We start from the raw sequence: 52815 nt of genomic DNA on the forward strand, positions 1-52815 counted from the left end.
GGCCTCGGCGTGGTCATCGTGATCGGAGCGCTGGCCATCTGGATGCGCTTCGACACCGTCGGCCAGCGGCGTAAGGAAGCGAAGAAGGCACAGGTGGAGGCCGAGTTCGAGGAACTGTCCGAAGAACCGGCGGCCGGTGGCTTCCCGGTGCCGCCGCTCGACCTGCCGCACTACCACGGCGTTCCCCGGCCGTGAGCGCCTCGGCCAGGACCTGTCTCTGACCCGCGATCACCCGGGCCCGTCGGCACGACTATTCATTCGATGTATAGTCCTGATCATGTCAACCGGTCATGTGCTACTTGGCTTCCTCGTCGAACGCCCGAAGCACGGTTACGAGCTCAAGAAGGAGCACGATCACCGTCTCGCCGGCGCCAAGCCACTGGCGTACGGACAGGTCTATGCCACGCTGCAACGCCTGGAACGCGACGGCCTGGCGGAGGTGGCCGAGACGCAGCAGGAGGGCGGCCCCGAGCGCACGCTGTACGCGATCACCGACGGCGGCCGGGCGGAGCTGGAGCGGTGGCTGAACACCGTCGAGCCGTCGGCTCCTTACGTCGCCAGCCCGTTGTTCGCCCGGGTCGCCGTCGCCGGAAAAGGCGCCGACGGCTATCTCCTGCGGCAACGCGAGGCACACCTGGCCCGCATGCGGGAGCTGACCGCCGAGAAGGCGTCCGGCGCGCCCGCCCAGGTGCTGGCGGCCGACTACGCGCTCCAGCACCTTGACGCCGACCTGCGCTGGATCGAGACCGCGCTCGCGCGGGTGAAGGAGGACAACCATGCTTGAGGCCAGGGGCCTGGGCAAGTCGTTCGGTAACACCAGGGCGCTGAGCGGCGTCTCCCTGCAGATCGCGGAGGGCGAGATCGTCGCCGTCACGGGGCCGAGCGGCGCGGGCAAGTCGACGTTGCTGCACTGCCTGGCCGGGATCATCCGGCCGGAGTCCGGCGAGGTCGCCCTGGACGGCAGGCGGATCGACACGCTGCCCGAGGCGGAGCTGACCAAGCTGCGACGCGAGAGCTTCGGGGTGGTCTTCCAGTTCGGCGAGCTGGTGCCGGAGCTGACCGCGGCGGAGAACGTCGCGCTGCCGATGTTGTTCAACCGGCACGGCAGGCAGGAGGCGATGACCGCCGCGGCGGAATGGCTGGGCCGGCTGGAGGTGTCCGACTGCGCCGACCAGCGCACCGGTGAGTTGTCCGGGGGGCAGCGGCAGCGGGTGGCCGTCGCGCGGGCGCTGGTGACCGGGCCCCGCGTGGTCTTCGCCGACGAGCCCACCGGAGCGCTGGACACGCTCGGCGGCGAGCAGGTGATGAACGCGCTGCTCGGCGCGGCCCGCGGCAGCCGTACCGCCGTCGTCCTGGTCACCCACGACAACCGGGTGGCCGCGTACGCCGACCGGGAGATCGCCCTGCGCGACGGAGCGGTGCTGGCAGGGGTGAACCGATGATCGCCGTGCTGCGCATGCTGAACAGGGGACGCTCGCGGGCCGAGCGGGTGCGCGCCTGGCTGGTCGCCGCGGGCGCGGCGGTGGCGACGTTCCTGGTCTGCACGGCCGTCAGCCTGGCGGACTACCGGGATGAGGGCGGCTCGCTGACCGGGCTCGGCCTGGCCCTGCTGGCCGTGCCGGTCGCCGGCCTGGTCCACCAGGCCAACCGGCTGGCCTCGGCCACGAGGGAGCGGCGGCTGGCCGCCTTGCGGCTGGCGGGGGCGACGCCGGGTGACGTGCGGCGGCTGGGCGCCCTGGAAGGCGGCCGGCTGGCACTGGGCGGCTCGCTGGGCGGGGCCGTGCTCTACGTGGTCACCCATCTCGGCGGGCCGCTGCCGCAGGTGCCGGTGGTCGTGGCGCTCGTGACGCTCGGCGCGATCCTGTCGGGGGCCCGCGCCGGCCGGCATGTCGTCGCCTCGCCGCTGGGCGTGGTCCGCCGTGCGCGCGTGCGGGGGCCGCGCGTGCGGGACCTGCTCCTCTTCGCGGCCGGCGTCGGCCTTCTCGTTCTCGGAGCCGTGGTGAAGGGCGGTTTCCCCTTCGTCGGCAAGTACGGCTCCGTGGTCGCCATGGCGGCCGGGCTGGTGCTGCTGCTGTTCGGCGTGACCCTGGCCGCGACCTGGCTGATCAGGGCGTACGCCCGCCGGGCCGGCCGGAGGGCGCGGTCGCCGGAGACGCTGCTGGCCGCGCGGCTGGTCGAGGCGGACCCGAGGGCGTGGGCCAGGGCCCTGTCCGTGGTGAGCCTGACGGTGTTCTTCGGCGCGGGGGCCGGGGCACAGCAGGCTGAAGTCGGCTACTCCCAGGCCCACGCGCTGGTGGACGTCGCGCTCCTGGTCGCGCTGGTGACCTCGGCGGTCGCTCTGGTGGTGCACCAGGCGGAGGAACTGATCGACCTTCGCCGCTCGTTCGCCGCGCTGGCCGCCTCCGGGGTGCCGGAGCGGGCGCTGGGCGCAGTGCTCGTACGGCAGGCGGTCATCGCCGCGCTGCCGGTCTGCGTGGCGGCGGCCGTCTCGGGAGTCGCGGTCGTGGTCCTGCCTCTGTTGGACGTCTACCGCTTCCAGTCGCTCGGCTGGGCGGTGGCCAGGGCCGTGGCCATGGTGAGCATCGGGGTTCTCGCCGCGGTGCTCGTCGCCCTGGCGGCACGCCCCCTGCTACGCGGCGCACTCCGTTTGGAGAGGCGAACATGACCGCTTGGAGAAGCGAACATGACCGCGATCCCGCCGTCCGGTCAGGCGCCGCCTGGGCTCCCTGGCGCTGCTGTTGCCTGCTGGTGGCCGCGCCGTAATCCCGTTGCGGCATGATCACTGGCTATGAACAAGACGATCACCGCCTTATCGGTGCTTGCCGCCGCTCTCCTGCTGTCCGCCGCACCCGCCCAGGCGACTGCCGCGGATCCGGTACGCGCGCTGAAGGCCAAGCTGGTCCCCGGGCACGGGGTGCACTTCACCGAGGTGGCCAACTGGTCCGACGGCCTGGACACGCTGGAGACGGACACCGCCAAAGGCGTGCTGCAGTTCAGCAAGAAGGGGGTGGCCGGCTATGACGTGAGGAGCACCACGTGGGATGAGGAGAAGTTCCGCGTCGTCTCCGTTGGCGACACCGCGTACTACTCCGGCGCCATCTACAAGCTGCCCAAGGGCAAGACCTGGTACGCGACCGGTGGCGGCGCACTGCCCACCATCTACGGGCAGATCCTCAACCCGGCCGAGCTCACGACGCTGTCGGCGCTGCTCAAGAAGGGCACGAAGGCCGGCAACAAGATCACCGGCGAGATCGCCTTCTCTGACCTGGCCAAGGTCTCGCCGTGGTTCTCCCGCTCGGTTCTCGCCGAGTGGGCCGACGACACGAAGGTCTCCTACACGCTGACGCTGAGCTCGGCCGGCCTGGTCACCAAGCTGTCGAGCTCGTACCGGGCCACGGACGTCACGGAGAACTTCTCCGACTTCGAGGGCGGCATCATCTCCGTCGACACCCGTTACTCCGGGTGGGGGAGCAAGGTGTCGGTCAAGGCTCCGAGCCCCAAGACCGTGACCGACAAGCTGCCCTCATGAGTGCCCCGCGGCGAACTCCTTGAGGCTCGCGGTCGGGATCGTCTTGTCGGATCCCGGCCGCATTACACTCACCTCCATGATCGAGTTGGACGACGGTGCGCGGCTCCGTACCTGGACCGCGGGCTCGGTGACTCCGCGGAGATTTCCCGTGGTCATGGTGCACGGCGGTCCAGGAGTCCCCGACTATCTCGCCCCGGTGGCCGGCCTCATCGACGACCTGTGCCTGGTCCACCGCTACGACCAGCGCGGCACCGGCGGATCGGCATGGGAGGGAGAGCACACGATCGCCCGCCACGTTCGCGACCTGTCGTTGTTGCTCGATGCGTGGGAACACGACCGGGTCGTTCTGGTGGGGCATTCGTTCGGAACCAATATGGCCGGCTACTTCTTGCTGGCCCATCCCGAGCGCGTGGCCGGACTGGTTCAGATCGCCGGGCCCTTCCTGGATCCATGGCGGGAAGCCGACCGGGCGGCACAGCGAGCACGACGCACTGACGAGCAGCAGAGCAGGCTCGATGTACTCGATGCGATCGAATCGCGCACAGACGCCGAGGAGATCGAGTACCTCACGCTGTCGTGGTTCACCGACCACGCCGACCGGGCTCGTGCATGGGATTGGGCGCGGGCATCGGCCCGCATGCTGCGGCCCGTCAACTACGCGATGAACACCCAGCTCAACGCGGCGAAGAAAGCCGACCCGCTCGAATCACACGTGGACGAACTACGCGAGCGCCTGCCGCCCGGCGCGGTGATCATCGGCGGGGCCGGCGACAGCCGCCCTGCCGACGCCCTGCGACGTCTCGGAACACGCCTCAACTGCGAGGTCGACATCGTTCCTGACGCGGGGCACCATCCGTGGCTGGAAGCACCGGACCAGTTCGGTGCGGCGCTCCGCGCTGCCGTGGAGAGACAGACCCGAAGGGCATCGCGGCGACCCTGAGCCCCCTCCTTATCCTTATGGATCGTGAAATCACCAGTCAGACGGGACACCGCTCGGGTGATCTTGATCAGCCAAGACGAACGCGTCCTCCTCTTCCAGCACCATCTGCCGCATCCGTGGGCGCGGGACGGCTGGATGACCCCAGGCGGCGCCATAGAAGAGGGCGAATCCCCAGCAGAAGCCGCTGCCCGGGAACTCTTGGAAGAGACGGGTCAGACGATCTCCCCTGCCGGGGCCCGAACCCCTGTCGCGATCAACTCTGGTCAGTGGTCTGCCGGCAACACCCTCTTCACCACGGTGAACTGGTACTTCTTCTCCCGCACACACACCGCTCACCTCGACCTCAGCGGCCAAGCTGACCACGAGCGCAAAGACTTGCTCAACCACAGATGGTGGACCCTCGGCGACCTCGAGCTCACACGGGAACTCATCCTCCCGCTCGGCCTGCTCAGCCTCGTTCGGCAACTGCTGGCCGGCGAACCACCCCAGGAACCGATCCGACTGCCGTGGGTTTAGCGTCCCCCCGATCACACGGAAAGGACTCTCGGTCAGGCAGGCGAACCGGCTCGTCGGCCCGCTGGACATGCGCGAGCCGGTGACCGGATGGTTCGCTTGACTTCAAGTCGGCTTCAAGTTGCAGGATCTCGGGCATGGACAAGACTCAGACGATCAGCGACGCACAGGCCGAAGCCTGGCTCGCCGAGCAGCGTGAACGAGGCCGGCGCGGGCGGCTGTTCCTCGCCCTACCCCTGTTCGTGACCGCGGCCACGCGCCGGTGACCCGTCGGCGGGCAGGGAAACGATGGGGGAAACGACGATCCGGCTCGTCAGCCAGAACACTTCGCCGAGCTTCGCTCCTGAGCTCAGATCGGCCTGGAGGGCGCGAGCCGCCAAGTGGATATCGGCAGGCAGCATAGGCGTGTCGAGGACCCGGGCCTGCTCGTCGGAGACTCGGTGTGCGGGTTCGGTATCGTCACCGGGCGCACGTGCGGCAAAGTATGGCCCGGTGGACTTCACGCCGTCCTGTCCCTGCCACGTTGGTCATCGCTTCTCCTGCGTTCCGGAACGCCGGTGCGGGAATGCCGCGGCTGTCAGGAACTGGCCGTTGTCCTGTCCGACCGTCAGTTCGCCTCCGTCGGCGGCGACACGTTGTTCGAGGGCGGCCAGTCCCCGGAGCTCGGGCAGCGGTGTCCGCTGGGCACCGTCGTTGACGATGGTGATGCTCGACTCCGACAGAGTGATCCGCACCCGTGTCGCCTGGGCGTGACGCAGGATGTTGGTCGTGGTCTCGCGCAGTACCTGGCCGAGCAGTTCGCCCGCGCCCGGGTCGACGTCCGCTTCGCGCTTGATGCGCACGCCGATGCCCGCGGCCTCGAAGAGGTTCCTGGCGTTCTCCAGCTCTGCGGAGAGGTTGAGCCGCCGCTGTGCGTAGGCGAGCTCCTTGGTCTGAGTGATGGTGTCGCTGACCAGGGCATGGATCTCCCGCAGCTCCTGTTTGGCCCGTTCGGTGTCGCTGTCCACCAGTTTCTGGGCGAGCGCCGTTTTCAGCTTCACCACATGCAGGGTGTGGCCCTGGATGTCGTGCAGGTCACTGGCGAACCGGACGCGTTCGCGGATGACGGCCAGCTCCGCTTCCCGCTCCCGTGCCTCCTCCAATTCCGTGACGATGTCGTAGAACCGCTTGTTGGGGAACCTGAGTCCGACCAACGCCAGGGTGATGCCCGTGGGGATGAGGACGTACTGGAGCAGAACGCCGGGAATGTCCTCGTGGGCCACCAGCAACCTCGTCGCGCCCACCGCGGCGACGTAGGCGGCCAGCGCGACGACTGCCATGCCCCGGCGGCGCGACAACTGCGGGATGACGAAGGCGCCCACGGAGGAAATGCCGAAGAACGCCGCGCTGCCGTCCACCACCAGGACGGAGAAGGGCCACACGGCCGCGGTGACGACCAGGCAGGGGAGCGCGACCCGCAGAACGTCGCCTGCCGTCCACCGCACGAAGGCCACCAGGACCGCCACCACGCCCGCGCCCAGGACGAGGGCATCCCACCAGGACCGGGCGTCCTTCACCACCACCAGCGCCCCGGAGACGACGAGCACCGGGAGGAACAAGGTGAGGTTGAGCTTGCGTAGCCGTCCCTGCGCCGGCTCGGCGTCTTCGGAGGCCGTGTGTGCCGGGCTCACCGGGGCTTCAGCCGGTCGCCGGGGCGCCGGTTCGCGCCGTGGGATCGCGGTTGTCCGCATCAGCCGTGTCAGCGGTCAGCGGTATCGCGCGGTGGCCTGGCATGGGTGGCTCCCCCTGGATCGAACAGCAGAATCCGCTCAGTATTCTGCCTGCTCCGTGGTGCCACCAGTGACACCACGTCATGGCTTCACCACCGGGGATGTCATGGCGAGGTCATGACGTGGTCGCACTGCCGGATGAGCGCGGCGGCGGCTGAGATTGAGGCCGGTAAAGACCTTGAGCCTGGCGACCGTCGAAGGCCGCCAGGCGCTCGCCGCGCCGGCCTCTCCGTTCTCCCGCCGGGAGCCCGGCCGGCGACCCCTTCTGGAGGAGCATATGAAGCACTCTCATACGGTCGCCGCGGCTCTGGTCGTCGCCATGACCGCCGCGCTCGCCGGTCCCGCCGCGGCGGAACCGAACACCGGGGCGGTCGCCACGGCTGATGACCCGGTGACGCACAAGGAGAACGACCGGGTCCCGGAGGGTGCGGCCTGGACGCAGCACTATTTCCCGTCCTCGGACGGCTCCGACGTCCAGTTGCACGCCGACGTCCTGCTGCCGGAGGGGCTGGCCACGGGGGCGAAGGTGCCGGTCATTCTGTCGGCTGGCGCGTACTTCGGGCACTCCGGGCAGATGGGACTCGAGGGCTGGAAGCACACCGGCCCCTCCAACCGCTTCCACGACCTCATCAAGGGCACCGACCTGTTCAAGCGCGGTTACGCCTTGGTCATGGTGGACGTGCGCGGCTTCGGCGGCTCCACCGGCTGCCTGGACTTCGCGGGTCCCGGTGAGCAGGCCGATGTCAAGGCGGCGATCGGCTGGGCCGCGAGCCGGCCGTGGTCAACCGGCGCGGTGGGCATGTACGGCAAGTCCTACGACGCCATCACCGGCCTGATCGGCAACAACCTGGACCAGGACGCGCTCAAGGCCGTCGTCGCCCAGGAACCCATCTGGGACCTGTACCGCAACATCCGGTCGAACGGTGTGCCCCGCTCGACCGGCGTCACCGTGGCCGACACCTACAACAAGATCGCCGGGTTGCCCCCGATGCCGGACGACGACCCCCGTTACCGGGCCAACGCCACATACGAGAAGACCCACCCGCTATGCGCCGCGGAGAACACGATCGGCTACCAGACCGGCGACCGGGAGTCGGCGTACTGGAAGGCGCGTGACCTGGCGGAGCACGCCAAGGGCAGCGACACCCCGCTGTTCGTCACCCAGGGCTTGCTCGAATGGAACACCGAGCCCGAGGCGATCCAGGAATACCTCGCCAACCACCAGGGCCCCGAGCGCGGCTGGCTCGGCCCGTGGGACCACGTACGCGGCAACGACCGCATCGCGGACGGCCGCCTGGCCATGGGCCGCGAAGGCTGGTTCAAGGAGACGATGTCCTTCTACGACCACTACCTCAAGGGCATCAAACCCTCGGTCGACCACCCGGCCTACGCCATCCAGGACAGCACCGGCAAATGGCGCGCCCAGGACACCTGGCCGGTCGCGGACCGCTCCGCCACCCTCCGGCTCCCCGGCGGCTCCTATCTGGACGACGGGGCCGAAGGCGGGCCCACGGCCGGGAACACGTTCGTCAGGTGGTCCAAGCCGCTCGCCCGGACCACCCGCGTCACCGGCACCCCCCGCATCTCCCTCACCACCAGGCAACACGGCAACATCATGATCAAGCTGTACGACGTCGCCCCGGACGGCACCGCCGTCATGTTCGACGAGCAGGTCTCCGTGCTCGACACCGGCAAGACGGCCTTCGACCTCAAGTCGACCGACTGGACCCTGCCCGCAGGCCACTCCCTGGCCGTCGAGATCGGCACCATTCAGCCCGCCGGCGACTGGCTCGACACCCCCACCCGCCAGACGATCAACGTCACCGGCCCCCGGCTCGAACTGGCCCTGAACAACCCCGCCGACGACACCCCCACCCAGGGCGACCCAGCCCCCTACCTCGACACCTACCGGAAGACGTGGACGAAGAAGCTGCCCATCGGCACCCCGGCATTCACGGTGCCGACCGGCAAGCGCTGACCGGCGCGTGCCAGCGGCATGTGCGGGCGATGTGCGGGCTATGTCAGAGGGTCGCGCCAGTCTGCATGTCGAGGGCGGAGCCTGTACGGGCCGGGCCCGAGAAGGAAGGACGGAGATATGAGCGATCTTGTGGTGCACGACGTCGTCATCGTCGGCGCCGGCCCGGTCGGGCTTTTTCTCGCGATCGAGCTTGAGACCGCGGGCGTGAAGCCGCTCGTGCTGGAGCGGCTCGTGGAGCCCGACCGCGGGATCAAGGCCGCCGCGATCGGCGCGGCGGGAGCCGAGGCGCTGGAGCGACGCGGGCTGGCGCGCGCGCTCGACGAGGAACAAGTGACGATGCCGATGACGAAGGCGGCGCGGGCCGGATCCGGACCGGTGAAGAAGCCGGGAGGCCATTTCTCCGCGTTGTTCGTGATCGACCAGGACCTCCAGCGAGACCCGGAGCGCCACAGCCGCATGGTGCCGCAGGAGGCGCTCGAGAGGATCCTGACCGCGCGCGCGAGCGAGCTCGGCATCGAGATCCGTCGCGGCGTCGCGGTGGAAGGCTTCGAGCAGGACGACGACGGCGTGACCGTGCAGACGAGCGCGGGCCCGCTGAGCGCGAAGTACCTGGTCGGCTGCGACGGCGGCCGGAGCCGCGTCCGCAAGCTGGCCGGGTTCGACTTCCCCGGCACGGATCCGACCATCACCGGCTATCAGGCCCTCGTCGAGTTCGACGCGTCCGAGAAGCTCACGAAAGGCTGGCAGCGGACGCCGCGCGGACTCGTCACGTCGATCCCGGGGCGCGTCTTCACGGCGGAGTTCGACGGGCCGCCGCCGGATCGGGACGCGCCGATCACGCGGGCCGAGGTCGAAGCGTCGATCCAGCGCGTGAGCGGCACCGACGTCAAGATCCTTTCGATGTCGAAGGCGACGCGCTGGACCGACAACGCGCGGCAGGCGACGACGTACCGCATGGGCCGTGTCCTGCTCGCCGGCGACGCCGCGCACGTCCACTCGCCCTTCGGCGGGCAAGGCCTGAACCTCGGCCTCGTCGACGCCGCGAACCTCGGCTGGAAGCTCGCCGCGGCGGTGAAGGGGAGCGATCATCTCCTCGGCTCCTACACCGCCGAGCGCCATGCCGTCGGTGCGCGCGTCCTGGAGAACACCCGCGCGCAGGTCGCGCTGGTACGTCCCGACCCGCTCACGAGCGCGCTCCGCACCATCGTGAGCGACCTGATCAAGCTGCCAGAAGGCAACCGCCACATCGGCGAGATGCTCTCGGGCGCCGGCATTCGTTACGACCTCGGCGACGACGACCCGCTCGTCGGCACGCTCGCGAAGGACCAGCTCCTCACGCTCGCCGACGGCGGCGAAGAGCGGCTCTACGCGCTGATGGAGAAAGGCGGCGGCGTGTTCGTCTCGCCTTCGGAACGGTCGCTCCCGCGAAACGTCCATCATGCGCACACCAAGGAAGGCCCGTCGATGCTCCTCCGCCCCGACGGCTGCGTCGCGTGGACGGACGCGTCGTCCACGTCACTCGACGAGGCGCTCGCGCGCTGGTTCTGATCGATCCGCACTATCACGAGAGCTATTTCGGAGGTTGGGTCCATGGACGAGCTCCTCGACAGCACGAGGACAAGCCGTACAAGTCAGGGAAACTGGATCGCTACCTGGGGCACGGCGCAGCAGGTGGCGCAATCTGCCGAGCCGGGTGGAGGGCCGCAGATGCCGGGTCCGCCGGACGACGCTCCTCCCGCCGCTCCTCCCGGCGCCGACGCGCCCGCCGAAGCACCGGCCGCGCCGTCGAAGATCAGCGCGCAGACCGTGCGCATGGTGGCGCGTGCCACCGTGGGCGGCACGGCCGTGCGCGTCGCGCTGTCGAACTCCTTCGGTCACACGCCGGTGCGCGTCGATGCCGCGCATATCGCGCGGCACGACAGCGGCGCGGCGATCCGCGCGGGCAGCGCGCGCAAACTGACCTTCGGCGGGCGCGATGCGGTGGTGTTGCCGACGGGCGCGCAGATCCACAGCGATCCCATCGAGTACGACGTGCCCGCGCAGACCGACCTGGTCGTTTCCCTGTACATCCCCGACGAGAACGTCATTCCCACGACGCACGAGGTCGGACTGCGCACGGCCTGGCTCGCACCGGGCGACCAGGCCGCCACGCGGAACCTGCGGGACGCCACCGGGTTTCAGTCCTACCTGTGGCTCACCGGCGTCGACGTGCTGGCGCAGCCCACGGCCGCCACCATCGTGGCCTTCGGCGACTCCATCACCGACGGCGCCGCCACCACGCCCGACGCGGACATGCCGTGGCCTTCGTTGCTGGCGCGCCGGCTGGCCGCGCGGCAGGACCTGCCGCCGCGCGCGGTGATCAACATGGGTATCGCCGGTAACCGCGTCCTGCGCGAGACCGACGGCTTCGGCGCCGGCGCGCTGGCGCGTTTCGACCGCGACGTGCTGGCCCGGCCCGGCGTGCGCTGGGTGGTGTTGTCCGAGGGAGGCAACGACATCGCCTTCGGCTTCATGCCGGGCATGCCGGAGAGCGAGCGGGCGACGGCGGAGGACATCATCGCCGGCTACCGCATGCTGATCGGCCGCGCGCATCTGCACGGCCTGCGAATCATCGGGTGCACGCTGACGCAGTTCGGCGGCTCGTTCGTCTTCACGGAGGAGAGCGAGCGCATGCGCCAGGACGTGAATCGCTGGATCCGCGGCAGCGGCGAGTTCGACGCGGTGGTCGATCTGGATGTGGCCACCCGTGACCCGGCCGCGCCGACGCGGCTGCGCACCGAGTTCGACTCCGGCGACAACGTCCATCCGAACGACGCGGGCAACAAGGCGATCGCCGAGGCCTTCGACCTGGACCTGTTCCGGGAATAGGGCTTACGCCTGTACGGGGCTGTCCGGCTCCTGGCGCAGGCGGGCCGGATCGACCTGGAGCGAGGCCGTCTTCCCGTCCAGCTGCCAGCCCTCCTGGTACGCCGCGGCGAAGACGTCCTCGCCCAGCGCCGTGCGGCCACGGGCGGTCATCGCCTGGATCTGCCGGTCGGTGAGGTCGTGGGTGCCGCGCAGCCGGGCCGCCGCGCCGAGCAACATGGCCATGTCCCGGTGCCGCCCCCGCAGCCCGGCCAGCTCGGCCTCGGCCACCGCGACCGTCGCCATGATCGGCAGGTCCCGGCTCTCCAGGGCCGCGGCGTACGCCCGGGCCAGCGCCACCCCGGCGCCCTCGGCGTCGCCCCGCCGCACGCACAGCGAGGCCCGCACGGAGCTGACGATCGCCTGGCCGTAGTCGCCGCCGGTCACCTCCGCCTCGGCCGCCTCGATGCGGGCCTGCGCGCGGTCCGGGTCGCCGAGCCGCAGCCACGCGCCGGCCTCGAGAGCGGTGACGATGACGACCAGCTCCGGCGACGCCGATCGCTCCGCCCGCTCGCGGACCGCGCCGAGCATCGCCCTCGCCCGGGCGTCCTCGCCCCGCCGCAGGTAGAGGTCGATCCAGCGCACGTCGAGGAAGATCTCGTCGGCCAGGTTCAGCGAGCCGAACTCCCGCGCCTGCGCCCGGGCCTCGCGCAGGTCCGCCAGCGCGCCGTCGAGATCCCCGTCGTACTGCCGCAGCAGCGCGCGCATCGGCAGCGCGGCGGCCACGCCCCAGCGGTCGCCGGCCCGGCCGAAGGCGTCAAGCGCGGCGGCCACGTCGGCGCGTACCTGGTCGAGGTCGCCCTCGTTCTCGGCGAACATGGCCCGGAACATGTGGGCCAGCCCGGACAGCCAGAGGTCGGGGCCGTCGGCGAGACGCTGAACCAAGGCGAGCGACGCCTCGTGCTCCCGCAGGAAGTGGAGCGTGATCGCGGCCAGGACGCCGGCGAAACCGGGCAGCGACGGGTGGGCGAGCAGGCGATCGGCCAGGGCCCGCAGCGCGGACTCGTTCTCGTGCAGGCCTTCGACGGTCAGCGGGGAGCGGGCGTTGATGCGGTTGAGCAGGAGCACCGCCTCGGCGGAGTCACGGTCCAGCGTGTGCCTCGCGGCCGGTAGCGCCAGCGCCTCTCCCTGCCAGTACGCCGCGTCGGCATGCCGGCCGAGCATCTGCCAGTACCAGGAGAGGTTCATGGCGAGCGTGACGGCCGCGGTGGCGTCGCCGGTGTCGCACAGGTGACGCAGGGCGGCGAGCGCGTTGTCGTACTCGGTGCGGATCACGCGCAGCGCGGTGAGCTGGTCGGGGCCGCGCAGCAGCGGCTCCTCGCGGGCGATCAGGTCGGCGAGGTAGCGGGCGGCGAGATCCCGTACGGCGTCGAGCGCGCCCCGGTCGGCGAGCCGCTCGATCCCGTACTCGCGCAGGGTCTCGAGCATCCGGTAGCGGCCCGCGTCGGGCGCCAGTTGCAGCAGCGACTTGTCGATCAGGGCGGCGAGCAGCTCGGGGACCTCACCCGGGAGCACCGCGGTGCCGGCGCAGACCGCGGCGGCGGACTCCGGCGTCACGCCACCGGGCAGGACCGAGACCCGCTCGGCCACCGTACGCTCGTTCTCGCCGAGCAGATCCCAGCTCCAGGCGATGACCGCGCGCAGCGTGCGGTGCCGCGGCGACGCGGCCCGGCTGCCCGTGGTGAGCAGCCGGAACCGGTCGGACAGCCCGGCGGCGAGCTCGGCCAGCGACAGGGTCCGCAGCCGGGCCGTGGCCAGCTCCAGCGCCAGCGGCATGCCGTCCAGGCCGCGCACCAGCCGGACCACGTCCGCGCGCGTCCGCTCGTCGATGTCGAAACCGGGGCGCACCGCCGCGGCCCGTTCGGTGAACAGGCGCACCGCCGCGCCGCGGCGGATGTCCTCGAGGCCGTCGCCGGGGCCGGGCAGCGCCAGCGGGCCGAGCGGGACCAGCGCCTCGCCGTCGATCGCGAGCGGCTCGCGGCTGGTCGCCAGCACCCGCAGCCCGGCGCAGCGCGGCAGCAGCGCCGCGATCAGGTGCGCGACGGCGTCGATCAGGTGCTCGCAGTTGTCCACCACGAGCAGGCTCTCCCGGCCGTCGAGCTGGTCGGCGAGCACGTCCAGCTCGCTGCCCTCGGCTCGCATCCGGCCGGAGGCCTCGAAGAGCGCGGAGCCGCGCAGCCCGATCGCGGCCAGCATCGCCGCGCCGGCCTTGGCGGGCTCGGTGACCGCGGCCAGGTCGACCAGCCAGGCGCCGTCGCGGTACTCGTGGCGGTGGCGGGCCGCGGCCTCGATCGCGAGCCGGGTCTTGCCGGCCCCGCCCGGCCCCACCACGGTGACGCGGCGCCCGCGGGCGAGCAGCGTGTCGATCCGGGCGAGGTCGTCGTCGCGCCCGATGAAGCTGGTCAGGGCGGCGGGCAGATTGCTCGCGGACGCCTCGCGCCGCGCCCCAGGAGCGGAAGCGGCAGCGGGAGCCGGCGATCGCAGCAGGCTCAGGTGGCGCTCGCGCAGGGCGGCGCCGGGGTCGGCGCCGAGCCGGTCGGCCAGGGTTTCGCGCACCCGCTCGTACAGGTCGAGGGCGTCGGCCTGGCGGCCCTGGGCGGTCAGCGCGTCCATCTGCAGCGCGGCCACCCGCTCGTCGGCCGGATGCTCGGCGAGCAGGGCGGTCAGCCGGGTGGCGGCGTCGTCGGCACGGCCCAGCGCCAGCTCCGCCTCGGCCAGATCCGCGCCCGCCTCGACCGCGGTGCGGGACAGCCGGGTCGCGACCGCCGGGGCGACCGCGGCGATCACCGACGGTTCGCCGCAGAGCGCGACCGCCTCGCCCAGCAGCCCGGCCGCCGCCCGGGGATCGCCGGCCCGGAGCCGATCACGGCCGTAGGCGGCCAGCCGCTCGAACCGCAGCGCGTCAACGTCGTCCTCCGTGACGTTGAGGCGGTAGCCGCTCTCGGACTGCGTGACCGCACCGGCCTCGCCGAGCAGCCGGCGCAGCCGGGAGACCAGCGAGTGCAGGGAGTTCGCCGGGTCGGCCGGGAGCTCCCGCGGCCACAGCGCGTCGACCAGGACGCCCGGTTCGACCGGCCGGCCGCCGGCCAGCGCCAGCCGCGCGACCAGACCGCGGAGCCGGGCGCCGGGAACAGCCACCTCGGTGTCGCCGCGGCGCACCTCGAGGGCGCCGAGCAGCGTCACCCGCAGGCGCGTCTCCTCGTTCCCGTGCACCCCCCGATCCTCTCGCGTACGGCCCGCAAGCCCCAACCCGCCCCTCCGGCCTGCGCTCAGGCCGTCAGCACCCGTATCGGGGACCCGGCCCTCCAGGCCGCGATGTCCTCGACGACCTGCTGGTACATCGAGCGATACCCGGCCTCGGTGACGTACCCGAGGTGCGGCAGCAGCACGGTGTTGGGCGCGCTGCGCAGCCGGTCGCCGGCGGGCAGCGGCTCGGTGCCGTAGACGTCCAGCCCTGCCCCGGCGATCGTGCCGGTGGTCAGCGCGGTGACCAGCGCGTTCTCGTCCACGATCGGCCCGCGCGAGGTGTTGACCAGGATCGAGGTGGGTTTCATGGCGGCCAGTTCGGCCGCGCCTACCAGCCCGGTTGTCCGGTCGCTGAGCTTGAGGTGGATGGTGAGGACGTCGCTGGTGGCGAGCAGTTCGTCCTTGGGCACCCAGGTCGCGCCGGCCTCGGTCGCCCGGTCGGGCGTCAGGTTCTGGCTCCACGCGATCACCCGCATGCCGAAGGCCTGGCCGATCCGCGCCACCTGCGTGCCCAACCGGCCCAGCCCGAGCACGCCCAGCGTGCTGCCGGCCAGGTCGGTGCCGACGGTGGTCTGCCAGCGGCCGTCGCGCAGCGCCCGGTCCTCGGTCACCACGTGCCGCCGGCAGGCCAGGATCAGCGCCCAGGTCAGCTCGGCGGTGTTCGAGCTCTTGGTCGTGCCGGACATGGTGCCGGTGACCGTGACGCCGTGGGCCGCGGCCGCCGCCAGGTCGATGGCCGCGTTGACCATGCCCGTGGTCACCAGCAGACGCAGATCCGGCAGCCGGTCGAAGGTCTCGGCCAGGAAGGGCGTCCGCTCGCGCATCGCGACGACGACCTCCGCGCCGCGCAGCGCGGCCGCCAGCTTGTCCGGGTCGGCGATGTGCTCGTGCAGCACCTCGACCTCATCGCCTGGCAGGGAGTCGAAGGGCCCCAGGTCGCGGGCCACCCGCTGGTAGTCGTCCAGAACGACGATCTTCATACGATCACTGTACGCTGGGGACGCGGCGTACAAGACGCACGCCCGGGCGCGCAAGGCGGTCATGCCGCCGCACCCTGTCGGACAGGATCGGCACGTCGACGACCACTCCTGGTCGATCAGGCACGGACCTGACGTGAGGTTCTCCGGCGGTGTACGGCCATCGCCGCCCCGAGGGAGAGGGCGGCGTAGCCGCAGGTCACGATCAAACCTGCCCATGGCGGGAGCGGGTAGTAGCCCCCGATCAGTGACTGGTCCACGTCCACATGGGCGAACGTGGGGATGCTCTGCGTGATCGCGAACCCGGCGGCAGGGGTGATCATCAGCAGCCACGGCACCAGCCCCGCGGACGCCAGCAGGTAGGGCACGACGACCAGCGCGATGGCCAGCCCGATGGCCACGATCACCCGCTTGACCAGCGCGGCGAGGCCCAGAGCCAGTACGGCGGCGACCGCGGTCAGCGCCGCGTAGCCGACGATCACCCGGAGCTCGGTACCCAGGGTGATCGGCTGGATCGGGTTCTGATGGGCACGCAACATCGCCAGGCCGACAGGGACCACGACCCCCGAGGTCACCAGCCCCGCCACGAACGCGAACGCGCCGGCCACCACGGCCTTGGCCGCCAGCAGCCGCGCCTGATGCGGCTCGGCCGGCAGGCCGGTCCTGAAGAACGTGGCCGCCGCCCCGAGCACCAGGATCAGCCCCACGGCCCCGCCGGTCAGCAGGAGGTCAGCGCGCAGACCGCCGTCCACCGTGGCGGGCCCGATGTCACCGCCCCCGGTCACGAGGAGCTTGTCGCCGGACTCGACGACCCCGCCCGGGTGATGCGGGGTCCTGCCGTCGGGCCCCAAGGAGACGCCGACGTCGTCATGCCGCCACGAACCGTTCGCGCCCCGCAGCCTGATCTGGTCGAAGGTGGCGGTGGCCTGGGCGAAGGCTTTCGCCATGTCCCACAACACACCTGGCGAGGTGGCGAACAGCCCGATCTCGACCGTCTCCGGCAACCCGGTGAGCTCGGTCGTGCCGACCTCGGTCCACAGCTCGCCGTCACCCGACTCGTAGCCGGTGAGCGTGTCGCCGGACCTGGTCAGCCGCAGCCACCGTGGCCCCCGCACAGGACCGCCGGCCACGTCGTGGGTGAAGTCGTGCTGCATCCGCACGCCGTGGCCGCCGGTGATCATGACGGCGGCGTACGGCGTGCCTCGCGTGAGACTCTGCCTGACCAGGAGCCCGGCCTTCGCCCACGGCACCACCCCCTTCTTGACGTTACGCACCCCGGGGACGGCGTCCGGCAGCCGCATCTGCCCGGTCATGTCCGACACACGGGCGGTGATGCTGCCGTTCCCCTTGAGCGGCTGGTGCACGAAGTAGTACCTGTCGGTGACCGCCGTACCATCGGGTCCCACCAAAGGCGCGGGGCAGGGGCCGTCGCCCTTCCAGGTCACGCAAGTACTGCGGGCACCCCCGGCGATCAGCAGTCCGATCGACACGGTGACCAGCACGGAGGCCGCCATGGTGAGCACCCGGCCGCGCACGGAGCGGAACGTGGCCCACTCCGCGCGCAGCACCTGGGAGAAGCCGTTCTGCCCGGCCCGCCGGTAAGGCGTGAATGAACTCATGCCGACGGTTGTACGCGGTGCCCGGTTCCGGCACGGTCGCACCGGCTGCGACCCGGCTGGAACCTGGGATCTGGCATCGTCAGGGCATGGCACCTCGACCCGGCGGCAGGTTCGGCCGCATGACGACCGGCGGTGAGACGCGGTGAGGGTCCTCGTCGCCGAGGACTTCGAGGTCCTCGCCCGCTCCATCGGAACCGGGCTGCGCCGCGAGGGCATGGCCGTCGACGTCGTCCTGGACGGAACCGCCGCCGTCGAGCGCCTGGCCGTCACCCGCTACGACGTGGTGATCCTCGACCGCGACCTGCCCGGCGTCCACGGGGACGAGATCTGCCGGCGGCTCGCCCACGGCCGCTGTGAGACCCGCGTGCTGATGCTCACCGCCTCCGGCACGATCGAGGACCGCGTCGACGGGCTCAGCCTCGGCGCCGACGACTACCTGCCCAAGCCTTTCGCGTTCGCCGAACTGGTCGCCCGCGTCCGTGCCCTGGCCCGCCGCGCCACCCCACCGCTGCCGCCGACCCTGGCGTGCGGGGACATCACCCTCGATCCGGCCCGCCGCGTCGCGTTCCGGGCCGGCCGGCGCCTTGAGCTGAGCCCCAGGGAGTTCGCCCTGCTCGAATGCCTGCTCGCCGTGCCCGGCCTGGTCCTCTCCGCCGAGGAACTGCTCGAACGCGTCTGGGACGAGGCCGCCGACCCCTTCAGCAGCGCCGTCAAGCACACCATGCACCGGTTGCGGGCCAAGCTCGGCGACCCGCCCGTGATCGAGACCATCCGCGAAGGCGGCTACCGCATCGGATCGGCATGACCTCCCAGCAGCTCGCCAGAAGATCCCTGCAGACGCGGCTCGCGCTCGCCTACGCGGCGGGCATCTACGCGGCCGGGACCTTCGTGCTCATATTCGTCGACGTCCCGCTGGCCAGCATCCAGCAGGCCAGGCCCAAAGGCCCCTCCTCCTCCGGCACGATCGCCGAAACCGGGCCCGGGATCAGCCTGCCCCAGCTCCTCACCGGATCCGCCGTCGCCCTGGTCATCCTGATTCCCGTCGCCCTGGCTCTCGGCTGGTACGTCGCCGGCCGGTTCCTGCAGCCGCTGCGCGCCATCACCACCACCGCCAGAGTCATCTCCGCCGGAAACCTCCACCGGCGCCTCGACCTCGGCGAGCCTGCGGACGAGCTGACCGAACTCGGCCACACCCTCGACGACCTGTTCGCCCGCCTGCAAGCCTCCTTCGACGCCCAACGCCACTTCGTCGCCAACGCCTCGCACGAGCTGCGCACCCCGCTCGCCGGCCTGCGCACCCTCCTCGAAGTCGCCCTCGCCGATCCCGAAGCCGACGCCGAGACCCTGCGCTCGGTCTGCCAGGAGGCCCTGGCTCTGGGCGAACACCAGGAGCGACTCGTCCAGGCGCTGCTCGCCCTGGCCACCAGCGAGCGCGGCGTCACCCGCTGGGACACCCTCGACCTCACCCAGCTCGTCGCGGGAGTGCTCGCCTCCCGCCGCGACCAAGCCACGGAGACAGGCATCGACCTCGCCGAACACCTCACCCCCGCAGTGACGGCCGGCGACCCGAGACTGATCGAAAGCCTCGTCGCCAACCTCATCGACAACGCCATCCGCCACAACCACCCGGACGGGCACGTGGAGATCACCACTCGGACCTCCGGCACGGAGGCGACCCTCACGGTCACCAACAGCGGGCCAGTCATCCCCGGCGACCAGATCCAGCGCCTCTTCCTGCCCTTCCAGAAACTGGCGCCCGATCGTCACGGCAACGGCCTCGGTCTCGGCCTCGCCATCGTCGATGCCGTCACCCAAGCCCACCACGCCACCCTCACCACCAGCGCCCGCCACGAAGGCGGACTGTCCATCACCGTGCGGTTTCGTCGGAACCATCCCTGACGGCTGCCGGAAACGAAACGGGCGGGCCCCAAAGGTCGGCCGCACAGCCGCCGGACGTCAGGCAGGTCGCCTTCCACAACGACGCGGCCACCGGATTCACGGTCCCGTTGTAGAGGCGGGCTGCTGCTCGTAGCGTGGCTGCGAGGTGCCCGGTTCCGATTCGCAGGTGATCGTTTTGACGTTGCCGGCCCAGTCGCCGGAAAGACAGAATCCGGTGGAGTTGTTCTTGATGACGTAATAGCTGCGGGCCAAAGCCGGGAAGGTCAGCGCGAATGAGCCTCTTCGTGAGCCTCTTCGAGGGAAGATCCCGCCAGGAGCGCCGCGATCCCGCCGGCGAACTTGGAGCATTCGAGGATGTTCTCGTGGGGGCAGGCCAGGCCATGGGCGATGGCGGTGCGTGCGACCTGAGCCTGGGCGATCCGTTGATCCAGCTCGGTGAGCTTACGCCGGTAGAGCTCCCGCCAGCCGTCGCCGGCCGGCGAACGAGACGCGATGAACGCCTTGACCTCCCGCAAGGTGAACCCGACACCTCGCAGCAACAAGAGCAGACCGACCAGCTCGACCGCCGACGGCGGGTAGCGCCGTTGGCCGGAGACCCGGGCCGGCGCCGGCAGCAGGCCGAGTTCCTCCCAGTAGCGCAGGGCGGAGGTGGCGACACCCGTGCGGCTCGCCAGCTCGCCGATCGTCAACTGCTCGCTCATTGACTTCAAGCATACTTGAAGCCGTTGACTGGCGATCATGCAGACAGCAGGTACATCCCTCAAGCAACGCGTGATCAGATATCTGGTGCGCCAGGCGCACCACCCCCGGGGCATCGTCGGGTGGGCGAACGGCTGGATGTTCGCTCTTCGCCCCTCCAACCGGAAGCGCAACATCTGGGCGGTGTCCTTGCTGGACGTTCAGCCCACCGACCGGGTGCTCGAGATCGGTTTCGGCCCCGGCATCGCCATCGCCGAGTTCGCCGGCCGCGCCACCCGGGGCCACGTCTTCGGCGTCGACCACTCGCAGGCCATGGTCCGGCAGGCCGCCCGTCGTAACGCCGCCGCCGTCCGGGACGGGCGTGTGCACCTCACGCACGCCTCCGTGGAGCGGTTGCCGAGCTTCGGCGATCCGCTCGACGCCATCCTCGCCGTCAACTCCGCGGGATTCTGGCCCGACCCGGTGGAGCGGCTTCGCGAACTGCGCCGCCTGCTCCGCCCCGCAGGCCGCATCGCGCTCGTCAGCCAGCCCCGCAGCCCCGGCGCCACCCGGGACACCACGGCCCGAGCCGCCCAAGAGCTCCAGGACCTGCTCACCCAGGCCGGCTTCACCCACCTCCGGGTCGAGACCCTCGAACTCGACCCGCCCGTCGCCTGTGTGCTCGCCGACAATCCGACCGGCGTGCCGTCATGACCGGCGCCAGGTGGTTCCGCCGTCCAGCGTCAGCGGATCGAGCCACTGTGACATGTCGCTCATGACGGTGGCGATCTCGTCGCGGGCCTAGTGGTCGGCGTACAAGGTGATGGTGAGCGGCGCGCCGCCGGCGGTGAGCGTGCGTGCCCGCAGGCCGAACTGCGGGTTGTCGAGGACGACGCACACGCCGCGGCCGGCCGCGGCGAGCGCCTGGGCCATCGCCTCGGAACGGGTCTCGCCCGCGAGATCGACGTGCAGGCCGTGGTCGTGCAGCGCGGCGTCCACGGTACGGCGGACCGCGCTGTCCGCTGAGGATCAGCGGGTAGGCGGCCGGCTCGCGGAGTTCGAGGTCACCGGGTTCGCCCGGTTCGCCGGGGTCGCCGGGTCCCCCGGTTCGCCGGGTTCACTGGGTTCGCCGGAGAGCGGGTGCGCGGCCGGTGCCTGGAAGCGGCGATGCGGCGCCGGCGCAGCCGTAGCGCTGCCAGCCCGGCCGGGGGAGGGGTGGTGCCGATGGCGATGCAGCCCGGCTGGCGCGCGGCATGCTGGCCGACTTCGCCGTCCTGTCCGACGACCTGCTCACGGTCGCGCCCGACCGCATCGCCACTCTTTCCGTCGGCGCCACCGTGATCGGCGGTGACGTCGTGTACGACGACGGCGCACTCGCCTGATCAACGCAGCTCAATCGGCTGGCCGGTCGTGGACCGGAATCGGCTCAGCGAGCGCGGCGCGCCCGGGAGAGGCGGGGAAGGGGTCGGCGAAGTACTGGGTCTCGTGCGTGACGAGACCATCGGTGATCTCCATGACGCTGAGCGAGTAGGTGGGCACGCCGTCATAGGTGATGACGCACTCGCTCACCCAAAGGCCGCCGCCGCCCAGGATCCGGCGGATGGTGAAGTGGCGTTCGGCCGGGTGCCCGCCTCGTTGCGCCTGGATCCTTGACCGGCCTCTGAAGCGCTCGCCCGACTGCGGGTAGTCGAGGATCGCGTCCGCGGCGTAGATCGCGTGCTCAGCGTCGACGTCCCCGCGTTCGGAGGCCTCCCAATGGTGCTGGAGCCGAGCCCGGATCTCGGCTTCAGGATCGATTGCGCTGTCCACCCGTTGGCCCTCATGATCAGAAGGAATGTCGCCGCCTCGCACTGCAGATCCCACCTATCCCATCTTCCCAGGTCAGAGGGGTATAGACCAGTCACCCCCCAAGAACACCATCGAGTCGGGCGAGAAAATCGCCGGCACGGCCGCCCTCCAGGACAGCACCTGGAGGTATGCGGCACCCCGAGGTAAGGAGTGACGTGCAGTTCTCGTTCTTATCGCTGCTGGCCACAGCTCTCGTCCCGCTGATGGTGGGACCGGCTACGCCCACGACGTCCGCAGACCCCGCACCTTCCGAGAGCGTTAATCTCGCCCTTCTGCCGGGTGCGGTCGCCTCCGCCAAGTCTCAACGGATGACCAAGCCCGATGCGACGTACGCGCCCGCCAACGCCGTCGACGTCTTCGTCCACAACGGCTGGACCTCGAACTATGCGTCGGTCGGGGGCGGCTATGACCCGACTCGGGACTGGTTCCAGGTCAAGCTGGCCGAGCCCGCTCCGGTCTACGAGGTGTCCAGCCTCTGGACGTCTCCGGCCAAGCCGGCGGAGTACGACCTGCAGGTGGCCACGGACGCCGGCTGCCAGACGTGGTCGACGGTCGCCCACGTGGTGAATCCGAGCGACAGGGATTCCCAGGTGATCGATCGTAAGGACCCGATCTCCTGCGTCCGGATGCAGGCCCTGGCCACGAATTCCACGACCGGATACACGATCAACGAGTTCCAGGTGTGGTCCGGCCCCAAGCCGGCGCCGGTCGTGGGGCAGATCATTCCCGTGCCGGTGCGGCAGACGCCCGGCACCGGCCGGCCGTGGGAGCTCACGGCTGAATCCCGGATCGTGATCTCCGGCACCGGCCTCGCCGCCACGGCTGAGATTCTCGCGGGCTACCTGCGGCCGGCCACCGGGTTCAGGCTGCCCGTGGTGACAGGTCCCGCCGGCGCCGCCGATATCGCCCTCACCCTCGCGCCGGTGCCCGGGCTTCCCCAGGGCAACGAGGTCGCCGCGGCCGAAGGGTACTCTCTCACGGTGTCAAGCGCGGGCGCGGAGCTCGTGGCCCCGAAGGCGCACGGCCTGTTCAACGGCTTTCAGACCCTTCGGCAGTTGTTGCCGGCCGCGAGCTACTCGCCCACCAGCGGCATGGGGCCATGGACGGCACAGCCCACAACGGTCGTGGACTACCCCCGATACGCGCATCGAGGTCTCCAGCTCGACCCTGCCCGTAACTTCCTGACGGTGGCCGAGATCAGGTCCATGATCGACCAGCTGGCGGCGTTGAAGGGCGACCAACTGCACCTGCACCTGAGCGATTCCCAGTCCTGGCGCCTTGAGATCAAGGGCTACCCGGCGCTGGACGGCACCGGGTGCAACGGAGCGGCGTGCCTCGCGGGTTCCTACACGCAAGAGGACTTCAAGGGCCTGGTCAAGTACGCGGCCGACCGGTTCATCGAGATCGTCCCCGAACTGGAGGGCCCGGCCCACGCCACGGCGGTGGTCAGAGCGCTGGGCGGCCTCGCGGTCATGGGTTGCCAGGGCCAGACCCAGACCGACCGGTTCTGCACCGACCCGAACGACCCGGCCAGTGCGCGGGCCCTCGCGTTCTGGAGAGACGCGATCGCGCAGCTTGCCGCGATCTCTCCCGCCTCCGTCATCCACATCGGCGGGGACGAGGCCATCGGGATGCGCCACGAGGACTACAAGTGGTGGATCCGGCAGATGGAGATCATCGTCAACGACAACGGCAAGCGGATGATGGGCTGGAACCCAGCGCTGGAGGGATACGCAGCGAATTCCACCTCGATCAACCACTACTGGTCCGACTACACCGGCGGTGGGCCCCCGCTCATCAAGCCCGAGTGGTTCAACCAGGGCCGGGACGTCATCGTGACCCCGGAATACAACGCCTATCTCGACTTCGGGTACGACGGGTCCCCCGGCAGGACACCGCGGACGGAGCTTCTCCAGTCCTACTCGTGGGACCCGGAATGGGTGTACGAGAAGTACCGGTCGGTCTGGGCACAACCCGCCTACGGCGGGCCGAAGGCGGAGGACATCCTCGGTATCGAGGCGCCCATCTGGGGCGAGCAGATGCGTGGGCTGGCCACGAACGAGTACATGGTCTTCCCCCGGCTGGCCGGAATCCTGGAAAAGGCCTGGTCACCCAAGACACTCACCCAGGACTACGACGCGTATCGCCAGCGGCTCAGCGTGGCGGGACCCCGGTGGGCGTTCGCGAACGTGAACTTCGGCACCATCTCCCAGGTCACCTGGACTGCGGCGGCGATGGGGACGGTCGCCCGTTTAGGCGCGGACAAGACCCTGAGCAACGCGCCGCTGGCGCGGATGACCGCCGGCTCTATTCCGCCCGGCGAATTCGCGGCCGTGATCGATTGGGGCGACGGATCCCCGACGGAGCCGGCCGGCATCGCGGGACGCGATTACCTGGCGAGCCAACGGCAGGGCAGAGGCCTGATGTCGGTCAGCGGGAGCCACTCCTATCCAGCGGACCAGGTGTACCACGGAACGGTCACCTACCGTCATCAGGACCGGACCTGGGCGGTGTCGTTCATCGCGACCGGCGTCCCGTCCTGCACGAAGACGATCGCAGGGACGCACAGTGGCCCCTTGACCGTCACCTCGGGTGTCACGTGCCTCGATGACGCGACGATCACCGGATCCGTGACCGTGCGCACAGGTGCCGGGCTCTACGCGTCCGGGTCAGAAGTGCGCGGCCCGCTGACGGCGTCCGGGGCCGTCGGCGTGCTGCTCTGCGATACCACGGTGTCCGGGCCGGCCAGCCTGGCCAGTGGCACGCGGGTATGGCTCGGCAACCGCGACGGGGACTGCGCGCCGGCGACGATCAAGGGCCCGGTGAGCGTCACCGGCACGACGGGTCCTGTGACGATCGACGGCACGACTGTGGGTGGCCCGCTCGTCCTGCGGAACAACACAGCGACGACGATCGTCGCCGGTAACCACGTCGGCGGGCCACTGTCGTGCTCGGGGAATTTCCCTGCGCCGACCAACGCCGGGCGGCCGAACACCGTGTCCGGTCCGAAGTCGGGGCAGTGCGCCAGGCTGTAGCCGGTTCGGCCAGGCGGTGGTCAGTACGAAGCGCCTGTCGCAGCGCCCGTACCGTGGATGAAGGTTGTCGCGAGGGCCTCCGAAGCGCGTGCGACGAGGGCGACATCGGCGCCGACGAGCACGAAGCGCGCCCCCTCCTAGAGCTGGTTGCCCAGCTTGTACTCTTCGGTGTCGTCCTTGCGGGTGTAGGAGAAGCCGTCGGCGCCGATCGTGACCGCCATCTCGCTCGCGTCGGTGCGGGCCACGACGGGCTGCGGGTTGCCGTCGAGGTCCAGTACGAGCGAGGCATCGGTGTACCAGCTGGGCACGACGGGATTGCCCGAGACGCCGTGGCGGCCGGGGCCGCGCTCGATGGCGTCGGAGCGGCGCAGCGCGCCGAGCTTGTCGCAGATGGCCAGGATGTTGTGCTTCTCGTGCGTGGCGAACGCGACGTGGTGCATCCGGGGACCGTCGCCGCCCGTGGTCGCGGTGTCGTGGACGGTGGGCTTGCGGCGCATCCATGCGGCGTAGACGACGCCGTCCGCGTCCTGGATGTCCTCCGTGACGCGGAACCCGAGGTCCTGGTAGTGGCGCACGGCCTTGGGCACGTCGGGCGTGACCTGGTTGAAGTGGTCGAGGCGTACGAGGGCGCCGGGCGTGTGGAGGTCGTAACGCCAGGCGAGGCGCTCGACGTGCTCGACGGCGTAGAAGAACTCGTACGGGAAGCCGAGCGGGTCCTCCACGCGCACGGAGTCGCCGATGCCCTTGACGAAGCCGTCCTCCCGGCGCTCGACGCGGCATCCCAGCTCCCGGTAGAAGGCGACGGCCCTGTCGAGGTCTTCGGGGGTGCGGACCCGGTAGGAGAACGCCGCGACGGCGGCGACGGGCCCCTTGCGCAGCACGAGGTTGTGGTGGATGAACTCCTCGAGCGAGCGCAGGTAGATCGTCTCGTCGTCCTCCTCCGTGACGGTCAGGCCCAGCACGTCGACGTAGAACTCGCGGGAGGCGGCGAGGTCGGTGACAGTTGTCGTGGCCGACGACCCCGGCGCGCCGATCGTGCAGGAGGAGGTGTTCGGGCCCGTGCTCGCGATTCAGCCGGCCGGCGGCGAAGCGCACGCGATCGAGCTCGCCGAAGGGACCCGGTTCGGCCTCATCGCCCGCGTGTGGACCGACGACGACGCCCGCTTCGACAGCGTCGCCCGGCAGCTTCGTGTCGGCGGCGTGATACAGAACGACGCTCCGACGGTGTGGGACGCGCCGTTCGGAGGGGTCAAACACTCCGGGTACGGGCGCGAGCGCGGTGTCCACGGTGTCGAGGAGTACCTCGTTCTGAAGTCTCTGCAGCGTGGAGCGTCAAAAGGCTGAGGCCCGGCCGTCATCCCTGGGGCACTCTGCCTACGGCACGCTTGAACTCGGGGCACTCGACCAGCGGATCATGCTCGCACACGGCCGCGTGGCGAAGGCTGTCGCGCAGCCGGGTGAGCTGGGAGACGCGCTCGTCCACCTCACGCTCCTTGGCGGCCATGCGCTCACGCAGCCGCGTGTCGGACGGCTTGGCCCGCAGGAACTCGGCGATCTCCGACAACGTGAACCCGGCGTCGCGGGCGCACGTGATGAGCGCCAGACGGTCGAGCGTCTCCGGCCGGTACGCCCGCCGCAGCCCGTTCCGCCCTTCGGCCTCTATGAGCCCCTTGCGTTCGTAGAAGCGCAGCGCCGACGCGGCCAGCCCGGTCCGCCTGGACACCTCGCCGATGTCCACCAACATGTCGTCCACGACGTCGACTCCTTGACTTGAACCACGCTTCAAGTTGCAGTCTAGTCGGCATGCGAATTCATCACCTCAACCTCGGTTCCATGCGCGAGATCGACGCGCTCGACGGCTCCGCGCCCGCCCGCGCGGTCTGCCACGCCCTCCTGATCGAGACCCCCGCCTCCGGGCTCGTGCTGGTGGAGGCAGGGCTCGGCCTGGACGACGTGGCCAAGCCGGCCGAGTCGCTCGATCGCGAGTGGGCGGAGCTGGTCGGACCGGTGCTCGCGCCCGCCGAGACGGCCGTGCGGCAGGTCGCCGCGCTCGGGCACGATCCCGCCGACGTACGCCACATCCTGCTCACCCATCTGGACGTCGACCACAGCGGCGGGCTGCCCGACTTCCCGCACGCCCAGGTGCACGTCATGGAGGCGGAGCTGGAGGACGCCCTGGCGCAGGCGCCGAACCGGCGCTACCGTCCTGGCCACTGGGCGCACGGGCCCCGCTGGCAGACCTATCCGGGCACGGGCACGCGCTGGCTCGGCGTGGACGGGGTACGCCCGGCTGCGGGCCTGCCGGAGGACATCCTGCTCGTCCCGCTCGGCGGACACACGCGCGGGCACGCCGGGGTGGCGGTCAACGACGGCGAGCGCTGGTTGCTGCACGCCGGGGACGCGTACTTCTACCACGGCGAGTTGTCGCGCACGCCCCGGTCGCATCCGCTCTTCGACGTGGTCCAGCTCGACGCGCAGGTGGATCCGGAACGCCGCGTGTCCAGCCAGGAGACGCTGCGCTCGCTCGCGCACGACCACGGAGTGCGGGTCATCTCCGCCCACGACCCTTGGGAGCTGGCCGAATACACCGGGTAAGGGCGCAGTCGGCGCACCCGCCGGCCGGGGCCGGCGGGTGCCCGGTACTACTGGAGGTTCCAGTGCTGGTCCACCCAGTCAGCGTTGCACGTCGTCGTGATCGCCGGGGATTGACCGGTGCCGCGAGCGGCCAGGCAATTGAGCGAGGCGCGGTTCTGCCACCGGTGGCCCGTCGCCCCGTCGTACAGGTAAATCCAGTGCTGGTCCCGCCACTCGTGGCCGGTGTCCCGGTCGCAGGTGGTCGCGATCGCCTGGACCTCGCCGGAGCCACGTGCGGCCAGGCACAGGTTCAGCTCCTGGTTCCTGAGGCGGTAGATGTCCGTGCCGCTGACCACTTTCTCCAGTGTCCAGTGCTGGTCGGGCCAGTCCCTGCCGACCTGGTAGTCACACGTGGTCTGGATGGCCGGCCGTTCGCCTGTGCCTGCTCGTGCGGCCAGGCACAGTCCTGAGTTCTGGTTGCGGATGCGGGTGGTGGCGAGAGCGGTGTTCGTACCGCTGGAGGTCAGTTCGAGGCGCCCGCCGGCCGGCGCCGGCGTCACCAGCGAGGTGAGCAGCGTGAGCAGGGCGGCCGCGGTCGCGGCCCGGACACATGCTTTCACCGATTTGTGCACGTTCATCTCCCTTGTTGTCGGGGGTGAGAGCGCGGGGGAGGGGAGACGTGCGCCCCCCGTCGGCGCCGTCTGTCTGCGGGTCTCCGCAGGCCGCCCCTGGCCCGCACCCTCTGGTCTAAGGCGCGCAGGGTTTGTCCGGCACGGTTGGCGCGGCAGGACAAACAACGCCGGACAATGTGGCAAAGGGGCTCTGCCGCCGCGTCGAAGGGAACACACAGGATGGGACGACCGGAACGACCCTTGGATCCCCAGGACGGCCCGGTGCAGTCGCTGGCGTGGGAGTTGCGGCGATTACGGGAGCAGGCGGGCAGTCCCAGCTATCGCCGGTTGTCGCAGCGGGCTCATTTCTCGGCCAGCACCCTGGCGGAGGCGGCCAAGGGGGAGCGGCTGCCCTCCCTGGCGGTGACGCTGGCGTACGTCACGGCCTGCGGCGGCGATCCCGCCGAGTGGGAGGCACGGTGGAGGGCAGCGGCGCGTGAGCCGGCCGCCCCCGAGGTCCTTGACGACCCCGCGGACGGCGAGATGTCCCCGTATCCGGGGTTGGTGGCGTTCCAGCCGGAACAGGCGGAGCTGTTCTTCGGCCGCGCCCGCCTCGTCGGCGAAGTGCTGGACAGGGCGGCACTCCGGTCGGTGGTCGCGGTCTTCGGCGCGTCGGGCAGCGGCAAGTCCTCCCTTCTGCGGGCGGGAGTGGTGGGACGGATCGCGCGGGAGCCGCGGCTGTCGGCGCGATGGCGAGTGGTCCTGATGACGCCTACCGCGGCTCCCATGGAGGCCCTGGCGCAGCAGGTGGCCAAGCTGGCCGGCACGGACGCGCCGGCGGGGTTGGGCGAGGACCCGTCCGCTCTGGACGTGGCGATCCGCAACGTGCTGGCCACCGGGCCGGACGATGTACGGGTCCTGCTGGTCGTCGACCAGTTCGAGGAGGTGTTCACGCTGTGCGCGCGGGAGGACGAGCGGGTCCGCTTCGTCGAGGCGCTGGTCGACGCCGCGCGCGGCCCGGGGCGACGGGCGACGATGGTGCTGGGGGTGCGCGCCGACTTCCTGCCGCATCTCACGCAGTACCCCGGGCTGGTCGAGGTGCTGGCGCACGACGGCCAGATCCTGGTCGGGCTGATGCCGGAGGAGGAGCTGCGGGAGGTCATCGTCATGCCCGCCGCGGGCGCGGGGCTGAGCGTGGACGCCGACCTCCTCGCCACGCTGCTGGCCGAGGCGGCGGCCGAGCCGGGCGCGTTGCCGCTGATCTCGCACGCGCTCCGCGAGACATGGCGGCACCGTACGGGCTCCGCGCTGACCCTGGACGCCTACCGCGGCACCGGCGGCGTACGCGGCGCGATCGCCCAGAGCGCCGAGGAGACCTACGACGCCTTCACCGCCGGGCAGCGGCGGACGTGCCGGGCCGTGCTGCTGCGGCTGTGCGCGCTCGGCGAGGGCACGGAGGACACCCGCCGGCCCATCGCCCGCTCCGAGCTGGACGGCGTGGCCGACGCCTCGCTGACCACCACCGTGCTGCGCGGCCTGGTCGCCGCCCGGCTCGTGGTCGTGGACGGCGACACGGTGGAGCTGGCCCACGAGGCGCTGATCCGGGCCTGGCCACGCCTGCACCGCTGGCTCACCGACGACCGGGCCGACCTGGTGGTGCACCGGCGGCTGACCGAGGCCGCCCTCGTCTGGGACTCGCTGGACCGCGACCAGGGCGCCCTGTATCGCGGAGCCCAGCTGGAGGCCGCCGCGGCGTGGGCCGAGCGCCATCCCCAGGAGCCGAACCTGCTGGAGCGGGCGTTCCTGCGGGCCGGCCACGAGCTGCGGCAGGCGGAGGAGCGGACCGCGCGGCGCCGGATCCGCCTGCTGCGCCGGCTGCTCGTCGCGATGGCGGTGCTGCTGGTCCTGGCGCTGCTTGGCGGCGTGACGGCCGTACGGAGCGGCATCGAGGCCCGCGAGCAACAGGTGATCACGCTGGCCCGGCACCTGTCGGGGGAGTCGCGGCTGCTGTCCTCCACCGACCCCGATCTGGCCGCGCTGCTGGCGATCGCCGCCTTCCGCCTGCACCCCGACGCCGAAAGCAGGGGCAGCCTGCTCAGCGCCGCCGCGGTACCGCGCAGGACCCAGCTCGACACCGGCGAAAGGGGCGCCTACGGCCTGGACTTCAGCCGGGACGGCACGCTGCTCGCAGCCGCGCAGGACGGCGGGGACATCAGCCTGTGGTCGCCGCGGACCCGTACCCGGGTGGCCACGCTCGCCGGACCCGGCTTCTACGCCTTCCGCGCGGCCTTCAGCGACGACGCGCGACGGCTCACCACCGCCAGCCTCACCTCTGACGGCGGGCTGATCACCGTCTGGGACGTGCCGGCCCGCCGCAGGCTGGCCGAGCGGACGTTCGCCGTAGCCCCGCTCGCGATAGACCTGAGCCCGGACGGCACGACGGTCGCGGTCGGCACCGGGAACGGGGAGATCGCGCTGTGGGACTGGGCGCGCGACTCGTGGGTGGCGCACCCGCGCCAAGGGCGGACCGAGCCGATCCGCGAGCCGATCCGCGCGCTCGCCTACAGCCCCGACGCGCGGCTGCTGGTGTCGGTGGGCCTCACCAGCGGGAAACCGGTCGTGTGGGACGCGGCGACGGTCACGCCGCAGGCCGAGCTCGATGCCGAGGAGGTGCACGAGCTGACGTTCGCCACGGCGGGCAGGACGCTGGCCACGACCTCCGACCGCAAAGGCGTCCTGCTGTGGGACCTGGACGAACCCGCCAAGCCCCGGATGACCTGGCGCCTGCCCGGGAGGCCGACCTACGCCTGGAGCATCTCCGCCCCCGTACGGGGCAGGATCGCCGTGGCCGACGAGAACGGGGCCGTCACCGTCTGGGACATCCCCCGCCGCGAGCCGGTGTTCAGCTACCAGGACAGGGGCCTCACCGAGACCGCGGCGATCGCGCTGTCCGAGGACGGCAGCACCTTGGCCATCGCCGGTTTCGGCAGGCACATCACGCTGCACAGTCCGATCCTGCCGCCGTTCGCCGGGCACACCACCCCCGTGAACGACCTGGCGGCCGGCGGGCGGGCGATCGCCTCGGCCGGGGACGACCGCACCGTGCGGCTGTGGGATTCCGGTGGGCGGCAGGTGAGCGTACTGACCGGTCACGGCGACCAGGTGATGGCCCTGGCGCTCAGCGGGAACGGCAGCCTGCTGGCCGCGCTGACCCGCGACCACACCGTCACCCTGTGGGACGTCGCCACCCTGCGGCGGCGCGGGCAGGCGATCCGCTTCACCGGCATGGGCGCCGCCACCGACGTGGCGCTGGACGCGACCGGCGACCGGGTCGCGGCGACGGCCGTGCGGCAGTTCCTGTGGGATCGAGGCGCCGAGGTCCCCGCCGCCGGCGGGTCCGCGGGCGACACGGTCTCGGCGGTCGCCTTCGTCCCCGGCGGGCGGCTGCTGGTGTTCGGGTGCCCGAACGGCAGGCTCATCGTCCGCGACCTGGCCACGGGCAGGGACCACCAGGTGATCGAGACGGGGCAGGGCGCGGTGCAGGACGTGGCGATCAGCCCGGACGGCAGGCTCGCCGCCACGGCCGGGGCCGATCGCACGGTCAAACTCTGGTCCCTCGCCGACGGCGCGCCCGTCGCCACGCTGGGCGGGCAGAGCAGGCCGGTCTCCGCGGTCGGCTTCAGCCCGGACGGGCGGCGCCTGGCCGCGGCGAGCGAGGACCAGACCGTCCAGGTGTGGGACGTCGCGAGCCGGCGGCGCACGGAGATCCTCTCAGGTCACCAGTCCGCGATCAGGTCGCTGGCGTTCCTCGCCGACAACTCGCTGATCGCGGGCGCGGACGACGGCCGGATCATCCGCTGGGCCTTCGACGCGGACGCGGCGGTGGCGGTGCTGTGCCGGGCGGTGGGGCGGGATCTGACGGAACGGGAGTGGCGGGCGTACGACGCGTTCATCACGCCCGAACCCGTGTGCTGATGGCGGGAACGCTCTCTAGCGCACGGAGCAGATCGCCGATCCGATCACCGAGGTCACCGCGTCGGGGTGGGAGATCAGTGTCAGGTGTGATCCGCCCTGGAACGTGGTGACTTTCGAGTGGGCCCGGCCGGCCATGGACCTCTGCGAGTCCGGGGTGATGATGCGATCGCCGGTGCTGATGAAGTACCAGGACGGGATGGTCTTCCACGCGGCGGCTTTCGACGGGGTCATGAATGCGCTGGTCGAGGCTGCTCGCTGGGCGGCCCACAGGCGTACGGCGGTCTCCCGTGGCAGGTCGGAGCCGAAGGAGCGGACGAAGGGGTCCTGCTTGAGATACAGGTCGTTGGCTCCTTGGGGTGCTCCCGCGTAGGGCACCGTGTCGTAGAGCGAGTCCGGGTTCGCGCTGAGGGCGGAGCCGGATCCGCTGAGCCGGGCGGTGGTCTCCCCGATCTCCGGGGCGGCGGCGTCGACGTACACGAGCGCTTTGACGCCGGGGACGTTCGCGGCGGCGTTCGTGATCACCGAGCCTCCGTAGGAGTGGCCGGCGAGCACGATCGGGCCGTGAACGGTTTTCAGGAAGTCGGCGACGGTTTCGGCGTCGCTGGTCAGGTCGCGGAGCGGATTGGCGATGGCGCGCACGACATAGCCCGCCCGTCGCAGGGCGTCCGCCTCGCCGTTCCAGCTGGAGGCGTCGGCCCAGGCTCCGTGGACCATGACGACCGTCGGCTTGGCCTGGCCCGGTGACCGGCAGGGCAGGGGGGCGGTGAGGGCGGATGCCGCCGTGGCCGCCTGGGCGCCGACCGCCGGCATGGTGACCACGGTGAACGCCGCCATGAAGGTCATCATCGTCCCACGGCGTGAAGCTGACATCTCGTCCCCTAGCGCTGGCGGCCTGTGACTCGGGTCTGCTGCCTCGAACGGCGTGGAGGTAACTCAAAGGGGACTAAAGACTGCTTATGGCCGCGGCCGCAGTCGTCATCTACACCGCCGTACGGATGGCGATCCGCCACAGCAGGTGACGGTTCGGCCGGTCCGTCAACCGCGGGCGAGCTCGGCGGCGGTGCGGAGCAGGTCGGGCACGTCGGCGGCCGGGTCGTCGCGGACCACTGCGACGTCGAGCCCGCTGTCGGCCAGCCGCGCCAGATAACGGGCCGCGTCGGCGCGGGATCCGGCGGCGGTGAACAGATCCAGCACCTGGTCGTCGACCAGGTCGACGCGCGGCGCACCGTCGCGCCAGCCCTGCCGGAACGCCGTGCGGAGCTCGGGGTCGAGCCCCGCCGTCCGGGTGATCTCGTGGTCGCCGTGCACGCCCAGGTACGTCGCCACGCCGAGCCGGGCACGATCGCGCGCGGCCGCCGGATCTCCGTCGTCCACCGACAGGCCGACGTACGCCGAGAGCTCGACACCGGCGCCGGCCCGCTCCCGGACCGACGCGACGTACGGCGGTGCGGACAGGATCGACAGCAGCAGCCCGTCGGCGCGGTCCGCCGCCATCGCCATCGCCTTCGGTCCCTTGACGCCCAGCACGATCGGGGGACGGGTGCGCGGTGGCGTGAAGGCGAGCGTCGTGTCCACGGTGAAGTGCTCGCCGGTGAACCGCACGTGCTCGCCGGTCATCATCGCGCGGATCACGTCGACGGCCTCGGCGAGCCGCCCGATCGGCCGGTCGAACGGGATCCCGAGCTGGTCGGTCATCCATCGCGAGTTGCTCGCGCCGAGCCCGAGCAGGGACCGTCCGCCGCTGATCTCCTCGAGCGCGGCGAACTCCATGGCGATGACCGCGGGGTGCCGGGTGAACGGGTTCACCACACCGATGCCGACCTTGATCCGTCCGGTCGCGGCCGCGATGGCGCCGGCGAGGGTGAACGCGCCGCGCTCGCAGTAGTCCTCGGTGACCCAGACGCTCTCGTACCCCGCGTCCTCGGCCGCGCGCGCGATCTGGACGGCGGAGGACGCCGTACGGTGACCGGAGATCGAGAACGCGAGCCTCATCGCAGCGCCAGGTCCAGCGCGGCCGGCGTGGGCTCGATCACCGGCACGTCGGGCAGCGCGGCCGCCGTGGCGCCGACGTCCTTCAGCCCCGTCGACGTGCCGAGCAGCACGGCCGTCGCGTCCGCGGCGACCTCACCCCGCGCGACCAGCTCCTCCAGGGCCACCAGTGTGGTGATCGAGGACGCTTCGAGGTAGAGCCCCGCCTCGGTGCCGAACCGGCGCTGAGCGTCGAGGATCCGCTCGTCGTCAGGAACGGCGACGGCATGCCCCGAGGTGGCGCGCAGCGCGGCCAGCCCCTGGTACGTGCCGAACGGCGAGGCGATCGAGAACGCCACGGAAGGTGCGGCCGGGACCGGTCCCGCGACCTCGGCGCCGCGGGCGAGCGCGTCCCGGTGCGGCCCGAACGGCTCGGCCGCGACCAGCCGGGGCAGCCGGTCCGCGACGCCGAGCGCGACCAGGTCGGCGAAGCCGCGCCAGATCCCGGTCAGGCCGTCGGCGTAGGCCACCGGTACCACGACGAACTCGGGGACCCTGCCGAGGTCGGCGACGATCTCGTAGGCGATGCTCTTGTAACCGTCCAGCCCGTAGCTGATCGAGCCGACGGGCGGGCTGGCGTGACCGGACATCGGCAACCAGCCGCGCTCCTCCGTCAGCCGGCGCATCAGCACCCAGCGGTCGGGCGCGCGGTCCAGGGCCACCACGTCGGCGCCGAACACCTGCATCAGCGTCTTCATGGTGCTCGGCACGGAGGCGACGGTGAGAACGACACACTTCAGGCCGGCCCGGGCCGCGTACGCCGCGACCGCCGCGCCGTGGTTGCCGGTACTGGCCACCACGACCGCCTCCACGCCCAGTTCGACGGCCTTGGTCGTCGCGACGGCCGCGAGCCGGTCCTTGTACGACCAGGTCGGATTGCGCGTCTCATCCTTGACGTAGACCGCGTCGAGGCCCAGGCGTTCGGCTGTCGCCGGCAGCGCGACGAGCGGGGTCCCGCCCTCGCCCAGGCTCACCGCGGCCGTGTCGTCGCGGAGCGGGAGCAGCGCCCGGTGCCGGAACAGGCCCGGCTGGCTGTCGTCGGCCGGGATCTCGCCGAGCGCCGGGATCTCGTAGTCGGCGACCAGGTTCGCGGGCACGCCGTCGTGCTCGCACGCCGGGCAGCCGCGGCCGAGCAGTTCGATACTGGGATCGGGGTAGTGCCGCTTGCAGCGCAGGCAGCTGAGCCGGTTGAGGTAGTGCTTCGTCACGCGTCCACCACCAGGAGCTCACGGGGTGACTCGATGAAGCGCTCGACGCCGTCGTCGGTCACCACGAGCGTGTCCTCGACCATCATCCCGCCCCAGCCGATCTCGTAGTACGGCGTCTCGAAGCAGAAGGTCATCCCAGGCTCGACAGGTGTGCCGACACCGGGTGCGATGATCGGCGGCTCGTACACCGCGGCGCCGATGCCGTGCCCGCAGTGCTGGCGGCGGTAGTGGCCGATGCCACCGCGGCGGACCGAGTCCATGGCCACGTCGAACAGCTCCTCGGCGGGGACGCCCGGCTTGGCCAGCGCGAGCTGCTGGTCGAGGCCGTCGAGGATGGCGGCGTACCGGCTCGCCTGCGTCGCGTCGGGCGCGCCCAGCACCGCGGTACGGCCGATGTCGGACCAGTAACCGGCGTACAGGCAGCCCACGTCGAACCTCGCCAGCTCGCCGGGACGCCAGGCACGCTCACCCGCGTGGGCGTCGGCGAGGGCGGAGCGCGGGCCGGTGGTTACGACCAGGAAGCGGGGCTCGGCGCCGCCGGCGATCATGACCTGGGCCACGGTCCCGGCCAGTTCGCGCTCGGTGATCCCCGGAGCGGCGGCGTCGATCGCGGCCTCCACGCCGGCGAGCGCGAGCCGTGCCGCGTACCGCAGCAGCTCGATCTCGCCGGGCAGCTTCACACCCCGCACGGCGGCGATCCAGCCGGCGGCGTCGACCGCGCCGGGCAGCTCCACGGCGGCGAGGCTCTCGACCCCGAAGCGGATCGAGTCACCCGTGGCCTCGATGACGGTGGCCAGCGCGGACGGCAGATCCGGGTGCCGGTCGGCCATCGCGGCGAGCGGGGAGCCCGTGGCCGTCTCGAAGTAGAAGCGGCCGAACGGAACCAGGCGGTCCTCAGGGAGGCCCAGGTCAGCGGCCGGTGCGGTGTCGGCGGCGGGGCAGACCAGCCAGAGGTCGTCCGCGGTCACCACCGCCGCCATCGCGTGGGCACGGAACAGCGGCGTCGCCACGGCCCGGTATCCGGTGGCGTAGAAGACGCTCTCCGGGGTGGTGAGCACCACGGCGTCGAAGGGGGCGCCGGTCAGTGCGGACCGCAGCCGCCGCAGCCGCTGCGCCGCCAGCTCTGCCTGGTCGACGGCTGGGACGCCGGGCGTCCCCGTCACACGCTCAGTCACATGATCACCTCACTGAACTCGCTCATCGCGTCGATGGTCTCCTCCACGGTGTTGGCGGCGAACAGCAGGCCGGCGAGGGTGTCGACGCCCGCCGCGCGGTACGCCTCCACCCGCTCGCGGATGCTCTCCGGGGTACCGATCAGGTTGCGGGTCGCCAGGTCCTCGACGCCCTGATCCTTCAGCGTGGTCTTCGACAGCGAGACCATGTGGTTGTGCAGTTGCGAGGCGCGGAACTTCTGCCACGCCTGCTCCATGGTCGGCGCCACGCAGACCGCGAGCTGCAGGGCGACCTCGAAACCGGCCGGCAGGCCGTCGCGTGCCGCCTCGGCCTGGGCGCGGATGTCGTCGACGCCCCGGGCGACCTCCGCCGGGGTGAGGCAGGCCGGCAGCCAGCCGTCGCCGTACAGCGCGGCCCGGGTCCGCGAGGCCGGCGCGTTCCCACCCGACAGGATCGGCAGCGTCGACACCGGCTTGGGGTAGGACTCCACGTCCTCGAACGACACCCAGCGGCCCTGGTAGCTCGCCCGGCGCTGGGTGAACAGCGCCTTGAGCGCCTGGATCGCCTCGGCCGCGTGCTCGCCCCGGTTCAGCTTGGCGCCGGGGTTCATCGCGGTGAACTCCTCGCGGTACGCGCCGATCCCGACGCCGAGGACGGCGCGCCCGCCGGACAACCGGTCCAGCGTCGCGGCCTGCTTGGCGGCCACCACCGGGTTGCGGAACGGCAGCACCATGATCGCGGTGGCCAGCCGGATCCGCTCGGTGACGGCCGCGACATAGCTGAGGTACCCGAACGGGTCGTAGTAGCGGGGCGGCTGCGCGAACTCCTCCCGCACGTACGCCTGGGTCGTCACGTGGTCGTTGCCCCAGACCGAGTCGAAGCCCAGCCGCTCGGCCTCGAGCGCGAGCCGGACCGCCTGGTCGATGTCGGCATACGGCACCGGGTACATCAGGCCTTCCGTGCCGGTCGGCACGCCGAGTCCGAACCTCATGACGCGTCTCCAATCTGCAGGGCGGGCGAGTTCGCGCGGCGCTTGACCAGGATCACGCCCCAGCCGAGTACCGCGTAGATCACGAAACCGAACACCAGGCCCTCGATCGGGTCGGCGAGCAGCACGTCGGTGATCTTCGACAGGACGGCGGCGGCCAGCCACGCGACCAGCGCCTCGACTCGTACCGCGGGTGCCGTCCGCAGCAGCTCACGGCCGGAGCTGTGCCGCGCCAGCACCCAGAAGTGGGCGATCAGCACACCGGCGAACGGCGGTGCGACCAGCCCGATGATGGTCAGGAACGTCAGGAACGAGTTCGCCAGCCCGCTGAACGCCACGACGACCGCGATCACGATCGACACGAGTGTCCAGACCGGCTTGCTGAGTCGCAGCCGGATACTGCTCGACGCGTTGGTGAACGCCAGCGAGGCCGAGTACAGGTTGTTGTCCGCGGTGTTCCACAGCGCCAGCACCAGCATCACCGCGGCCGGCGCCAGCAGTCCGAGGCCCTGCATGACGAGCACGAAGTTGCTGTTGCCGACCTTCATCGCCGAGATCGTGGCGATCGTCTCGAACACCCCGGCGCCGACGATGAACCCGCAGAAACCCGAGATCAGCACGTCTCGCGGACGTTTCGCGTACCTGGCCACGTCACCGACGAGCGCGGCGCCGGTGACCCAGGTCGCGATCACCGCTCCGACCGCGCTGGCGAACCCGATCGGAGCCACCGGCACGTGCTGGAGAACGTCGGCGAAGCCGCCGTCGCCTCCGCCGATCTTGACCAGCGCCACCAGCGCGATGCCGATCTCGATGGGCACCGCGACCGCCGAGAACCGGACCAGGCCCTTGATCCCGAAGATCGACGTGGACGTGATCGCGACCGCGAAGGCGAGCACGAACGCCCAGGGGGGCACCGCGGGGATGAGCTTGCTGACCGCGCCGCCCCAGGTGTCCATCAGTACGCCGATGAAGCCCATCGCGATGACACCGAGCATCAGTGACACCAGTGCCGCGCCGTGCCGGCCGAAGACCGCCCGGGCCGCCAGATAACTGGACAGCCCGGTTCGGTAACCGACGAGCCCGACCAGTACGGCGACGACCGCCAGCACGAGGTTGCCGACCACGATCGCCGCCATCCCCTCGCCGAACGTCGTGCCGCCGCCGACGACACCGCCCACCAGGAAGCTGCTGACGCTGATGTTCCAGCCGATCTGGATGATGATCATCTGCAACAGGGACTTGCGACGGTCTCTCGGCACCGGCTCGAGCGCGTGGTCGTCGAGATCGGTGGCCAGTGTGCTCTGGTCCGCCGTCTGTGTGCTCATCGCATCTCCCATGCCCGTATTGTGCTGTTCCATAGTCGGGCAGCCGCTTGTCGCCTCACCACGTGGGAGGCTGTGAATCTGAAAGGCGGTCCTTTGTGGATTTCACACAACGAGCCCGGATCCTCCTCACTCAGCTCGACGATATTGCGGCGTCGCGGGTGGCCGCGGTCTGGGAGCAGCTGCCCGGTTACGACGACGCGCGGATGGACGTCGCCGACCTGGCCGACGTGGTCGCGCGGAACGTGCGGACGCTGATCACGGTCGTGGCCGAACGCCGCACCCCGCAGGGGGAGGAGCTGGCGCCCGCCACCGCGCTCGGCGAACGGCGCGCGATCCAGGGCGTGCCGGTGGAGGGCGTGGTCGCGTCCTGGCACGCCGCCGAGCGCGACCTGCTCGAACGGTTCGCCGCGGCCGGCCCCCCGCTGGACACCATCGGTCTGATGGACCTCTCGCGCCGGCTGGCCGCGGTCACCGACGCCATGATCGAGGCGACTCTGGACGCGTACCGGGCGACACGCACCGAGTCGGCCGGCCACCTCGACCAGATCGCCACCGATCTGGTGTCGCGGCTGGCCGGTGGGGAACCGCTCGACCCCGCTGACGTCGAGGAACGGGCGCGGCTGGTCGGCGTGCAGGCGCAGCAGCCGCACCGCGGGGTCGCGATCGACCTGCCCGGGGGAGCGTCACCGCTCGCGCTCGCCGGCGCCCAGCGCATCATCGTGGACGCGATCCGGCCGAGGTTGCGGAGCCGGCTGCTCGTCGGAGGCATGGGCTCCGCGCTGCTCCTCGTGCTGGCCGACATCGACGGGATCGTGGACCTGCTCGGGCGGGCGGCGGCACGGCCGGGCCTGCCGGCGGGACTCGTCATCGGCCTGGGGCAGCCGCGGCCGCGGCTGGGCGAGGTCGGCGCCTCGTGCCGGGAGGCGCTGTCCGCGCTGGAGGCCGGCCTGCGGATGGGGGCCGACCGGGCGGTCGTCCCGTTCGAGCGCGTCATCCCCGAGGTGCTGCTGATCGGCAACCCGCTGGACGCCACGCGGCTCACCGAGACGATCCTCGGCCCGCTGCGGAGCAACCCGGCGCTGGTGACGACCTTGCGGGTGCATCTGGCCAACGGGCTGTCCACGCGCGCCACCGCCCACGAGCTGTCGGTCCACGAGAACACCGTCGGCTACCGGCTGCGCCGCATCCTGCAGCTCCTGGGCGCCGAGCAGCCGGCCGACCTGGTGCGCCCTGACGTCCTGCTCGCCTTGCGTGCCGACGAACTCATGATCACCGAGCCGGCTGACGCGCCGCCTCCCGGATGAGGCCGGCGGTGCGAACCGATCGGCCCGGGGCCGACCGCGTTGACGCGGATTCGTACCCCGTCATGCAGGATCCGCATAACGGATAAATGGTGACGTGTCCGATGCAGGCGTGTCACCGCCACCCGCCGAGCCCGCTGTCGATCTCGACCTGCGGCTGGTGCGTTCCTTCACGGTCGTGGCTGAGCACCTGAACTTCGCCCGCGCGGCCGCCGCGCTGCACCTGGCCCAGCCGTCCCTGAGCCGGGCCGGCGACCGCAACCCGCTCGTCGCCCACTTCGTGGAGTCCGCGAAGAACCTTCTCCTCCGCGACGCCTGACCCGCCCCTGGCGCGTCGCGGGATCGGGTCAGGAGAGCAGCTTCTCCGGGGTGATCGCCTCTGGTCGATCAGGCGGGGCAGGGTGAGTACAGCGGCCGGGTGCCGGTGGCGTAGGCCGACGCGTCGGTGAAGCGGCAGCCGTAGGCGGGGTCGGCCAGCGTGGCGGGGCTGGTCACGTTGTCGCCCGCGGGCCGCTTTCCCGTGCGCTGCCACCGTACGAGGTCATCCCAGGCCGCGCCGGCCTCGGCGGAGCTGAACTCGCAGTGCCCCGCCGCCCGGATCGCCCGCTGCACCAGCAGCTGGGAACGGCCCTGGTGGGCGACGTCGGCCCGGTAGTACTGCTCCATCGAGAACGGCACGAAGTTGTCACCCAGGTTGTGCAGCGACAACACGGGTACGCCGATCTTGCCCGAGACGCTGGGCACCTCGGTCAGCCGCCGCGTCTGGCGCGCCTCCGGGTCGGCCGGATCGACCCGCTGCACGCTCGCGTTGACATTCACCGGCGTGGCGGGGCGGTAGACGGTGCCGCGGTTGGTCGCCACCCTGCCAGGCTCCTGCGCCAGGGTGCCGCCCGCGTCGGGCCCGGCCAGCCCGAACAGGAAGTCCTGCCAGTACGCGAACGCCGCCGCGGCTCCGGGACGCTCCCCGCCGCCGAGGTTGACGACGATGGAGCGGAACTGCCTGCCGAGCTCACCGGTCGGATCAGTCCCGCCGGTCAGTCCCAGCCGCTCCTTGATCCGAGGGACGATCGAGGTCGCGTAGTCCGCCGGGATCGGATAGGCGGGCACGTCGGCCAGGTCCTGCGCGAGGAGTTGGAAGTCGAGGAAGAAGTCGAACAACTCGTGGTCACCGAGCACCCCGCACATGGGCAGCGCGGCGGCGTACAGGCCGGGGTACTGCTCGATGGAGCGGGCCGTGACGTGACCGCCCATGGACACACCGGTGATGTACGTCCGGTGCGGCCGGCCCACCGTCTTCGCGAAGCGTTCGACGAGGCCGCGGGTGCTGAGCACGCCCGCCCGCACGTCGTAGTCGTTGGCGTAGTAGGAGGAGGCGGCCCAGGCGTATCCCTGTTCCAGCAGGCGCTGCCGCAGGCCGTACGCGGGCTCGTCCACGGTGAGCACCCGCGTGTCGCCACGGTAGCCGTGCGCCCACATCACCAGGTCGCCGTTCCAGCGCGGCGGCACCTCGATGTCGAAGGCCGCGTGCTCGTGAACGCCCTGGTGGACCCGGCTCGGCTTACCGCGCAACGATGGCCGGGGTCAGGGGTGCGTTGTCGATCGTGTAGCCCGGTAAGGGCTGGTCGCCGGGGACGTCGGCGGCCGCTCCCGCGGCGGGCACGGGCAGGATCGCGCATAACGCGGTGGCCAGAACGACCGCGAGGGGAGAACGCATCGGCCGTCACCTTTCTTCTCGGGCGCTTCGGGGGTGCATGACCATGACGATATGACGCTCGCCCCCCCCGGAGGAGAGACGCGGCGAGGGCTGAGCGCGCGTCTCCCTCGCTCAGCCCTCGCCGCACCGGGCCTGCCCGGTCGGAGTGGTTCCGCCTCAGCCGCAGGCCTTGCCCGTGGTGCCGCTGCCCCTGTTGACGCGGCCGATCCCGAGCGACACGCTGCCCGTGGCCTGGGCGCACACGCCGCTGGGCGCGTAGACCATGTCGCCCCAATGGTGCCCGCCGTTCCCGGCGCGGTAGCTGAAGGATCGCCTCTTGGAGCTGGTGAAGACCGTGATCTGGCCGGATCCCTTCTTGGACACTGTCACCTCGCCCCAGTTGGTGCCGCAGCGACGGGAGTAGTACAGCCGGATCGCGCCCAGGCTCTCACCGATCTCGTTCTCCAGGTAGGCGTGTTTCCCGGTGTACACCTTGGTGCGGGCGCACCCGGTCTTGTACGGGTCTTTCCCGTCGTAGGTGTGGGCGCTCGCCGGTCCTGTGGTCAGCAGGAGCGTCGAGATCGCCGTCACGGACACCGCAATGGCTGCTACGTGGATCTTCATGTCGAACCGAACTCCTTGTCGTAGAGGTTCGGGCGTACGAAGACGGCCGAAGCCCTCCGCGTCGCCCAGGGTGCGTGCCGCCGGTGGTTGACCGGGATACCGGCGCCGCCGGATGTGAAACGCCCCGGCTCAGCGCATCGGGGCTGGGATGTCGCGATGAAAGCGGGAACGGGTCCGACTATGCCGGGGTCCCCGGGCGGCGGGCAACGAACATCTGCCGGATATTCGTCCAAACATTGTCCAGGCGTTCGGTTGGACAATGGAGCCACGGCCGCTTGGAATCTACAATGTAAAGGCGCTCGCTCAGATCAATTCCCCACACCTCAAAGACCCGGCTGCGATGATCGCAGGCGCGGCGGCGTTTCAGCGCGGAATCACCCAGCTCGGCGCCCAAGTCCCGGCGGCGTCGTGGCTGGTCGCCGTGGTGGCGAGGTGGGCGCGGAGGGTGGCCAGCCCTGGGTGGGGGTTGTCGCGGCGGCACAGGAGCGAGTGCGGGTAGACGGGCGTCGGGTCGGTCACCGGGATGCGGCGCAGGCCGTGGCCGGCGGGCCAGACCAGGCGGGTCTGCTCGCTCATGAACGTGGCCAGGGCCGGGGTGTCGGCGATGGTGTCGAGTAGCGCGTCGGAGCCGAAGTTGGGGCCGGTCGCCTCGATGGTGAGGCCGAACTCGGCGACGAGATCGTCGTAGTAGGCGGCCCACTCGGTGCCGGGGACGATGCCGGGCATCCAGATCCGGTGCCCGGTGAGCTGGGCGACGGTCACCGACCGGGCGCCCGCCAGCGCATGGGCGGGCCCGGTGAGGAGCTGGAGCGGCTCGTCGAGCACCCGGACGGACTCGATGTCCTGGGGAAGGGGCCGGCCGGGCACGGCGACGGCGCGGAAGGAAGCGTCGATCGTACCGGACCCAATGGCGGCGACGGCCGTCTCGACATCGAACAGCATCACCACGTCGAGCTCGATCTCGGGGTGCGCGCGGTGGAAGGCGCGCATCAGGCCCGAGGCCGCGCTGCGTGAGGCGATCACATCGACGCGCAGCGGACGGCTGCCGGGGAGCACGGACGCGACCGCGCGCTCGGCGACGCGCAGCAGCTCGCGCGCGTGGGGGAGGAACGCCTGCCCGTCGATGGTGAGCTGGGCCCCGTGCGCCGTGCGGGTGAACAGCCGCACCGCCAGGTTCTTCTCCAGTCCGGCGATGCGCTTGGAGACGGCCTGCTGGGTGAGCGACAGATCTGCGGCGGCGTGCTGGAACTGGCCGGTGTCCACGATGGCGACGAACGTGCGCACAGCATCAAGATCCACGGGAATCGACCCTAGCGCACAACCAACAGTTGTGTAGCGTCGGTCAGCCGGTTGTTTGATGAGCCAATGGGTTGCGCATTCTGATCTCCCAAATCAACGGGTGGTTGTCCCCTGGCGCCGAAGCACTTCGCTGATCGTCGCCTGACGACGCCACCGTCCTTCCCGCCGCCTCGTGGCGATGGGCGTCTGAGGCAGCCCGTGCCTCGGCAATCGTCACCGCCGAGAAGCCTGCGGCTGCCGCAGGGCATATCCGTCGAATGATAAACTCCGGCAAGTTCTGGATAGACCTGTAATGCTTGATCCGGGCTGCACCGCGACACAGCGAATATCAGGACGTCCCATGGCGAGAATCATCAGCGAAATGCTCGATAAACGTGAGATACAGAAGTATCTGGAAGGTGTCGTGGACCCCGATCTGGAATGGATGCTCGCGGACATCCATGCCGGCCCGGAAGAGTGGGTCACCACTGTCGATAACGGGATTTCCATCAACGAGGACGACAGTGAGCGATGCCTCCTCAAATACGAGCTCTGGGACGGGCCGCCTCCCCTGCTCGCCTCCTGGGACAGGACCTGGACCGGAAGTGTGGTCCTGACCTCAGGAAAGGTCGTTGCCGTCAGCGGCTATTCCGGCGGAACGTCATACGGCGCAGTATTCGACCTCGGCCGGAGAGACACCATCTGGAATGTCGCAATCAATCGGAAATCCCTCGGGCACGACGAGTTCACGCCGGACATCGTCAGCTTCACCCTGCTGAAGCTGACGTTCTGGCCCACAACCGCGTAAGACCGTGACGTTCGCTTACGATCACTTGCGGTGGACATCCGTCGCGAATACATCGTGATCTACGGTGAAGGTCACCTGCGTCGTGTGCCGGCGGCGCGAAAATCGCGCGTTCCAGCATGAAAGGCATGGGAGGGTCAGAGCTGGGCGGCCGTGCGGATCAGCCTGGCGAGGGCGAGGGAGCGGCTGTGCGGGGGCCAGGCGATGTGGGTGACGACCGGGGGTGCGTCGGTCAGGGGGACGGCGGCGTGCTCGGCCCACAGCCAGGCGCGGGCGGAGTCGGGGAAGACGGCCACGGTGCGTCCGAGGGCGATCAGCTGGGCCAGCTGCGTCTGGTCGTGGATCTCGGGGCCCGGACCGGGGGAGTAGACGCCGTGGCTGGGCCAGCGGGCGAGTGGAAGATCGGGGATGTCGCTGACCTCGGCCACGGACAGAGTCGTGCGGGCGGCGAGGGGATGTCTGGCGGGCAGGACGGCGACCTGCCCCTCGGTCAGCAGTTCCTCGCTGTCGAACCCGGCGAGGGAGTTGAACGGCGCGTGCATGAGCGCCACGTCGGCGCGGCCATCGCGCAGCATCCCTTCCTGCTCGCAGAGGCCGCACGGCAGCACCTCGATCTCGGCGGCATCGGGCTCGGCCGCGTGGGCGTCGAGCAGTTTTCGCAGCAGCTCGTGAGAGCCGGCGGCCTTCACCGCCAGCACCAGGCGATTGCGGGAACCGTCCGGACTGTCAGCGCCACCGGCGCGACGGGTGCGGCGAGCGGCGGCGGTGGTCGCGTCGAGGGCTGCGCGGCCCTCGTGCAGCAGCACCTCTCCGGCGCCGGTCAGGGAGACGCCGCGGCGGTTACGTTCCAGCAGAGAGACGCCGAGGCGCCGCTCGAGCTGCTGGATCGCCCGGGACAGCGGCGGCTGGGCCATGCCGAGGCGCTCGGCGGCGCGGCCGAAGTGCAGTTCCTCGGCGACGGCCATGAAGTATCTCAACTCGCGCGTCTCCAAGGTGTCCACGGCCACAGCATACCCAGTGATACCTACCGGGTATGACAGGGCACCGTATCGGTGTTGGAGGCACCGCTCGTCCGAGCGCGACCATCAACGGTATGAGCGAAACGAAGATCGCGCTGGTGACCGGCGCGAACAAGGGAATCGGATACGAAATTGCGACCGGGCTGGGCGCCCTCGGCTACCGCGTGGGCGTGGGAGCCCGCGATGAGGCCCGGCGCGAGACCGCCGTCGAGAAGCTGCGCGCCGCCGGGGTGGACGCGTTCGGGGTGCCGCTGGACGTGACCAGCGCCCAGAGCGTCACCGATGCCGCGGAACTGATCGACCGGCAGGCCGGGCGCCTGGACGTCCTGGTCAACAACGCCGGCATCTCGGGAGAGACGGGTCCGGGGTGGGAGCAGGACCCGACCACGCTCGACCTCGACATGGTCCGCACGGTCGTGGAGACCAACGTCATCGGTGTCATCCGGGTGACCAACACGATGCTGCCGCTGCTGCGGCGCTCGGCGTCGCCCCGCATCGTGAACGTCTCCAGCAGCGTCGGCTCCCTGACCCGGCAGGCGGATCCGGACATCGAGATCGGCCCCATCATGGCGGCCTACTCACCGTCGAAGTCGTTCCTCAACGCCGTCACCGTGCAGTACGCCCGGCAGTTCGCGGGTACGAACATCCTGATCAACGCCGCCTGCCCGGGCCTGGTCGCGACCGACTTCACCGGCTTCCACGGGCCCCGCACCCCTGAGCAGGGCGCGGCCACGGCGATCCGGCTCGCCACGCTCCCCGACGGCGGCCCGACCGGTTCGTTCTTCGAGGACGACGGCGTCATCCCCTGGTGACCCCGCCGCGCCCCTGACGCACCGTCGCCACGGATAAGTGCTTCGCCACGGGGACGGGATCGGGATCACCCGCGCGGGCGTTCGTCACGGGGACGGGATCACCCGCGCGGGCGTTCGTCACGGAGACGGGACCACCCGCGCCGCGGAGGCCGGCTGCTCGGGACGCGGGCCGCCCTTGGGCCAGCCCATGGAACCCGGCTTGACAGCCTCGCGGCGGATCCTCTTCGACACTACGAACTTGCAGGTCACCTCCTTGATCACCGCACCCATGCGGCCGCCGATGTAGACGTTCACCGCGGTGTCGTCCTTGCGGGCGAGCTGCCGGATGCCGGCGTGCCGGCCGAGGCTGACGCACGCCCCCGTGAAGGCCAGGTTGATCACCGCCGGTTCGGTCCCCGCGATGCGGCTCAGCACGGTGTCGGCGGCCTGCGCCCCGAGCGGCCCGGCGGCGTAGCCGCTCATCCGCAGCGGTCGGCCCGACGGGGCGGCGGCGTCGCCGGCCGCGACGATGCGCTCGTCGTCGACGCTGGTCAGCGTCTCGTCGGTGAGCAGCCGGCCGAGCGCGTCGGTGCGCAGCCCGCTCGCCGCCGCCAACTCCGGCACACCGAAACCGGCCGTCCAGATGGTGACTGCGCTCTCACGCACCCCACCGTCGGCCAGGACGACCGCGTCCGGCCGGACCTCGTTCACGACGGCGGCCTCGAGTACGGCGACACCGTGCCGGGTCAGCCACCTGGCGACGTATCGGCGAGCCGGCGCGCTCAGGTAGGGCGCCAGGGTCCTGCCACACACCAGCGTGACCCCGCGTCCTTGTTCGGCCAGCTCGGCGGCCGTCTCGATGCCGGTCAGCCCCCCGCCGACCACGGTGACCGGAGCGTCGAGGGGCAACTCCTCCAGCCTGGCGCGCAGCCGTCGCGCGTATTCGAGTTCAGCGATGTCGAAGGCGAATTCGGCCGCGCCGGGCACCGATGACGGGATCGCCCCGGTGCTGCCGACCGCGTAGATGACGTAGTCGTAGTCCAGCGCGCGGCCCGAGGCCAGCCGCACCGTACGGGAGGCGCTGTCGATGCGTGCGACGCTGTCGACGACCAGCTGGATCCCCTCGCCGAGCAGCGTGCGGTAGTCAATCGTGGCCTCGCCGGTACGGGCCACGAGCTGGTGCAGCCGGATGCGTTCGACGAACTCCGGGCGGGGGTTGACCAGGGTGATGTCGATATCGGAGCGTATCCGCAGATGGTTGGCCGCGAGAGTTCCGGCGTAACCGCCGCCGATGACGACGACCTTGTGGTGTCCGGGCGTGGACATGGTGGGGTTTCCCTTCTCGATCTCAGCAGGGGGTTGCCGGCGCGGGGACGATCACGTGGTTCTCGGCAGTGATCCGAGTGCCGGCCGGGGTGGCTACCTTGTGTGTCTCACCAGTCCGACAACACAACCCCCCGCAATGTGAGGCGACGCGCCGACCTCACAGTTCACCGCCCTGTCTTGTCGAACTGGTGAGGACGGATCGAACGAAGGATGTGCGGCAACACCATGACCACCCCATCGGAGCCAGGAGGCGGCCGGCTCGATCCCGGCCTGGCCGCGATCATGGGCGAGCGGCGCCAGCTGACCAATCTCGCCTATCGGCTGCTCGGCTCCCTGGCCGACGCCGAGGATGTCGTCCAGGAGACCTACGCCCGCTGGTACGCCATGTCCCCGCAGCAGCAGGACGCCATCGATTCCCCCGGCGCCTGGCTGACCAAGGTGGCCAGCCGCATCTGCCTCAACGTGCTCTCCTCGGCACGGGCCCGGCGGGAGACCTACGTGGGCGAATGGATCCCCGAGCCGCTGCCCGAACCTGCGGAGTGGTTCAGCGGGCGGCCGAACGCCTTCACCGTCGACCCGGCCGACCGGGTCACCCTCGACGAGTCGGTCAACATGGCCTTCCTCGTCGTGCTGGAATCGATGACCCCGGCCGAGCGCGTCGCGTTCATCCTGCACGACGTCTTCCGGTACGCCTTCGCCGAAGTCGCCGAGATCGTCGGCCGTACCCCGGCGGCCTGCCGCAAGCTGGCCTCCTCCGCCCGGCGCCGCATCCGCGCCGCCCAGGCTCCCGCGACGCCGGCGGCCCGGCAGGCCAAGATCATCAGGGACTTCAAGCAGGCCTGGGAAGCCCAGGACATCGACGCCCTCATGGGCCTCCTCGACCCCGACGCCACCGTGATCGCCGACAGCGGCGGCCTCGCCAGTGCCATGCTCCACCCGATCGAAGGCGCCGAGCAGATCGCGCGCTCCCTGGCCAAAATCGCCGGCAGGCTCCGCGGCCTGACGCTCCTGGAGCGTACGGTCAACGGCCAGCCCGGCCTGGTGGCGCAACGAGATGGCGTCACCGTGACGGTGTACGCGTTCGAGGTCGCGGGCGACCGGATCAAGCACATCTGGGGTGTACGCAACCCCGGCAAGCTCCGGCCCTGGGCGGTACGCCCAGAGCGCCAGGAGACTCGGGAACAGCAGGGGTGATCTCAGCCGGGCGTGGAACGGGCTCGGTTCGAGCTCCTTGACCGAAGGGTTCGCCGGAACCCCCGACCCGCGATGGAGCGGCAACACACAAGACGTTCAACGTCACTTGTCTGAATACGCGGAGAAGCCTTCACAGATGATGCGCCGCCTTGAGCCGCGGATCACCGAGATCGTCCAGGGAGTTCTGGACGATCTGGAGCGGGCCGGCAAGCCCGCCGACCTGGTGTCCCACTTCGCGCTGCCGGTGCCGTCGCTGGTGATCTGCGAGCTGCTGGGCGTTCCGTACGCCGACCGGTCCGCCTTCCAGGAGCGCGCCACCCGCCTGCTGGACACCTCCTTGCCGATGAAACAGCGGCTCGCGGCACGGCGGGAGGAGCGCGCCTACATGGCCGACCTGGTCGACCGCGCCCAGGCCGACCCGGGCGAGGACCTGCTCGGCATGCTGGTGCGCGAGCACGGCGACGATCTCAGCACCGACGAGCTGATCGGCATCGCGGTACTCCTGCTGCTGGCCGGCTTCGAGACGACCTCGAACATGCTCGGCCTGGGCACCCTGGCCCTGCTGCGGCACCCGGGCCAGCTCGCCAGGGTCCATGACGATCCGGCGCTGATCGAGCCCGCCGTCGAGGAGCTCTTGCGCTGGTTGTCCATCGCGCAGCTGCCGCCCCGCACGACCACGACGGACGTGGAGATCGCCGGTCATGCCATCCCCGCGGGCTCCCTCGTCCTCTGCTCCCTTCCGCTCGCCAACCGCGACCCCGCCCTCATCGACGATCCCGGCACCCTCGACCTCACCAGGGGAGCCGCAGGCCACGTCGCCTTCGGCCACGGCGTACACCACTGCCTCGGGGCGCCGCCGGCACGAATGGAGATGCGCATCGCCTTCCCCGCCCTGCTCCGGCGCTTCCCCGCCCTCGCCCTCGCCGACCCGGACGAACAGGCCGACTTCCGGGTCTCCAGCGCCGTGTACGGCTTGCACACGCTGCGGGTGACCTGGTGACCTGGGCGGTACTGAGAGCTGACGCCCAGGCCAGGGCCAGCGCGACGGCGGCAGCACTTTCCCAAAGTATTTTTGCAAAATTACTTTGGGAAAGACGTCGGTGGATCTACTCTGCGGTCATGGCCAGTGAAGAGCACAAGCGCGTTCTCGACCCTGAGCAGGATGCCGCCGCGCTGAAGGCACTCACGCACCCCTTGCGCATCCGGCTGCTCGGGTTGTTGCGGCAGGACGGACCTGCCACCGCGAGTGAACTCGCGGTCAGGACCGGACAGACATCCGCTTCCACCAGCTATCACCTGCGGGTTCTGGCGAAATATGCGTTCGTCGCCGAGGCCGAGCACTGCGACAGGCGAGAGCGCCGCTGGCGGGCGGTGCACCTGGTGACGTCCTGGAGCAACAAGGAGATGGACGCCGCACCGGAAAGCCGCGCCTTCGTCAGCTTCGCACGCAGGCGCCAGATCGAACACCTGGAGGCGTCCCTCGCCCGGCATGAGGCCGACATCACCGCCGGGCGGCTCGGCCAAGAGTGGCTGGAACCATCGGATATATCCGACCTGCTGCTCCGGCTGACCCCCGAGTCTCTCACCGAGCTGCGGCAGGTGCTCGATCGGAAAGTAGCGGAACTGACCACCCGCGACGCGGACGACCCGCGCGCCGCGCAGGTGGTCCTCCTCATCGCCGGCCTGCCCCTCGCACCGCACGATCCCGCCCTGGATCCGGACGCCCCCCTTCCGGAGCCTGCGGACGGGGACATATCGTGACCGAGCCGCTGAACACGCCCGCCGCACGTCGCCGCTACGTCACAACCTGTGTGCTCTTCTGGTTCCCGGCCGGTCTGACCATCGCGCCCCTGATCCTGCTCTTCACCGAACGGGGCATGTCCCTCGTGGCCATCGCGGGCTTCTTCGCCGCGCACTCTTTCACCGCCGCCGCGCTGGAACTGCCCACAGGGGGGCTGTCCGACGTCCTTGGCCGCCGAACCGTCCTGGCCGCCGCCGGTGTGCTGAACCTGACCGCTTTCATGCTTCTGGCTCTGGGCGCCGCACCCTGGGTGCTCACCTGCGGCATGGCCCTCATGGGCGCGGGCCGAGCCCTGTCCAGCGGGCCGGCCGAGGCCTGGTACGTCGACATCGTCCATACGCACTCCGGCCCTGACACCGACCTGCGCCCCGGTCTGGCCCGGGGGAAGGCCGCGACCTCGGCTGCCCTTGCCACCGGCACCCTGCTCGGCGGCGCCGTGCCCTGGCTGCTGGCAACCGGCCCCGACGTGGGTACGCGGCTGCGCGAAGCGACCTCCGGCCTGGTTCTTCCTCTGTCGACCCCGCTGCTGCTGGCCGCTGCCGTCGAGATCGCCTTCGTGCTGTACGTCCTGGCAGCCCTGCGCGAGCGACCCCGGCCGGCGGCCACTCTGCGCGGCGTACTGCGAGGTATCCCTGTCACCATCGCAGGCGGACTCCGTCTGGGCGCACGCGACGCGCTGGTCCGCCGCATCCTCCTCAGCGCGGGGGCCGCCGGCGGTGCCCTGGCCGCCATCGAACTGCTCACACCGGGCCGCGTCGCGACCCTGACCGGCGCGCCCGAGTCAGGCGCGGTGGTCTTCGCCTCGCTCGCTTGCGCCGGTTTCCTCTGCTCGGGCCTCGGGAGCCACCTCGCACCGCTCATCGCACGCCTGGCAGGCAGCGGCGAGCGCGCGGTCCAGGCAAGTCTTGGGACCAGCGCCGGCGGCCTGCTGCTCCTCGGCGCCACCGCGGCCTTCACCGGCGCACCCGCGACGGCCCTCGCGGCCATCGGCTACGGCCTGGTGTATCTCGGCCGCGGCTCCGCGAGCCCGAGCGAGAACGATCTCCTGCACCGCCGTGTCACAAGCGCCGGCCGCGCTACCGCCTTATCCGTCCAGTCTCTGGCTCTGCAACTGGCCGGCGCCCTCACCGGCCTGCTCATCGGTGTCCTGCCGCCCGGCCCGATTCCCTGGCTGCTGGGAGGCACCGTATTGCTGGCAGGAGCCCTCCTGTGGATCCACCGCGGCGAACCCGCGTCTGCGACCGCCACGGGAGTACCCCAGCACACCACGGTGCCGCCCTCTGAGGGGCGGGGAATCTGACCGACGGATCAGAGGAAGGAGCGCGGAGGTGTTCTCACGTCGGCAGCCGTTCCGTGGTCCGCGCGAAGCCCCGCACCCGCAGACCGCGCCAGCCCAGGAACGAGGACGGCGCCGACGACCAGGTGCAACAGGACCAGCACCAGCGTCGCGACGGTGCCGACGCCGCTGCCGACCGGGCCGAGCAGGGACAGGGCGAGCACGACCAGGGCGACGATCGTCCAGATCCGGCCGGGCCGGGACACGAATCGCTCCAGAACGGCCAGCAGCGCCCAGCCCGCCAGCCCCGCCAGCAGGCTCGCCACCACGACCGGCACCGGCCCCACCGATTGCGTGCCGTCTCCCATCCGCACGGTCAGCGCCGTCCCGGCCACCGGCACCGCCAGGGCCCAGACGGCCAGGGCGGCCGCGGGCGCGCCGATCACGGTGAGCAGAAGTCTTCTGATGGAGGTGTTCATGCCGGCCAGCCTCGCCCGCAGGCCCGGTCCGCCGCATCGGGCGCACGGTCGCGCCCTGTCCTCCTCCGGTGGGGTACGGGTCCGACTTTGGTAGGTGATGGCTCAGCCGTACCGGCGACTACCCTGGCTCGGTGAGCAAGGTCCGACCCCCGTACCCGCTCGCGGTGGCCGGCGTGGTCCTCGCGGTGGGCGCGCTGAACGCCGTGACGCTGTGGGGCCTGGCCGGCCGGCCCACGTGGGGGCTGGACGTGGCGGTCGCGGCGGTGAGCCTGGTCGCCGCGCTCGCCCAGCTGCGCTGGCCGGCCTCCGGAGCGCTGGCCGCCACCCTCCTGGCCACGCTCTCCCCGGTGGCCACGCCGGCGGCGACGACGGGGGCGCTCCAGGTGGCCCAGCGCAGGCGCCTGCCCGTCG

The 52815-nt window shown here is 71.0% G+C and carries 49 protein-coding genes and 2 pseudogenes; 28 read left to right on the forward strand and 23 right to left on the reverse strand.

Annotated elements, in window-relative coordinates; genetic code table 11:
• The 8 genes and pseudogenes from ACFPZ3_RS58640 to ACFPZ3_RS58675 form a co-directional block, all read left to right on the forward strand.
• Positions 1–195: pseudogene (locus ACFPZ3_RS58640) on the forward strand (NADH-quinone oxidoreductase subunit NuoH); the annotation flags it as partial.
• An 82-nt stretch (positions 196–277) separates the two neighbouring features.
• Positions 278–784 carry a PadR family transcriptional regulator gene (locus ACFPZ3_RS58645; RefSeq protein ID WP_379523148.1) on the forward strand — a complete coding sequence of 169 codons (507 nt, stop codon included), beginning with the start codon at positions 278–280 and terminating at the stop codon, positions 782–784.
• Entirely contained in the window at positions 777–1442 is a 666-nt protein-coding gene (locus ACFPZ3_RS58650) for an ABC transporter ATP-binding protein (protein ID WP_379523149.1), read from the forward strand. The genes ACFPZ3_RS58645 and ACFPZ3_RS58650 overlap by 8 nt, the downstream gene beginning before the upstream one ends.
• Complete coding sequence (locus ACFPZ3_RS58655) at positions 1439–2665, forward strand: hypothetical protein (RefSeq protein ID WP_379523150.1); 1227 nt, start codon at positions 1439–1441, stop codon at positions 2663–2665. The genes ACFPZ3_RS58650 and ACFPZ3_RS58655 overlap by 4 nt, the downstream gene beginning before the upstream one ends.
• Positions 2666–2788: 123 nt before the next feature.
• Complete coding sequence (locus tag ACFPZ3_RS58660) at positions 2789–3529, forward strand: hypothetical protein (RefSeq protein ID WP_379523151.1); 741 nt, start codon at positions 2789–2791, stop codon at positions 3527–3529.
• Positions 3530–3683: 154 nt separating this feature from the next.
• The gene (locus ACFPZ3_RS58665; RefSeq protein ID WP_379523255.1) at positions 3684–4469 is read left to right on the forward strand and encodes an alpha/beta fold hydrolase; all 786 of its coding nucleotides are present in this window, start codon (positions 3684–3686) and stop codon (positions 4467–4469) included.
• Positions 4470–4493: 24 nt separating this feature from the next.
• On the forward strand, positions 4494–4985 hold the full coding sequence (locus ACFPZ3_RS58670; protein WP_379523152.1) for an NUDIX hydrolase: 492 nt from the start codon (positions 4494–4496) through the stop codon (positions 4983–4985).
• A gap of 134 nt (positions 4986–5119) precedes the next feature.
• A complete protein-coding gene (locus ACFPZ3_RS58675; RefSeq protein WP_379523153.1) occupies positions 5120–5248 on the forward strand; it encodes a hypothetical protein in 129 nt (42 codons plus the stop codon).
• A 261-nt stretch (positions 5249–5509) separates the two neighbouring features.
• Here the strand turns inward: ACFPZ3_RS58675 and ACFPZ3_RS58680 are convergent, their stop codons facing one another.
• Complete coding sequence (locus tag ACFPZ3_RS58680) at positions 5510–6652, reverse strand: sensor histidine kinase (RefSeq protein WP_379523154.1); 1143 nt, start codon at positions 6650–6652, stop codon at positions 5510–5512.
• Positions 6653–7028: 376 nt separating this feature from the next.
• On the opposite strand from ACFPZ3_RS58680, the gene ACFPZ3_RS58685 reads away from it, so the two are divergent.
• The 3 genes from ACFPZ3_RS58685 to ACFPZ3_RS58695 all read left to right on the forward strand — a co-directional run bounded on the left by ACFPZ3_RS58685 (position 7029) and on the right by ACFPZ3_RS58695 (position 11597).
• Complete coding sequence (locus ACFPZ3_RS58685) at positions 7029–8729, forward strand: CocE/NonD family hydrolase (protein WP_379523155.1); 1701 nt, start codon at positions 7029–7031, stop codon at positions 8727–8729.
• 117 nt (positions 8730–8846) lie between these two features.
• Positions 8847–10277 (forward strand): FAD-dependent monooxygenase, encoded by a 1431-nt coding sequence (locus tag ACFPZ3_RS58690; RefSeq protein WP_379523156.1) that lies wholly within the window; start codon positions 8847–8849, stop codon positions 10275–10277.
• Positions 10278–10319: 42 nt separating this feature from the next.
• Positions 10320–11597 (forward strand): SGNH/GDSL hydrolase family protein, encoded by a 1278-nt coding sequence (locus ACFPZ3_RS58695; protein ID WP_379523157.1) that lies wholly within the window; start codon positions 10320–10322, stop codon positions 11595–11597.
• A 3-nt stretch (positions 11598–11600) separates the two neighbouring features.
• On the opposite strand, the gene ACFPZ3_RS58700 is transcribed toward ACFPZ3_RS58695, so the two are convergent.
• From ACFPZ3_RS58700 to ACFPZ3_RS58710, 3 genes are all read right to left on the reverse strand, one after another.
• Positions 11601–14846, reverse strand: a complete 3246-nt coding sequence (locus tag ACFPZ3_RS58700; protein ID WP_379523158.1) for a BTAD domain-containing putative transcriptional regulator — start codon at positions 14844–14846, stop codon at positions 11601–11603.
• A 56-nt stretch (positions 14847–14902) separates the two neighbouring features.
• A complete protein-coding gene (locus ACFPZ3_RS58705) occupies positions 14903–15859 on the reverse strand; it encodes a D-2-hydroxyacid dehydrogenase family protein (protein ID WP_379523159.1) in 957 nt (318 codons plus the stop codon).
• Positions 15860–15975: 116 nt separating this feature from the next.
• The gene (locus ACFPZ3_RS58710) at positions 15976–17475 is read right to left on the reverse strand and encodes a DUF1349 domain-containing protein (protein WP_379523160.1); all 1500 of its coding nucleotides are present in this window, start codon (positions 17473–17475) and stop codon (positions 15976–15978) included.
• Positions 17476–17617: 142 nt separating this feature from the next.
• Between ACFPZ3_RS58710 and ACFPZ3_RS58715 the strand changes: the two genes are divergently transcribed.
• Both ACFPZ3_RS58715 and ACFPZ3_RS58720 read left to right on the forward strand, forming a co-directional pair.
• Positions 17618–18280 (forward strand): response regulator transcription factor, encoded by a 663-nt coding sequence (locus tag ACFPZ3_RS58715; RefSeq protein ID WP_379523161.1) that lies wholly within the window; start codon positions 17618–17620, stop codon positions 18278–18280.
• Positions 18277–19374: a sensor histidine kinase gene (locus tag ACFPZ3_RS58720; RefSeq protein ID WP_379523162.1), complete on the forward strand. Its 1098-nt coding sequence runs from the start codon at positions 18277–18279 to the stop codon at positions 19372–19374. The genes ACFPZ3_RS58715 and ACFPZ3_RS58720 overlap by 4 nt, the downstream gene beginning before the upstream one ends.
• A gap of 263 nt (positions 19375–19637) precedes the next feature.
• Here the strand turns inward: ACFPZ3_RS58720 and ACFPZ3_RS58725 are convergent, their stop codons facing one another.
• Entirely contained in the window at positions 19638–20075 is a 438-nt protein-coding gene (locus ACFPZ3_RS58725) for a MerR family transcriptional regulator (protein ID WP_379523163.1), read from the reverse strand.
• A gap of 37 nt (positions 20076–20112) precedes the next feature.
• On the opposite strand from ACFPZ3_RS58725, the gene ACFPZ3_RS58730 reads away from it, so the two are divergent.
• On the forward strand, positions 20113–20766 hold the full coding sequence (locus ACFPZ3_RS58730; RefSeq protein WP_379523164.1) for a class I SAM-dependent methyltransferase: 654 nt from the start codon (positions 20113–20115) through the stop codon (positions 20764–20766).
• Between the two features lie 87 nt (positions 20767–20853).
• Here ACFPZ3_RS58730 and ACFPZ3_RS58735 read toward each other — a convergent pair whose 3' ends face one another.
• Positions 20854–21051, reverse strand: a complete 198-nt coding sequence (locus ACFPZ3_RS58735; protein WP_379523165.1) for a hypothetical protein — start codon at positions 21049–21051, stop codon at positions 20854–20856.
• Between the two features lie 242 nt (positions 21052–21293).
• Here ACFPZ3_RS58735 and ACFPZ3_RS58740 point away from each other — a divergent pair, with 242 nt between their 5' ends.
• A complete protein-coding gene (locus tag ACFPZ3_RS58740) occupies positions 21294–21434 on the forward strand; it encodes a hypothetical protein (RefSeq protein WP_379523256.1) in 141 nt (46 codons plus the stop codon).
• A 10-nt stretch (positions 21435–21444) separates the two neighbouring features.
• On the opposite strand, the gene ACFPZ3_RS58745 is transcribed toward ACFPZ3_RS58740, so the two are convergent.
• Positions 21445–21861, reverse strand: a complete 417-nt coding sequence (locus tag ACFPZ3_RS58745; protein ID WP_379523166.1) for a nuclear transport factor 2 family protein — start codon at positions 21859–21861, stop codon at positions 21445–21447.
• A gap of 347 nt (positions 21862–22208) precedes the next feature.
• Between ACFPZ3_RS58745 and ACFPZ3_RS58750 the strand changes: the two genes are divergently transcribed.
• The gene (locus ACFPZ3_RS58750) at positions 22209–24935 is read left to right on the forward strand and encodes a family 20 glycosylhydrolase (RefSeq protein ID WP_379523167.1); all 2727 of its coding nucleotides are present in this window, start codon (positions 22209–22211) and stop codon (positions 24933–24935) included.
• A 137-nt stretch (positions 24936–25072) separates the two neighbouring features.
• Here ACFPZ3_RS58750 and ACFPZ3_RS58755 read toward each other — a convergent pair whose 3' ends face one another.
• Positions 25073–25969, reverse strand: a complete 897-nt coding sequence (locus ACFPZ3_RS58755; protein WP_465263603.1) for a VOC family protein — start codon at positions 25967–25969, stop codon at positions 25073–25075.
• Between ACFPZ3_RS58755 and ACFPZ3_RS58760 the strand changes: the two genes are divergently transcribed.
• A complete protein-coding gene (locus ACFPZ3_RS58760; protein WP_379523168.1) occupies positions 25944–26279 on the forward strand; it encodes an aldehyde dehydrogenase family protein in 336 nt (111 codons plus the stop codon). The genes ACFPZ3_RS58755 and ACFPZ3_RS58760 overlap by 26 nt on opposite strands.
• Positions 26280–26289: 10 nt before the next feature.
• On the opposite strand, the gene ACFPZ3_RS58765 is transcribed toward ACFPZ3_RS58760, so the two are convergent.
• A complete protein-coding gene (locus ACFPZ3_RS58765) occupies positions 26290–26679 on the reverse strand; it encodes a MerR family transcriptional regulator (RefSeq protein WP_379523258.1) in 390 nt (129 codons plus the stop codon).
• A gap of 59 nt (positions 26680–26738) precedes the next feature.
• On the opposite strand from ACFPZ3_RS58765, the gene ACFPZ3_RS58770 reads away from it, so the two are divergent.
• Positions 26739–27530: an MBL fold metallo-hydrolase gene (locus tag ACFPZ3_RS58770; protein WP_379523169.1), complete on the forward strand. Its 792-nt coding sequence runs from the start codon at positions 26739–26741 to the stop codon at positions 27528–27530.
• A gap of 47 nt (positions 27531–27577) precedes the next feature.
• On the opposite strand, the gene ACFPZ3_RS58775 is transcribed toward ACFPZ3_RS58770, so the two are convergent.
• On the reverse strand, positions 27578–28141 hold the full coding sequence (locus tag ACFPZ3_RS58775) for an RICIN domain-containing protein (protein ID WP_379523170.1): 564 nt from the start codon (positions 28139–28141) through the stop codon (positions 27578–27580).
• A 240-nt stretch (positions 28142–28381) separates the two neighbouring features.
• Between ACFPZ3_RS58775 and ACFPZ3_RS58780 the strand changes: the two genes are divergently transcribed.
• Positions 28382–32095 carry a WD40 repeat domain-containing protein gene (locus tag ACFPZ3_RS58780; RefSeq protein WP_379523171.1) on the forward strand — a complete coding sequence of 1238 codons (3714 nt, stop codon included), beginning with the start codon at positions 28382–28384 and terminating at the stop codon, positions 32093–32095.
• 15 nt (positions 32096–32110) lie between these two features.
• Here the strand turns inward: ACFPZ3_RS58780 and ACFPZ3_RS58785 are convergent, their stop codons facing one another.
• From ACFPZ3_RS58785 to ACFPZ3_RS58810, 6 genes are all read right to left on the reverse strand, one after another.
• Positions 32111–32929: an alpha/beta hydrolase gene (locus ACFPZ3_RS58785; protein ID WP_379523172.1), complete on the reverse strand. Its 819-nt coding sequence runs from the start codon at positions 32927–32929 to the stop codon at positions 32111–32113.
• Between the two features lie 201 nt (positions 32930–33130).
• A complete protein-coding gene (locus ACFPZ3_RS58790) occupies positions 33131–34087 on the reverse strand; it encodes an LLM class flavin-dependent oxidoreductase (RefSeq protein WP_379523173.1) in 957 nt (318 codons plus the stop codon).
• A complete protein-coding gene (locus ACFPZ3_RS58795) occupies positions 34084–35331 on the reverse strand; it encodes a threonine synthase (protein ID WP_379523174.1) in 1248 nt (415 codons plus the stop codon). The genes ACFPZ3_RS58790 and ACFPZ3_RS58795 overlap by 4 nt, the downstream gene beginning before the upstream one ends.
• On the reverse strand, positions 35328–36506 hold the full coding sequence (locus ACFPZ3_RS58800; RefSeq protein WP_379523175.1) for a M24 family metallopeptidase: 1179 nt from the start codon (positions 36504–36506) through the stop codon (positions 35328–35330). Before ACFPZ3_RS58800 ends, ACFPZ3_RS58795 begins: the two co-directional genes overlap by 4 nt.
• Positions 36503–37495 (reverse strand): LLM class flavin-dependent oxidoreductase, encoded by a 993-nt coding sequence (locus tag ACFPZ3_RS58805; RefSeq protein ID WP_379523176.1) that lies wholly within the window; start codon positions 37493–37495, stop codon positions 36503–36505. Before ACFPZ3_RS58805 ends, ACFPZ3_RS58800 begins: the two co-directional genes overlap by 4 nt.
• Positions 37492–38817, reverse strand: coding sequence for a cytosine permease (locus ACFPZ3_RS58810; RefSeq protein ID WP_379523177.1), 1326 nt, complete (start codon positions 38815–38817; stop codon positions 37492–37494). The genes ACFPZ3_RS58805 and ACFPZ3_RS58810 overlap by 4 nt, the downstream gene beginning before the upstream one ends.
• A 95-nt stretch (positions 38818–38912) precedes the next feature.
• Here ACFPZ3_RS58810 and ACFPZ3_RS58815 point away from each other — a divergent pair, with 95 nt between their 5' ends.
• The gene (locus ACFPZ3_RS58815; RefSeq protein ID WP_379523178.1) at positions 38913–40121 is read left to right on the forward strand and encodes a PucR family transcriptional regulator; all 1209 of its coding nucleotides are present in this window, start codon (positions 38913–38915) and stop codon (positions 40119–40121) included.
• A gap of 94 nt (positions 40122–40215) precedes the next feature.
• Positions 40216–40437 carry a LysR family transcriptional regulator gene (locus ACFPZ3_RS58820; protein WP_379523179.1) on the forward strand — a complete coding sequence of 74 codons (222 nt, stop codon included), beginning with the start codon at positions 40216–40218 and terminating at the stop codon, positions 40435–40437.
• 68 nt (positions 40438–40505) lie between these two features.
• On the opposite strand, the gene ACFPZ3_RS58825 is transcribed toward ACFPZ3_RS58820, so the two are convergent.
• The 4 genes from ACFPZ3_RS58825 to ACFPZ3_RS58840 all read right to left on the reverse strand — a co-directional run bounded on the left by ACFPZ3_RS58825 (position 40506) and on the right by ACFPZ3_RS58840 (position 43740).
• Positions 40506–41687, reverse strand: coding sequence for a DUF6351 family protein (locus ACFPZ3_RS58825; protein ID WP_379523180.1), 1182 nt, complete (start codon positions 41685–41687; stop codon positions 40506–40508).
• Entirely contained in the window at positions 41677–41832 is a 156-nt protein-coding gene (locus tag ACFPZ3_RS58830; RefSeq protein WP_379523181.1) for a hypothetical protein, read from the reverse strand. The genes ACFPZ3_RS58825 and ACFPZ3_RS58830 overlap by 11 nt, the downstream gene beginning before the upstream one ends.
• 156 nt (positions 41833–41988) lie before the next feature.
• A complete protein-coding gene (locus ACFPZ3_RS58835) occupies positions 41989–42435 on the reverse strand; it encodes a DUF2690 domain-containing protein (RefSeq protein ID WP_379523182.1) in 447 nt (148 codons plus the stop codon).
• Positions 42436–42798: 363 nt separating this feature from the next.
• Positions 42799–43740 carry a LysR family transcriptional regulator gene (locus ACFPZ3_RS58840; RefSeq protein ID WP_379523259.1) on the reverse strand — a complete coding sequence of 314 codons (942 nt, stop codon included), beginning with the start codon at positions 43738–43740 and terminating at the stop codon, positions 42799–42801.
• 334 nt (positions 43741–44074) lie between these two features.
• Between ACFPZ3_RS58840 and ACFPZ3_RS58845 the strand changes: the two genes are divergently transcribed.
• Positions 44075–44521, forward strand: a complete 447-nt coding sequence (locus ACFPZ3_RS58845) for a hypothetical protein (protein ID WP_379523183.1) — start codon at positions 44075–44077, stop codon at positions 44519–44521.
• Between the two features lie 134 nt (positions 44522–44655).
• Here ACFPZ3_RS58845 and ACFPZ3_RS58850 read toward each other — a convergent pair whose 3' ends face one another.
• Complete coding sequence (locus ACFPZ3_RS58850; RefSeq protein WP_379523184.1) at positions 44656–45519, reverse strand: LysR family transcriptional regulator; 864 nt, start codon at positions 45517–45519, stop codon at positions 44656–44658.
• A 92-nt stretch (positions 45520–45611) separates the two neighbouring features.
• Here ACFPZ3_RS58850 and ACFPZ3_RS58855 point away from each other — a divergent pair, with 92 nt between their 5' ends.
• Entirely contained in the window at positions 45612–46349 is a 738-nt protein-coding gene (locus ACFPZ3_RS58855; protein WP_379523185.1) for an SDR family oxidoreductase, read from the forward strand.
• Positions 46350–46466: 117 nt separating this feature from the next.
• On the opposite strand, the gene ACFPZ3_RS58860 is transcribed toward ACFPZ3_RS58855, so the two are convergent.
• A complete protein-coding gene (locus tag ACFPZ3_RS58860; RefSeq protein ID WP_379523186.1) occupies positions 46467–47654 on the reverse strand; it encodes an NAD(P)/FAD-dependent oxidoreductase in 1188 nt (395 codons plus the stop codon).
• A 225-nt stretch (positions 47655–47879) separates the two neighbouring features.
• On the opposite strand from ACFPZ3_RS58860, the gene sigJ reads away from it, so the two are divergent.
• The 4 genes from sigJ (at position 47880) to ACFPZ3_RS58880 (ending at position 51949) form a co-directional block, all read left to right on the forward strand.
• Positions 47880–48848 carry an RNA polymerase sigma factor SigJ gene (sigJ, locus tag ACFPZ3_RS58865; RefSeq protein WP_379523187.1) on the forward strand — a complete coding sequence of 323 codons (969 nt, stop codon included), beginning with the start codon at positions 47880–47882 and terminating at the stop codon, positions 48846–48848.
• 136 nt (positions 48849–48984) lie between these two features.
• A complete protein-coding gene (locus tag ACFPZ3_RS58870; protein WP_379523188.1) occupies positions 48985–49848 on the forward strand; it encodes a cytochrome P450 in 864 nt (287 codons plus the stop codon).
• Positions 49845–50609: a helix-turn-helix domain-containing protein gene (locus tag ACFPZ3_RS58875; protein WP_379523189.1), complete on the forward strand. Its 765-nt coding sequence runs from the start codon at positions 49845–49847 to the stop codon at positions 50607–50609. The genes ACFPZ3_RS58870 and ACFPZ3_RS58875 overlap by 4 nt, the downstream gene beginning before the upstream one ends.
• Positions 50606–51949 (forward strand): MFS transporter, encoded by a 1344-nt coding sequence (locus ACFPZ3_RS58880; protein WP_379523190.1) that lies wholly within the window; start codon positions 50606–50608, stop codon positions 51947–51949. The genes ACFPZ3_RS58875 and ACFPZ3_RS58880 overlap by 4 nt, the downstream gene beginning before the upstream one ends.
• A gap of 8 nt (positions 51950–51957) precedes the next feature.
• On the opposite strand, the gene ACFPZ3_RS58885 is transcribed toward ACFPZ3_RS58880, so the two are convergent.
• Positions 51958–52404, reverse strand: a complete 447-nt coding sequence (locus ACFPZ3_RS58885; RefSeq protein ID WP_379523191.1) for a DUF6069 family protein — start codon at positions 52402–52404, stop codon at positions 51958–51960.
• A gap of 131 nt (positions 52405–52535) precedes the next feature.
• On the opposite strand from ACFPZ3_RS58885, the pseudogene ACFPZ3_RS58890 reads away from it, so the two are divergent.
• Positions 52536–52815, forward strand: a pseudogene (locus ACFPZ3_RS58890) (sensor histidine kinase); the annotation flags it as partial.

This window comes from Nonomuraea insulae, from assembly GCF_042656245.1.

Coding starts and splice junctions, on each gene's coding strand:
- ACFPZ3_RS58665 (WP_379523255.1), top strand. CDS start 3,684: ATGGTGCACGGCGGTCCAGGAGTCCCCGACTATCTCGCCCCGGTGGCC.
- ACFPZ3_RS58710 (WP_379523160.1), bottom strand. CDS start 17,475: ATGAGTTCATTCACGCCTTACCGGCGGGCCGGGCAGAACGGCTTCTCC.
- ACFPZ3_RS58645 (WP_379523148.1), top strand. CDS start 278: ATGTCAACCGGTCATGTGCTACTTGGCTTCCTCGTCGAACGCCCGAAG.
- ACFPZ3_RS58695 (WP_379523157.1), top strand. CDS start 10,320: ATGGACGAGCTCCTCGACAGCACGAGGACAAGCCGTACAAGTCAGGGA.
- ACFPZ3_RS58855 (WP_379523185.1), top strand. CDS start 45,612: ATGAGCGAAACGAAGATCGCGCTGGTGACCGGCGCGAACAAGGGAATC.
- ACFPZ3_RS58810 (WP_379523177.1), bottom strand. CDS start 38,817: ATGAGCACACAGACGGCGGACCAGAGCACACTGGCCACCGATCTCGAC.
- ACFPZ3_RS58770 (WP_379523169.1), top strand. CDS start 26,739: ATGCGAATTCATCACCTCAACCTCGGTTCCATGCGCGAGATCGACGCG.
- ACFPZ3_RS58725 (WP_379523163.1), bottom strand. CDS start 20,075: ATGAGCGAGCAGTTGACGATCGGCGAGCTGGCGAGCCGCACGGGTGTC.
- ACFPZ3_RS58885 (WP_379523191.1), bottom strand. CDS start 52,404: ATGAACACCTCCATCAGAAGACTTCTGCTCACCGTGATCGGCGCGCCC.
- ACFPZ3_RS58690 (WP_379523156.1), top strand. CDS start 8,847: ATGAGCGATCTTGTGGTGCACGACGTCGTCATCGTCGGCGCCGGCCCG.
- ACFPZ3_RS58730 (WP_379523164.1), top strand. CDS start 20,113: ATGCAGACAGCAGGTACATCCCTCAAGCAACGCGTGATCAGATATCTG.
- ACFPZ3_RS58785 (WP_379523172.1), bottom strand. CDS start 32,929: ATGGCGGCGTTCACCGTGGTCACCATGCCGGCGGTCGGCGCCCAGGCG.
- ACFPZ3_RS58655 (WP_379523150.1), top strand. CDS start 1,439: ATGATCGCCGTGCTGCGCATGCTGAACAGGGGACGCTCGCGGGCCGAG.
- ACFPZ3_RS58790 (WP_379523173.1), bottom strand. CDS start 34,087: ATGAGGCTCGCGTTCTCGATCTCCGGTCACCGTACGGCGTCCTCCGCC.
- ACFPZ3_RS58705 (WP_379523159.1), bottom strand. CDS start 15,859: ATGAAGATCGTCGTTCTGGACGACTACCAGCGGGTGGCCCGCGACCTG.
- ACFPZ3_RS58845 (WP_379523183.1), top strand. CDS start 44,075: ATGGCGAGAATCATCAGCGAAATGCTCGATAAACGTGAGATACAGAAG.
- ACFPZ3_RS58835 (WP_379523182.1), bottom strand. CDS start 42,435: ATGAAGATCCACGTAGCAGCCATTGCGGTGTCCGTGACGGCGATCTCG.
- ACFPZ3_RS58660 (WP_379523151.1), top strand. CDS start 2,789: ATGAACAAGACGATCACCGCCTTATCGGTGCTTGCCGCCGCTCTCCTG.
- ACFPZ3_RS58685 (WP_379523155.1), top strand. CDS start 7,029: ATGAAGCACTCTCATACGGTCGCCGCGGCTCTGGTCGTCGCCATGACC.
- ACFPZ3_RS58765 (WP_379523258.1), bottom strand. CDS start 26,679: ATGTTGGTGGACATCGGCGAGGTGTCCAGGCGGACCGGGCTGGCCGCG.
- ACFPZ3_RS58870 (WP_379523188.1), top strand. CDS start 48,985: ATGATGCGCCGCCTTGAGCCGCGGATCACCGAGATCGTCCAGGGAGTT.
- ACFPZ3_RS58675 (WP_379523153.1), top strand. CDS start 5,120: ATGGACAAGACTCAGACGATCAGCGACGCACAGGCCGAAGCCTGGCTC.
- ACFPZ3_RS58650 (WP_379523149.1), top strand. CDS start 777: ATGCTTGAGGCCAGGGGCCTGGGCAAGTCGTTCGGTAACACCAGGGCG.
- ACFPZ3_RS58830 (WP_379523181.1), bottom strand. CDS start 41,832: ATGCGTTCTCCCCTCGCGGTCGTTCTGGCCACCGCGTTATGCGCGATC.
- ACFPZ3_RS58860 (WP_379523186.1), bottom strand. CDS start 47,654: ATGTCCACGCCCGGACACCACAAGGTCGTCGTCATCGGCGGCGGTTAC.
- ACFPZ3_RS58750 (WP_379523167.1), top strand. CDS start 22,209: ATGACCAAGCCCGATGCGACGTACGCGCCCGCCAACGCCGTCGACGTC.
- ACFPZ3_RS58805 (WP_379523176.1), bottom strand. CDS start 37,495: ATGAGGTTCGGACTCGGCGTGCCGACCGGCACGGAAGGCCTGATGTAC.
- sigJ (WP_379523187.1), top strand. CDS start 47,880: ATGACCACCCCATCGGAGCCAGGAGGCGGCCGGCTCGATCCCGGCCTG.
- ACFPZ3_RS58720 (WP_379523162.1), top strand. CDS start 18,277: ATGACCTCCCAGCAGCTCGCCAGAAGATCCCTGCAGACGCGGCTCGCG.